Source organism: Nitrosopumilus piranensis (assembly GCF_000875775.1).
Classification (GTDB): Archaea; Thermoproteota; Nitrososphaeria; order Nitrososphaerales; family Nitrosopumilaceae; genus Nitrosopumilus; species Nitrosopumilus piranensis.
In genome coordinates, this window is record NZ_CP010868.1 from 842,045 (window position 1) to 897,610 (window position 55,566).

Here is a 55,566-nt window from a genome sequence, read left to right on the forward strand (position 1 = left end):
TATGAGAGAAAAATCTCAAATCAAATTGCTGAGCAAGTTGTCAGGCCTACTGGATTGTTGGATCCAAAAGTCGAGATTAGGCCTACAAAAAACCAAATGGATGACTTGATCCAAGAAATCAACAAAAAAGTGGCAAACTCTGAGCGTGTTCTAGTCACAACTTTGACTAAAAGAATGGCAGAAGACTTGGCTGAATATCTCTCAAAAAAACAAGTTCGAGTCCGCTACATGCACTCTGAAATTGAAGGGCTGCAAAGAACCGAACTAATCAGACAATTACGTCTTGGGGAATTTGATGTTCTAGTTGGAATCAACTTACTTAGAGAGGGATTAGATATTCCTGAAGTCTCACTGGTTGCAATTTTGGATGCTGACAAAGAAGGATTTCTTAGAAACTTTACTAGTTTAATTCAAACTTTTGGTCGAGCTGCAAGAAATGAAAATGGAAATGTTATCATGTATGCTGATAAAATTACACAATCAATGAAAAATGCAATGGATGAAACAAAACGTCGTAGGGAAAAGCAAATTCTATACAACAAAACTCACAACATTACTCCAAAGACAATTATCAAATCTGTTCCAGAACAAGTAACAACTCTAGATGATTCAAAACTAAAATCCACTCATGACATTGCAACTGATATTATTGATTTGGAGGCTCAAATGAAAAAATATTCTGAAGATTTAGATTTTGAACGTGCAATTGAGTGCAGAGATAGAATAAAAAGACTAGAAAAGGAGATTCAAATAAAAAATGACCGAAAATAAATTAAAGATTCGTGGTGCACGTCATCACAATCTCAAAAACATCGACATTGACATTCCAAAAAATAAACTAGTTGTAATTAGTGGGCTGTCTGGTTCTGGAAAATCTACTTTGGCTTTTGATACAATTTATGCTGAAGGACAAAGACGATATGTTGAATCACTTTCTGCATATGCACGTCAATTCCTAGAGATGATGGATAAGCCTGATGTTGATTCTATTGAGGGCCTATCTCCTGCAATTTCTATCCAACAAAAAACTACCAGTAAAAATCCTCGCTCTACAGTTGGAACTACTACTGAAATCTATGATTACATGAGATTGCTTTACGCTCGAATTGGCATTCCTTATTGTACAAATTGTGGACGAAAAATTTCAACACAATCAATTGAAACCATATGTGATTCTGTCCTAAGAGAATTTTCTGGCAAAAAGATTCTCATCTTATCTCCCATTATTCAAAGGAAAAAAGGAACATATGAAAAATTATTTGAACAAATCAAGAAAGATGGATACTCTCGAATACGCCTAAATGGAGATATTTTGAGCCTAGATGAGGAGGTTCCTCCACTTGATAGGCAAAAATGGCACAATATTGAGATTGTAGTCGATAGAATAACAACTGAAAAATCTGAACGCTCAAGACTGTTTGAGGCAATTCAAACTGCACTCAAAGCATCAAAAGGAGATGTAATGATTGCATCTGAAAAAACTGAAAAAATCTTCTCTCAAAATAATGCTTGCCCTTATTGTGGATTGACTGTGGGTGAATTGGAACCAAGGAATTTTTCATTCAACTCTCCGTTTGGTTTGTGTAAGGAATGTAATGGTCTTGGAGTAAAAATGGAATTTGATCCTGATCTAGTTATTCCAGATAAAACAAAATCTATTTTGGATGGTGCAATTGTTCCATGGAGTGGAAGATTTTCATCATTTCGAAGGCAAGCACTACGAGCAGTTGGAAAAAAGTTTGGATTTGACTTGATGACTCCTATTAACAAAATAAAATCAAAACATCTTCAAATTATTTTGTATGGAACCGACGATCTAATTGACTTTAACTACCGTTCAAAATCTGGTGATTCTTCATGGCAATACACCAATGCATTTGAAGGTGTATTATCTAATCTGCAACGAGTTTTTATTGAAACTGATTCTGAATCAAAACGTGAATGGCTAAAACAATTCATGCGAGATACTCCATGTAATGCCTGCAATGGAAAGAAACTCAAACCTGAATCACTTGCAGTAAAAATCAATGACAAGGGAATTATGGATGTTTGTGATTTATCAATTGATCATTGTTATGATTTTTTCTCTACACTAAAACTAACTGAAAATGAACAATACATTGCAAGAGATGTCTTAAAAGAAATCAAAGAACGTCTTGAATTTTTAATGAATGTTGGCTTGAACTATCTTACACTAAACAGACTAAGTTCTACATTGTCTGGCGGTGAATCTCAAAGAATTCGACTTGCTACTCAAATTGGCTCTAACCTGACTGGTGTTTTGTATGTACTTGACGAACCTACAATTGGCCTCCACCAACGAGATAATGCACGACTCATTAAAACGCTAAATAAGCTACGAAATCTAGGAAATACTGTCATTGTAGTAGAACATGACGAAGAAGTCATACGAAATTCAGATTGGATGGTAGATTTAGGTCCTGGCGCTGGAGTAAATGGCGGAAATGTGGTTTTTGAAGGAACTGTCAATCAAATTCTAAACGGCCACAAATCTGTAACTGGAGATTATCTTAAAGACAGTTCATTAATTACATTACAAGACAAAATTAGAAATAATTCTGGAACACTTGTAGTACAAAAGGCATCTGAAAATAATCTTAAAGACATCGATGTTGAAATTCCTTTAGGACTCTTTGTTTCTATTACTGGTGTTTCAGGTTCTGGAAAATCCACATTAATTAATGATATCTTACTTAAGGCATTAGAGAATCATTTTTACAAATCAAATGTAAAACCTGGAAGTCATAAGAATATTGTTGGCTTGGAAAATATTGATAAGGTTATTGCAATAGACCAATCCCCTATTGGCAGGACACCTCGTTCAAATCCTGCAACATACATTGGAGCATTTACTCCTATTCGAGAGTTGTATGCAAATACTGAACTCTCAAAAGAACGTGGCTATGCTCCAGGGCAATTCTCTTTTAATGTTGCAGATGGACGATGTTTTGCGTGTGATGGCGATGGAGTAAAACAAATTGAAATGCAATTTCTATCTGATGTTTATGTAAAATGTGATGAATGCAAAGGCAAACGTTACAATTCTGAAACGTTATCTGTTCTTTACAAGGGAAAAAATATCTCAGATGTTTTGGATATGACTGTCTATGAGGCTCTCAATTTCTTTGAGAACATCCCTGCAATAAAACGAAAATTGCAAACAATCTATGATGTTGGATTGGGATATATCAAACTTGGACAATCATCTACTACTTTGTCTGGTGGTGAGGCCCAAAGAGTCAAACTGGCCTCTGAATTATCAAAACGTGGTACTGGAAAGACCTTATACATCCTCGATGAGCCTACAACAGGACTTCATTTTGCAGATGTTCAAAAACTTCTTGATGTACTTAATCGATTGGTAAACCTAGGAAATACAGTTGTAGTTATTGAACACAATATGGATATTATCAAAAACTCTGATTGGATAATTGATTTGGGGCCTGAAGGCGGTGATGAGGGAGGCAGAGTTGTTGCAATTGGCACTCCAAAAGAGATTGCAAAAGCGCCTGGAAGTTATACTGGAAAATATCTTAAAAAACTGCTAAAAAAATGACTTTTAACATCTTACAAATTATCATTCCTACTGATCCTGGTATCTATTTGATGAAAGACTCTGATGGAAAAATAATTTACATTGGAAAAGCAAAAAACCTCAAAAAACGTGTAAAGTCATATTTTCTAAAAAACCAAAACTACAAAACACAAAAACTAGTGCAAAACATTTCTGATATTGAATTTGTTCTAACTGACAATGAAAGTGAAGCTTTTCTTTTAGAATCAAACATGATCAAAAAATATCGACCACGATTCAATATTGAATTAAAAGATCAGCAGCGATATACCTACCTTAGAATATCTGATGAAAAATATCCAAGATTACTAGTTGCAAGGAGAACCAGAGATGGAAAATTTCTTGGCAAAGGAAAAACTTTTGGTCCCTTTACCCAAGGTAGTTCAAAATTACTTACTATTGGTGCATTACGTAAAGCATTTCAAATTAGAATCTGCAAAACATTGCCAAAAAAAGTGTGTCTTGAATATCATTTGGGAAATTGTGAAGGCCCCTGTGAATTCAAAGATGCTCAAGATAGATACCCAAAACATGTTGCTGCATTAGAAGAAGTACTTAAAGGAAAAAACCAAACAAAAATTTTTACAAAAAAATTAGAAGAGGAGATGCATCAGGCAGCTGATTTACAGCAATTTGAGCGTGCAAAAGACATTCGTGATACTTTGATTAGACTTGGAAGCCTGCAAACAAAACAAAAAATGGAATACGTAAAAAACTCTGATGAAGAATATTTTGGTATAGGGATTCAGGATCAATCTGCAACTGTAATGAATTTTAGAATGATTAATGGAGTGATTCGAGACAGTGACAAATTCTTTTTTGATTTGGTAGGTGATAACTCCTTTTCAAATTTTCTTTTTCAATATTACTCCACACACAAAATTCCAAAATACATTATTGTAAATGAACTTCCTGAAAACCATGATCTCTTAGAATCCCTATTTTCAGAGCAGGCAGGTTTTAGTGTAAAAATATCTATTCCTACTAAAGGCAAGAAAAAAGACATTGTTAATTTAATTTTAAAAAATATTGATCTGATTCATACAAAAGGAGGTGAGCCTGGATTGATAGAACTACAGGAAATTCTTCATCTTCCTCAAACCCCTAATGTCATTGAATGTTTTGACATCTCAAATCATGGTGAAGATTTTGCAGTAGGTTCCATGGCACAATTTGTAAATGGAAAGCCAAACAAATCAGGATATCGTAAATTCAAAATTAAAACAGTTTTTGGTAGAGATGATTTTGCAATGATTGGTGAAATTATTAAAAGAAGATACTATAGATTACTAGAAGAAAATTCTGAATTACCTGATTTGATAGTAATTGATGGTGGAAAAGGACAACTGAGTGCTGCTACAAAGTCTTTGCAATCACTTGGATTAAAACTTCCGTGTATTTCATTGGCAAAAGAAAATGAAGAAGTATATGTTCCAAAAAATAAAAAACCTATCATAATTCCAAAGAACAAACCTTCTTTGAAAATTTTACAATATGCTAGAGATGAAACTCATAGATTTGGTGTTACATACAATAGAATCATTCGTAAAAATCAGATAAAATAAGAAAAAAGAAAAAAATTTTGGTTAGTTCACTGTTACACTACCGACCATCCAAGGATGTACCATACAGAAGTAATCATAGCTTCCTGCATCATTGAATGTGAATGAGTAAGATGCTCCACCCATTACTAAACTACTGTCAAAGACACCAGATGGTCCATCTGCTGGACTGCCACCAGTAACTGTGTGTGCTGCTGTGTCTACGTTAACCCATTCTACTGTGTCTCCTGCAAATATTATGATATCTGCTGGTAAGTAACATGCGTTAGTTTCCTCACATCCTGGAACTGAAGTACCTGCTGGCATTTCAACTGTATATGTTTCTGGTCCTGGTGCGTGTTTTTCTGTTTCTTCTTTGATAGTTTCACCTATTTCTTCAACAACTTCTTCAACTTCCTTCATTACTTCTTTAGGATTTTCCTTTACCTTATCTGCAATATCTGCAAATGGGTCTGTCTGAGCTTTTGGCTCTTCTGGAATTACCGCCATTGGTTTGGATGTTGTTGGTGTAGCTACATAACCTTGGTTTTGAGCTGCATCGCCATACATCGCAAATGCAACTCCGATAGCTACAATTGCGATTGAAAATCCAATTGCAGCTTTGTCTATACCTGCCATAATTAATCTCAGACCATCTAGGTGCTAAATAAATCTAATCTGTATTTTCTCTATGTTTTTCATTATTTTTTTCTGATAAATTATGATCTTTCAAATTTTGTAAATTTTTTTCATATTTTCTAAAAATTTATTGAAAATTCCACATGATCGCTTTAATCTAACATTAATTGTTGTCAATGAATTTGAACAATTCTTTTTTTTATGATTCTACTTTGTACTAACATTATACAAAGCAATTGAGCTGTCACCATGTAACTGCCCGTTTTTGGTCTTAAGCTCTTTTGCCTTTGATATTTTTTTGTGATTCAATAACCTCAAATTCCATTTTTAATTTTCTTTGTGTGATTAGTTGCTTTATGAATTGCATTCTTTTTTTGATAAATTCATCATTAATCTCTTGATTTAATTTAAAATGATCAAACATAATCTTTTCATTACATTTTACTTTGATGTGATCCATATCCTTTATGATGAACACACCAATTGCCCAAAAGAGACCGACATGAAATGCAATGTATTTTGATTGCAAATCCGTCACTTTATTTTTGTACATTTGAACATGTTCTCTTTCTTGCTTCGCGGTGGAATCACCAGTTTCAATAATCCATGAGATTTTTTCATCATTCCCATCAAAGTAGAAAACATGTTCCAATTGTCATCCAAAAAGTGGTTTTTTGTCAATATATTTTGAATCCTTCACTTATGATCAAAGATTGAAAGGTGTAGATATGCTTGAATCTCACGCCTTCTTTTCAAAAATGGTTGATGAACTCGTGGAATTCTCTGAATATGATCCTGAATTAGCTGATGGAATAAAGTGGCTTGATGAGCAGGCACAGAAAAAAGGTATCACATTTTATGATATGGTTTTTGAAGTGTTATACAAGCATGATGTAAATTCTAAAGCTAAAGATTGGCTTAGCACAAGAAATTAAAAAATTATTTTCTCAAGTCTAGTGTTTTGTATTCACACCCTTCAGGACCGCAATACTTTCCAACATAGGTTGCTTTTGGTCTGTATAAAGCTGGTTTTGGTGCAGCTTCTGCAAACTTTTCTTCTATGATATGTGCTGCCCATCCAACAACTCTTGATATTGCAAATATTGGAGTGTTCAAATCTACTGGAATTTTTAGCATATAGTAAATTGATGCACTATACAAATCGACATTTGGATAGATGTCTTTTCCTTTTTGTGACTTCATTTCAGAAATAGTTGCAGTCTCAATTTTTTCTGTCATATCAAACCATGGCTCTTTTGTTTTTTCTGCAAGTTTTCTTGATAATTCTTTTAGTACTTGTGCTCTAGGATCATAAGTTCTGTAAACTGCGTGACCCATTCCCATTATTCTTTCACCGGCACTCATTTTCTCTTTAATCCATGGTTCAACTTTTTCAATTTCTTGAATTTCTAATAACATCTTCATGACTTCAGTGTTGGCTCCTCCGTGTAACTCTCCACTTAATGCTCCAATTGCAGCACTAACTGCTGAATACATGTGAGCTCTAGTTGACGCAACTTGTCTGGCTGTAAATGTTGATGCGTTGAATGTGTGGTCTGCATGTAAAATTAAACATACATCAAAAACCTTCTCTACTTCTGGGTCTGGTTTTTCTCCTGACATCATGTATAGAAAATTTGCTGCATGACTTAGAGATGCATCTGGATCCACTATTGGTAATCCATTTCTAATTCTCTGCCAACTTGCAATTATAGTAGGTGTTTTAGCAATTAGGTTGATTGCTCTATCATAACTTGCTTCTTTGTTTGAGAATTCCTCATCATAATATCCTGCAAGTGCCGCAACAAATGCTTGAAGCATATCCATAGGATCTGCATCTTTTCTCCAATTTCCCATGTTTTTTTGCATCTGTTTTGGAATGTATCTTGCCTCAACTAATTTTGAATTAAATTCATCAAGTTGTGCCTTTGTTGGTAGATTATCATAAAGCAGCAAGTATGCTGTCTCCTCAAATGTTGAATTTTTAGTAAGATCTAAAATATCAAATCCTCTATAGATTAGCTTGCCTTTCTCACCATCAATGTTTGAAATTCTTGTATCTGCAACCTCAATTCCTCGTAAGCCAATATTTTTTGTCTCCATACTGAGCCTAGCAAAAATTCTTCTATTATATTTTCGCTAAAATTATGTCTATGAAATTTAGTAATTAGTCTAATATGCCAACTTTTGGTCCTAAATGAGAATTTTTAATCAAAAATTAAATGACTCCAGTAGAACGCAAAAAATTACAGAAACTTGATGATTTAATCCTTAATGCATCTTCTGAAGAATTAAAAAAAATTCAAGAAATTGATCACCAAAACCAGATGGAGGGACTGTCTCTTTATGATGTATATCTTGATTCAAGCTCTTTGATAAATCAAAGCGTCAAAAAACCATCTAGAAAATTAAAGTAACCATTCTTCATTTAAATGAGGGGTTGTAGTTTTTCTTGATATTGGCTGCATCAAAGATAAAGAAACCTGTCGCAAAAAAAATCAACAACTAAAAAGGCTACAAAAAAAAGTTTAACAAAAAAGACTGCAACTAAAAAAACTGTTAAAAAAACACCAAAAAAAGCAGCTAGCAAAAAAATTACAAAATCAAAGCGCATCAAAGTAATTTGTATTTCTCATAAAGAAGATGCTGATGGCATTAGCTCTGCAGCATTAATTCGACAAGCATTTGGCGGAGATGCTGTATTAGTTGATTATCCTGGTCAGATGGAGGCATTACAACAAGTAATTAAAGATGAAAAATTAAAATCATTATACATCTGTGATTTGGGTCTGAGTAAAAAAACTCAAGATGAGTTTATTGATATTATGAAAACTTTGAGAAAAAATAAAGTTTCAATTACATACATTGATCACCATGATATTGATCCTAATGTTGTAAAGTCCTTGCAAAAACTCAAAGTCAAAGTAATTCATGACATAAACGAATGTACCACTGTTCAAGTTTACAATGCTTTCAAATCAAAACTAAATGAGCATGCCACCTTTGTTGCAACATGTGCTGCTATTACTGATTATATGGAAGACCGCCCATTAGGTTCTAAATTACTTCAAATGTATGATAGACAATTTGCACTCATTAGTGCTACTGTTCTAACATACAATATTGTTGGACACCAAAAGGAACCTGATTATCTGTTGTATTTGGTTGAAGAGCTAGCCGAATCTAAATTCCCTCATGACATTCCAAACACCTTTGAGTTTGCACAAATTCAAGTTGAAAAATTATCACAAATGATTGCCAAAGTCAAGGCAGGCATGAAAACAATGAAGAATCTTGGATACATGGAGATTACCGATGCAGGTGCTAGTGGTGCTGTCAACTTTGTGATGGGATTATCTGGAAAAGATGTTGGTGTTGCATACAAAGAAAGAGTAGATCATGGAATCTATGCTGTATCTGTTAGAGGCTCTAAAAACTGCAAAGTGCATTTGGGAAAAATCGTCAATATTCTGGCAACTGATCTTGGTGGCTCTGGCGGTGGCCATAACAGAGCATGTGGTGCAGTAATCCCAAAACCAAAAATAAAAAAATTCATTACAGAATTAAATAAAAAAATAAAATAATCACTGTAAGAATCTAGGTATTCTTTTTGCAACATGGGCAATTGAAATTCTACCTGGACCTGCTGCAATAATTGCCAGCACTGCTGCAAGCATCACCAAATCCCATTCCCATCCTCCTTGGGATACAAAGAATCCACTTTCCCATCTAATGTGAAATATTGCTCCAAGCAAAATTATTGCAAACACTGCACCAGTAATCCTGGTTAGAACTCCTGCAATCAACAAGATTCCTCCAATGAATTCAGCTAATGCAATTGGTAATTGCATTTCTGGAGGCATCCCAATACTTGATAACCATTCTTGCCAACTAGGATCAAACTTCTTTAGACTGTGTACAAGAAATATGGCTCCTATCGAAGCACTGATTCCCCAATGGGTGATGTCATGCAAGATGTTTCCTTTGAGAACTGCTTCTGTTTTCATGCGTACACGACCTTGAATTTTATTAAAAGGATTTTTCCAAATTAAACCCCAAGTTGGAACAATTGTTTAATATTTTGTAAACTCAATTTATTGCAAATTGAACTTCAAAGTAGTACTTCCTGTCATAGCAGTTGCTATTGCAGTTGGTGTATTGGTAATTTCTTTTGATGACAACTCTGTTAAAGTTACTCCTAGTACTACAAATTCTGAGATTCAAGGCACTGAATTAACAGTAATGGAAACTGATGGGGTAAAGCATCTGATTCCACTTGAAAAAATTAAAGGTGGAGGACCTCCTAAAGATGGAATTCCATCAATTGACAATCCTGTGTTTGCAACAGTTTCTGATTCTCAATTCATGTCTGATTCTGATACTGTAATTGGTCTGGAAATTAATGGTGAGGCAAAAGCCTATCCAATATTCATTTTAGTATGGCATGAAATTGTAAATGACAGAGTTGATAGCACTCCAGTGGCTGTGACCTATTGCCCCTTATGTTATACAAATCAAGTTTTTAAGAGAATTATTGATGGACAAGAAGTAGAGTTTGGCACATCAGGAAAACTCTACAACAGTAATTTGTTGATGTATGATAGACTAACTGAATCTTATTGGAGTCAGGCACTTGGAAAAGCTGTAAAAGGTGAACTTACTGGATATCAACTTGACTTGGTTCCATTTGATGTGATTACTTGGGGTGATTGGAAGAAACTTCATCCTGACACACTAGTGTTAACTACTGATACTGGATATATCAGATCATATGCAACTGATCCATATGGAAATTATTACACAGAACCTCGAATAATGTTTCCAGTAGAAAACAACGATGATAGAATGCATCCTAAGGAAATTATCATCGGATTTAATCAAGATGGTATTTACAAAGCTTACAAACAAAGTGACATTGAATCCAAAACAATAATCAATGACTCTATTGGTGATGTTCCTTTAGTTTTGATGTCTTTGTATTCTGAAAATTCTCGTGCATTTGAGAGAACTATCAATGGTCAAGTTTTAGAATTTGAATATTCTAATGGAAAAATAATTGACATTCAAACAAACTCTGAATGGAATTATGATGGTTTTGCAATATCTGGCCAATATGAAGGAAAACAACTTCAAAGGATGCCAATTGAGCCTGGATTTTGGTTTGAATGGGTTGCATTTCATCCTCAAACTCTAGTTTATGGTGATGTATGATGAGACCTATTCAAAAAGCAATTCTTGTGGGAATATTGACAATAGTTGTTTATCTTTCAGTAGTTGTAGCTACAACTCCTGCATTAGAACCTCTTGCAGCAATTAGTGCAGCATTTCAGCTAAACTCTATTGTCATATTTGGCATGGGTATTGGAATTGGTCTTCAAATATTTTTGTCTGAAAAAAGCAAACTTCTTGGATGCAAATTAAGTGTTAAGAGAAAAGCATTTGGTGGAAATTCTGGAAGTACGGCTGCCACGTCATTTTTTTCATTTTTCTCTCTTGTCCCACTTGGTTGCTGTGGTTGGTGGCTCTATGCATTATCTTTACTTCCAAGTGTAGTTGGAACTGGAGTTTCTGCTATTCTAATAGAGCATAGTCAAGTCTTAGCATATTCTGGTCTGGCAATAATCTTTGGATTTGCAGGACTAACTGCATTAAAACTAAAAAAAGAGCAGAGATTACAAAATTCACTTAATCTTAATTGAGAATGCCAAAAGTTCTCCCTTACTTTTTGTCAAGAATCTTGCCATTTTGGAGAAAAATCCATATTTTTTGTCTCTTCTCTTTACAGCTTCTTTGATTTTCTCTTCATCTAAAATTTCAGCAATACCTGAAACCCATTTTCCTTTAATGTCTCCCTTTATTGTACACGTTGCAATTTTTACTTGATTATTATTTTTGAGACGCTTTACTTTTCCTGTTTGGTCCCGAGTCACAACAAAAATTTGATTGTCCTTTATTGTAAACCAGACAGGTGTTCTGACTGGTGTTCCATTTTTCCTATAGGTCTCAACTGAGATGTATTTTTCAGACTCTATCTCTTCTAAGTACTTCAACACTTAGCCTTGATTTATGAATCATTTAGGTTTATTCTTGAGTCTTCTGAGTATCTTTTTTACTTGTCTATATGCAATGACTGGAGGGATACAATATGGGCATCCTATTTGAGCAATCGAACAACAGCAATAACACTGACACTCTCCTTTTTCGTGATTACATTCTTGGCAGGTCATATTTTTTACTTCTAGCTCTAGATCTTAATCTTGTTTTGCAACAAGGACATATGTTTTCTTCTGTAAGAAAAAATATTGCACATAACGAACACCACTTTTGTCCTATTTTGTAACGAAGATTATTTGTAAATGATGTTGATTTCAATCGCTCACACACTCCTTTGCATATCTGAACCATGATTCAAATTATTAGAAAATCTATTTAAGAAAATTTCCAAATTCTCAATTTTTATCTCCAGTTATTTCATCAAACGCACAAGACGCAGTAAGATCACCTGTAACATTTATCATTGTTCTAATCATGTCCAAAATTCTATCTACTGAAAGTAACAGTAAGATCCCAACTGGGGGAATGCCAACTGTAATTAGTATTGTTGATAAGACAATTACTCCTGCACCTGGTACTGCGGGGGTTCCAATAGAAGCTAAAAGTGAGGTTATGATAATCACTAGTATTGATATCATGCTCAACTCTATTGCGAAAAGCTGTGCCAAAAAGAAGACTGCTATTACTTGATACAATGCAGTACCATCCATGTTTATGGTTGTTCCAAGTGGAATTACAAATTTTGAAACTCTGTTATCTATTTTCAGATCCTCTTCTGCAGTCTTTAGTGTAACTGGCATTGTAGCCATTGAACTGGCTGTTGAAAAGGCAAGAGTTTGTGGATTGCGGAATTTTGAGAATGTAGAAAATATTGGTCTTTTTGCTACAAACTTTAAGATAAACGCGTATACTAATAACATGATTCCAAGACCTAGGATTACTGTGGTCATGTATACCCCCAGCCCAACCATTGTCTCTATGCCTACAGTAGCTACCATTCCAATGATCAAACCAAAAACTGCAAACGGTACAATCTTCATGGAGATTAATAAAATGTGTAATGTGATTTTTTGAATTGATTCTAGTAAATCTAACAATGATTTAGTAGATTCCTTTGGAAGAACTGCCATTGATAGTCCTACAATAACTGCCATGACCAAGATGCTAAACATCTGTCCTTCAAGATATGAAGAAATTGGATTTCTTGGAATTATGTTGGATACTGCATTTGGAATATCTTCAAATGAAAAACCTTCTGTGACTTTAAGATCATCTTCTGAAATGTCATGAGCTTCTTGAAGTGAAGTAAGATCAAGCATGCTTCCTGGAGCAATAATGGATGCAAGAAGTACTGCTACAAGTATTGAAATTGTTGTAGTAATTACAAAGTATGTTCCAATACCTAACCCTAATGTTTTCATTTTTTCTTTTGCTCCTATATTGGTAATGGCAACTACAATTGATGCAAAAATTAATGGAACAATGATCATCAAAATTATACTCAAAAATATGTTGGCAGGAATTTTGAGATATGATGAAAGAGAACTCAAAGTATCCTCATCTAATCCAACACCAACATCATCTCCTAAGACCAACCCTACTCCTAATCCAAGCAGCAAAGAGATTACAACTTGCAACCACAAGTTTTTAAAAATATAATTTTTTAATGTCATGGATGCTCTTAGGGTTTCACCATTTTCATTTGATATAAGAACTACTAACAGAATCTGTGAATTCTAATCTGATAGTTCAACTATTGCGTCAATTTCAGTCATTGAATCAAGTGGTAAGCTAGTAACCCCTACTGCAATTCTTGAATGCTTTCCCTTTTCTCCAAAGACCTCAAACATCAAGTCTGATGCTGGGTTGATAACTTTTGGTTGCTGGGAAAATTCTGGAATTGAATTGACAAATCCTGACAGTCTTACAATTCTAGATACTTTGTCCAAACTTCCTGTCTCTCTTTTGATTTGAGCTAGTATGTTTATTGCACAACTTTTAGCTGATTTCTGAGCAGTCTCCAAATTATCATCTGAGACCTTTCCAGTGTATGCTACTTTGCCATTTTCTAATGGAATTTGCCCTGATATGAAAAGTAAATTTCCTGTCTTGACTACTGGGATATAATTTCCTGCAGGTACTGGGGCTTGTGGTAACTCTATTCCTAGTTCTTTGAGTTTTTTTTCAGACAAGATATTAGTTGCGTTTTTTTAGTCTGATTTTAATTTTTACTTACTGACTATCAGGGTATGTTTAGTTTTCATTTTAATAATATACACTGAGTAAAATCTAAAGAAATGAAATTGATTTGATTTGGAACGGAATCAACTACATTATTCCTTAATTATCTATTAATCATTATATGTGAATTATGAAAAAACAAACAAAGAAACCACAAATTAACAAAAACAATAAAACAAAACCTGAAAATCTTATGAAAAAGGAATATGTCGAGACTCTTGAAGAATTAAAAAAAGAAATCCAAAAGGATGTGAAAAAATAAATGACATACCATTGCAAATATTGTAAATTCACTTGGGATTCGTCTGAAGGAGATAGTCAAAAATTACTTTTACATGAAAAAACTCACAAAAAGTTAGAGATATACGTTGAGGACTAGTTGTCATACATAACATTAAATCAAGATGCCTGCAAACATTTTGCATCAATAAAAATCCCTGTAATTTCTTTATGACTGTTTCAGAGTCTTTGATGTCTATCTCTAAAACAAGCCCATTCCTTTATCCAAGTTTTTCAACATATTCGGGAGGAATCTCAATTTCAAAGTGATCATCCTGTTTGGTTAATCTGGTTGTTTTTAACAACGACATTTTTTGATTAGTGTTCTCTGCTATCTAAGAATGAGTTATTGAAAACTAAATATTTTTTTAAATTTTTTAAAATAATTTGTAAAATTTAAACATGTTTTAAGGTTTTTTCTAATCCTATTTTAGTGGTGAATGCATACTAGTACTAAGGAGCCAACACAATATCCGTTGTCATGTAAACTCCATCGTGTTACTGGTGCTTGTCTACCGCAGCATTACGTAAAGGATGATTAGTTGGCATCCTGATTTTGAGAAAAAATCTTGATAAAAACTACAAATTCTATGCATATGTATAGAGATTATGGAAAAAATTTGCTGGGCAAACACTGAGAACTTTGATGATGCTGGCTATGTAATTGTAGGGATTCCAGATGAATCCAAATCCCATTCATTAAGAACAGGCACCGAAGAAGCACCATCAAAAATACGGCAAATATCTAACTTACGAGACTCGTATGATCGAGATGGAACAATATCCTTGGGTCGTCCGTTTAGAGGAACTGAAAAAAAAGTATGTGATCTTGGAGATATTGAAAGAAACAAGATTAAAGACACTTTTGAAAAAATTTCCTCCTCATCAAAAATCCCGATTTCAATTGGAGGTGACCACTCCATCACTTTAGATATAATTACATCCTTGTCAAAAACTAATGAAAAAATATCGCTTGTGTATTTTGACGCACATCCTGATTTTGTTAGTTCTCATACAAACTATTATGGCTCTGTAATTACTGATGTACTGCCAAATATTGACATTGCATCCAGCATTCAAATAGGAATTCGTACTCCTGAAGAAGAGGAATTGATGAATATTAAAAAAAATAATTTTAACGTAATTACACCTTTTGATATTAACATACAGGGATTAGAAAAAATAGCCAATTCAGTTATTGATAAATTGGGAAAAAATGTTTACGTCTCTTTTGACATGGATTGTGTTGATCCTTCTTTTGCACCTGGAGTTTCTGTTCCTGTACCTCTGGGTTTGAACAGCGTTGATTGTGTATATTTACTGCAAAGAATTGCAGAAAAAGGAATCATAGGAATGGACATTATGGAAGTTTGTCCAAAATACGATGTCAAAGACAGAACGTCTCACTTGGCTTCTAGAATCATTTCAGAAGTTCTTTTTTCATCAGGTGAAAACAACAATGATTGAATTTCAAAATGAATTCACTTGGGGAAAGGCAGTGTCTACAAACTCTATCCAAGAATTTCATGAAAAATTTGAAAAATCTTTAGATGGCGCAAAAAAAGAACTTGGAAAAAAATATCCAATTATTGTCAATGGTAAGGAAATATATTCTGATGAAAATTTTACTGTAAACTCTCCTGCCAACACTCAAATCAAAATCGCTGAGTTCCCAAAATCTTCCATCTCTGATACAAATAATGCAATATCAAGTGCAAAAAACGCATTTGAAGAGTGGAGTGGCATGCCGTTTCAAAAACGAATTAAATCATTTAGAGATTGTGCCGATTATTTTTCTTCAAAAAAATTCTTCTTGGCCTCGATTATGACCTTTGAGAACGGAAAGAATCGCATTGAGGCTATGGGTGATGTTGATGAAGCCATTGACTTTATGCGCTTTTACGCATATCAGATGGAAAAAAATGATGGTTTTTGCAAACAGACCTATCATCCAAGCCCTAATGAAAAAACTCAGGTAATTATGAAGCCTTATGGTGTGTGGGGAATTATTTCTCCATTTAACTTCCCTTCTGCAATAGCAATTGGTATGAGTACTGGTGCATTGATTACTGGAAATACTGTGGTCTTAAAACCCGCAAGTGATACTCCGTTGTCTTCTTTTTATTTTGCCAAATACCTATTTTCAAAAATTCCTGCTGGTGCAATTAATTTTGTTACTGGTTCTGGAAGTATAGTTGGAAAAACTTTGATTGAAAGCCAAAGTGTTGATGGTATCGCTTTTACTGGTTCAAGAGAAGTTGGGTTGAGAGGATTTCAGGAATTTACAAAGACTACAACAAAACCGTTCATCTCTGAAATGGGAGGAAAAAACCCTACTATTGTCACGAAAAATGCTGATTTAGAAAAGGCAGTTAATGGTGTTATGAATGCAGCATTTGGTTATGGCGGACAGAAATGCAGTGCATGTTCCAGAGTTTACGTTCAAAACGAGATTGCAGATAAATTCATTGAAAAGTTAGTTGAAAAAACAAAAGAGATCAAGATTGGCATGCCTTGGGAAAAAGATGTGTTTCTTGGCCCTATAATTAACTCAGATGCAAAATCAAAATTTGAAGATGCCTCTAAGATAGCTAAAACTGATGGACATATTCTAACTGGTGGTTCTTTAATCAAAACTGACTTGTTTGAAAATGGTTATTTTGTGCAGCCCACTATAGTTGAAAAATTGCCTGAGGGACACAAGCTGATGAAGGAAGAATTGTTTTTGCCATTTTTGTGTGTACAAAGATATGAGAATTTTGATGATGCGATAAAGCTTGCAAACAAGTCAGAGTACGGATTAACTGCAGGAATTTTTTCAGAAGATAAAAACCAACTAGAAGAATTTTTCTCAAAAATTCATTCAGGTGTTGTATATGCAAATCGTTCTGCCAGCGCAACTACGGCTGCCTTGGTATCTAGTCAGCCTTTTGTAGGCTGGAAGAACTCTGGAACCACTGGAAAAGGTGCAGGAGGAGAAAATTATCTACAGCAGTTCTTGAGAACTCAAACCCAAACTCACTGTGATTGAATTAAAGAACTTCCAAGCAGCAATATGTTTCTCTTTCTTTCTTTGATTCTTCTAATAGAATATGAAAACCAATTTGTTCCATATGGAATATAATCTGAAACAACAAATCCGTTTTTTACAAGATCCCCTTTGATTTCTTCTCTTATACCTTTAAGAAACTCAAACTCAAACTTTCTTGGATATTTTTTTGATAATGACTTTGCTTTCTTTATGATTTTGTTGTCATGTGATGCAATTGCAAACTCGTTTCCTTTTTTGAATAAAATTGTCATCAGTCTTGTGTATCTTTTATCGACATCCTCTCTGGTCTTATATGATATCCTTGACTCTTCTCTGTATGCACCCTTTACAAGACGAATTTTTGCGCCAATCTTTATCAGATGATTTAGATCGTCTTCTGTTCTTTTAAGATTTGCTTGCAAAGCAATCCCCAATCTTTCATATTTTGAAAAAAACGAACTATACAACTCGATTGTCTCATCTGTATGCTCTGATGATTCCATATCCAACCAAATAAAGACATGAGCATCGCTTGTTTTTTGAATAATCTCTTCCAAGCTTTTGTAACATCGTTTCTGACTAATTGACAATCCTATCTGTGTGGGTTTTACGGAGATTGCTCCTCGAATATTCCATTTCTTAAATGAATTAGCAATTTTTTGATAGTCGTTAATTGAATCCTGAATTTGTTTTTTTGTGGTGTGGTATTCTCCTAGCTTGTTGATTATTGCATGTCTGCCCATGCCATACGCATCTTTGGCCGATGATAGTGCATCATCAATTGTATCTCCTGCAATCCATTTTTTTGCAATTTTAAACAAAAATTTTTCCATTAGCTGTGTCCCTGAAACCACATCACATGTTTAATTTTGATAATTATATGATTTTAGTTCAAATTACCACAAGGAAGAAATTTGATGAAACCCATCTATAATCATGGATACTGCTTTTGTCTTGATTAATTGTGAGCCTGGAAAAGAGCCATCAATTATACAAAAATTACATGAAATCAAGAACATTACTGACGTTCAAGGGACATATGGAATTTATGACATTGTTGCAAGAATAGACTCAGACGACAAATCACAACTTGAAAATATAATTTCTGACCAAATACGAAAACTTGACAATGTTAATTCGACTTTGACGCTCATTCCAACTGAACCTGCAGAAGGACTTGCAGATTTGATTCCAGACATCATTCCAGATGTCATTCCCGAACAGAAAAAACCCTTAGAAGAACAAGATTCAATCTCTGATGAAGAGGATGTTGATGAAGATTACGAAGATACTACAAACTAAATTAGTATAAGAATTAAAGATTGTATAGATGGTACAAATTCATTTTATTGAAGTGGTGAGTTTTTTGGATTTTGCACGATTTGTTTGTGCATTCAGAGAATATCCTTTGAGAGTGTATGCTCACAAACTTTACGGCAAGATGGTGTTGTCTTGTAGGTTAGTTTTATCAAATTCAATTCTTGCGTTTTACACTGATTATGAAAAAGGAAGATATGTTGAATATGATCCAAAGGGTGGTAAGGAAACAGCAAAAATTGTCAATTCTATACAATCAAATTCTAACTATGCACCAATTGTTCATTTGGATTCTTTACCATTTCCAATAAAGTCGCACAAAAAAATTTCTGGCAAATTCAAAACCTCCAAAGTACTTGATTTGGGAAATCTTGCAAGACTCACATATGATCCTGAATGGCCTGATGACCCAAAGGTGACTCTGTTATGTTTCCCACGACGCAAAAAATGGATCATCGGATACATGTCTCTAATAGAATTAGATGAGGCTGTTTACTGCTTTTATTATGTGGAGTTAGACAAGGAACCTGATAAGCCGTTCATAAAATATTCGGGCCATAAAGGAGTTCCAGCACAATTCACAGATATTTTTCAGCACGGATATCCTTATCTTCCTGTTGTTAAATTGAAGAAAGGACATCCTATCTTTGGTTTAACGTCGTAGATTGAACCATTCTGATTAACCAATTTTTGCGTCTATTCTAGGGATAATTCTGATTTTAAAGTTCTTGAACATGTTTTTTGTAAATTATACTTTTACCAGAGTTTTTTGTGATTTGTTCTGAGGGTCTGTCCAAACATCCGGTTCAGTCTTTTCACCTTTTTTGATAATGAATGCATCTGCATTTGCGTTTATCTGCATCAATGTCTTTTTTGTAATCTCTAAATCTTTTTTAGATATCTTTTCTAGTCCAACATCTCTCATCTCAGATATGCAATCAATTATGGAATCTGTTGTTTTCTTGGCCTTGTCAGTTAGAAAAACTAAGTTATTTCTTCTGTCATTGGGGTCTGTTTTACGTACAATGTATCCCTCTTTTTCTAACTTGTCAATAATTGGAACCAATGTTGGTGCCTCTACAAACATCATATCTGCAAGCTGTTTTTGCGTAATTCCTTCTTTGATTGAAAGTCCTGTAATTGTCTTCCACTTTCCACCAGTCAGACCAAATCGTTCAGTCATTTCAATATCTGTTGCCCTCTCCCACGATTTTGCAGATCGTTTCATCATGAGCCCTATGCTATCTGTTAGATCTAATGTTTTCATTTACCTCTGACCTTGCCTATTTGACTAATCAAAACTATATTAGTTAATATATTATTCATTATAATTCTAATGATTAGTATCCTAATCTTTATTATCTACAGTATGACATGGGGTGTATGGGTCGTGTTTTGAAAAACAGGCACAAGATGCAACATGCGGCAAACACAAAATTTCTCATTTCAACAATATTTGCAGTATCTGTCACACTTTTGTTTGCTGGAAACTATGCATATGCACAGATATCAAATATTGATGAGCAAAACACGTTATCAGAAAACCTACAAAATGATCCAGTCGCACAAGATCTTCTCAAAAAAATAGAGCAAACCAAAAAGATGATTGAGGAATTGCAGCAAAAAGAATATGAACAAAATCAGGCACAAGAGCAATTAGAACAGATGCGCAACATGTCTCTTGAACGCCTTAGTCAAGATCTTCAAGAATGGGAAAGACTATGGGAAAAACACTCATCCAGAAATGCATTTGACAGTTTTGTGAACAAAAAACCTGACTATGTACAAGGAGTTTTTTGGGATCAGTTTGAGTTCAAAGAACAAAAAGTTACTGCAGGAAGAAATGCAATGAATCAAGTTCTAATGAACGGAGGAACTATACAAGATGCTAAAAAGGCATATCATAGCATGGCGTCTACTCCAAGAATTGAACTAATAGAAATGAATGCACAATTTAATGTCAAACATAATCTTGCAGACTATAACGAACAACAGGTATTCAACTCTACAGGCCAAATTCACATGTCATCTGTAACCAAGTCAAAACTATCTGAATTTTATGGCGACTATAGATTACAACCAAATTATATTTTGGCAAATTCTGATGATTACGTATCTCCTAAAGTTGATTCACAAATCAATGCAGACACTTCTTGCGATGATGGTTTTGTATTGGTTTCTCGAATTGTATCTCAGACATTCTCTTGTATTGATGAGTCTATTGCAAAAAAATGGGCTGAAAACAAAGTAAGTGGAATAATATTTCATGATGACAACATTTCAAGTAATGGTTATGCATCAAGTATAGAAACAAACCCCGAAACAAAATGTGATGTCGGGTATGCTGTAGTGTATGACCTTCTATCCTCAGAATATCGATGTGTTTTGGAGGCAGATTCCAAAGAAATGATGCAAAATGGTACTGCAGAAATACACACGATTGCAGAATATGCCGTAAATAAGGACAAGAAAAAAATCCTTGAGGATGAGATATATGCTATAAACCAAAAGATCTTGCAATTCAACGCTGAATATGACCTTGAAAAGAAGCAATTAGAGACAAAATACGATAACAAACTTGAAAATGAGCAGTTGCTGTCAAAACAAAAGATGCATGATCTCATCAATGATTATAAGAATGGTGAGGATATCTCCAAAAAGGATCTGACAAAAGCAATTTCAGAAATAAGAAACAATTTTGATATTGTTGAAAAGAAAATACTGGATGAAAAATTAAACGCATTGCATGCAATTGAATTGGAACTAAAAGAAGCTATATCAAAGGTAGTAAAGGGACATGAAAAGAATTCTGATCTTTATGTTGATTGGGATTATCTGGAATCTGAAACAGTGTCAGAAACAATTCCTGAGAATTCGCTTGCACCTGTTGTCAAAGTATCTTTCTTAGAACAAAATACCTCTGATGAAATACGTCTTGATGACATTGGAATCGTAAACTCTATTGGCCAAAAATTCGATGAAATCAAGATTGATCAAGTTCTGCAAGTCTCTGCAGACATTACAAATTACGATGACACCCTGCAGGACTTTGTATATGTGGTTGAAATAAAAAATGCTTCAAACAATGTTGTTCAGCCTGCAAAATGGATGACTGGTTCATTAAATCCTGATCAGACTCTTAATGTTGGATTGTCGTGGATTCCAAATGAAACTGGCAATTTCAAGGCAATCATTTCTGTTGGTTCTGAGATTGATTCTGTTTCGCAAATAGCAGACATTGAGATTGATGTGACTTCACAAGACAATATTCATGATGGCGACTATTGCAAAACTGGATATGATTTGCTTTTCAAGTATGTTGATAATTCTCCAATATGTGTGTCGTCTGATATTGCGTTCAAACTGATAAACGTAGGATTAGCATTTGCATAAACAACATCTTTTACGAAAACAATTTGTGATAGAAAATGAAAACTAAATACAAAATAATTATGGCATCTCGATTCCACTAGTGCTTTTTGGAATTTTTGTTCTTATAGCAATTAATGTAAGCAATATGCTTGAAGATTCTGAAAGATGGGTGATTGAACTAGAACCTGATCTTGATTTATCTGATGCTTAACTGGAATCACAAATAAAAAACGAAGATCTTAAAGAACTCTGCCTTTATAGAGTGCAAACTCTTGAAGATTATTTTGAATCATTGACCCCTAATTTTGAGCGACAGTCTAAGACTGTAATTGATGCCGAACATAGATTTGTTATCTATATCGACGAAAACTCTGGATATTCTGAGCAACAAATACAAGAAATTTTTACAGATATTGCTGAAATCCAGGAAGATTGGATTCTTTATGACTGGTTATTGCGTTGAAATTCCGCCTTTCTGCGTCAATTTTTAACCCCAAAACGGTATCTTCATTTCTTCCTATGCATAAAATAATGAGGGACTTGAACTAATTTGGAAGTCACCTCGAAGGGATATGTAATTTGGTTTAAGACTTTTACAACTGAAAATTATTTCATGATGGAATTTAGTGACATTTTGGAAGAGATTGGAATGCTAGTTTTTACTTATTTTGATGTGGACTTTTTCACCTTTGCTTAAATTATTCTGGAAAATAGTTCTAGTTGTGTAGCCTTGTTTTTGTAGACATCTATCCAACACTGAAACCCATGGAAGAGAATGTCCGCTATTTGTCTTTGATTCTACTGTAATGTTTTTTGTATTTGCCTCAAAGTTCACATGCCCTGAACATGTGATTTGTAATACTGCATCAATTATCTCAATTACATCATCAAGTGATTTTGATTTTAAAGACACACCGTTCTTTTCTAATAATCTAAATAAATCAAATTCAGGTTTTTTTGACAACATTGTGGCATTTAGTATGTGTGTTAATCCTGACTCGTTTACTGTCTTTATAATTTTGTAGATTTCTTGGGCTTCTGTTTTTGTCATATCTGCAAGTGCTTTTGTTTTTGTAGAATTTCTCCAAATATGAGAAAATAATTTTTCTTGATTTACTCCAAGAATATCTGTTGATGAAAACACTGCGCCTTTTCCATTATCGTTGTTTATCATTAGTAATTCTGTTTCATCAAAGACAAAACAATTTTGTGTAATGTCTGATGCTCTAATTTCTACTCCGTCTGGAATTGCTCTGTATGATTCTGAGCAAATTTGTGTTGGAGCAACCAGTACTTTGACATCCAAGTTTCTACGTAATACTGATACCAGTTGTTCTCTACATTCTGCTAATAATCCAAAACCCCACTGATCTGCCATGATTTTGATTGAGGACTTGCTTCCTTCAATCATAGTTTGAAGTTGTGATAGTGCATTGTTTGCACTAATGTGAAAGTATCTCTTCTCCTCTGAGCCTCTTGATTTCCTGCTTTCTTCACTTGCTTTTTTAAGATTTGAGACCAGTGTGTTCATTGCATTTACTTTGTTGATTTGCTCGTGGATAATTCCATCAAATGCGTCTTCAGGGGCAATAGCAGTACACATTATTGGCTTGCTTTTTGAAATTATTGCTAGCTTCTTGTTTTCTAGTTTTAGCAAAGTTGGATAAATCTTGGTTCTTGGAATCTCAGAATAATATGACAATTCTCCTGCTGAAATAGTGCCTTTGGCAATTAGTGCTACGTATGCCTGGGCTTCATATTTGCTCAAACCAAATTCTTCAAGGCTAACTGTTAATGAGTGCTCATTGACCATAATTATGATTGATTTGTTATTAGGTAAAATTGAGAGCTAAATTCCTTTACACAAATACTCAAAAAAAATCAAAATTGTATCTCCGGGTAGGTGTAACTGTGGTTACTAAATTACCTGTGACATCGTCCTCATATACAAAATTAATCAAAGACACTCCATGTCAGTCAAATGTGTGGAGATGGATAATGAAAATATCTCTCATTCTGTTACTTTAACTCCTAGATTAGAATACTCTACTTTGTTACTTGATGAGATTGTAGATGTAATATCTCAAAAAAGGAATAACTTGAAACAATCAAACAAGGATTTGATATTTGATTTTGATGAGACTGATAAAACTCATCTACAATCAATTGAACTTGAACGTATTATGGCATTCTCTCTTGAGGTCTTGACTCTTGCAAAAAAGAAGACTAAAAGTATCACCAACGTCCAATCAATCCCTCAAGTTTTGCCTTCATCCATTCCACTAATTAGAACAATTAGCGCTCAACTCTATGAACTAATTCCTGATTGTAGTCAAAAACTATCCAAACTTTCTGTTCATTTGGGTAGTATAGTGCTAGATTCAGCAGCACTTACTCATGCAAGCTTTGATTTTAGTCAATCAAACATTGAATCATCAACTTTACTAGATGAAGTAAAATTGATGGTGGACTCTAAAATAAGTAAGCAGTATCCTAATGTTGATTTTTTTAAATTATCTAATACTTGAATGTGCTAAACTCTAAACGAGATTTTTTAAAGGATCTAGAACGCATAAAGTCACTTTCATCAAAACTTGATAAGAAAATCTCTGAGGTAAAGTCTTCTGATGATAAAAATATTGAAAAATTAACTCTAGAGGAATTGCAGGATTTGGATAAAATAGTTGGAATTGCCGATTTCATGTTAGTCAAATATGCTGACAAAAAAGAGATGCGCTCTATTCTCAAATATTTTGTATCTGTAATTTCTGAGGCCGCAGGCTCAATTGAGGATTTAGATGATGAGATTTCTGAATTGATTATGTCTGCTGAGGATTCAATCAGTAAGGTTAAGGGCATTCATGTTGATATCTCAGAAAAATCTGATTTTAAGAAAAAATACCGTGATGGGCCTGACTATGATGAACATGAAACGAGTGCAATTAATTTAACCAATTTTGCTACAGAGATTAACACAGTAGGATACCAACAAAATTCTCAAAGGGATACTGCGTAGGTAATTGAGATGAGTATGGCCCCACAAGAACTAGAAAACACTGCTAGCAAATATGCCTCTGAGGCTATCAAATTTGATTCGCAAGGTGCCCGTGGAATGGCAATCACTCATTATCAGCAGGCAATTGATGCACTGGTAAAACTATTGCAATTATATCCTAATAGTAAACTAAATCCAATTTACAAAGATAGATGCAACTCTTATCATAACAGAATTAATGCATTACAGCAGGCACACGGTGTAGAGCCTGCAGTTGATCCAAAAGCCTCTGATGAAGAACAAAAGAAATCTGTTCAGAGACAAGAAAATGAGAATGACTTTGAAGAACTAATCATGAAAGAAAAACCCGATGTAACTTGGGACCAAGTTATTGGTTTAGATGATGCAAAAAGTGCATTACGTGAATCAATCGTATATCCAACTAAACGACCTGACTTATTTCCACTTGGATGGCCAAAAGGAATGCTGCTTTATGGTCCTCCTGGAACAGGAAAAACAATGCTTGCAGCTGCTACTGCAAATGAAATGGATGGTTACTTTATCAATGTCGATGCATCTTCTATGATGAGCAAGTGGTTAGGCGAGGCAGAGAAAAATGTTTCAAAATTATTTTCAATGGCAAGACAATATGCCGAAAAAGAAGGCAAGCCTGTTATTTTGTTTGTAGATGAAGTTGATTCCCTATTAGGTTCAAGGAATAGTGAAGTTGGTGGAGAAGTTAGAACCAAAAATCAATTCCTAACTGAGATGGATGGTGTAAATGGTAAAGGAAAAGATTTGATGATGTATGTAATTGGTGCCACAAACAAACCTTGGAGTCTTGATTGGCCATTTCTTAGAAGATTCCAAAAGAGAATCTATGTATCATTACCAACACTGGCAGCAAGAGAAAATCTCTTTGAACAATATACTGCTAAACTAAACAAAGACTACAAAGTTAATCCAACTGAACTGGCAAAACTATTTGATGGATATAGTGCCAGTGATATCAAAGATATATGCCAAGCTGCCCAGATTAAAACAGTTCATGAGATTTTCAATGCACCTGATTACCATGAACCAGTAGAAGGAGAAGAACCAGTTCAACCAAGAGAGCTTACAACTGCTGATTTCAAAGATATTATGGCAAGAAGAAAACCAAGTGTTTCAACTGAAATGATTCGTGCATATCACAAATGGAGCGAGGAGTTCCAAGCACTATAGTCAAACTTTTTGCGATCAAAAATTATTATCTTTACTACGCATAAAACTTAAATTCACTTTCTTGCGGACTTTACGAGGGTCACAATAACTACAAAGAAATCAATCCACGCAAACAAGCATGGAAAGCTGATCTTTGATGATGGTACTGTTTTTGATGGTGTAGGATTTGGTTATTCAACGACTGTTTTTGGTGAAATTGTCTTTAACACTGGCATGGTTGGCTATACTGAAGCATTAACTGATCCCTCATACAATGGTCAAATCTTAACTTTGACTTATCCTCTTGTTGGAAATTACGGAGTTCCCGATCCAACTATTACTGATGATGATGGAATCCCAAAATTCTTTGAATCTGAACGAATCCAAATTCGCGGTCTTGTTGTACATGAACTCTCTCTTACTGCAAGTCATTGGAATCTCTCCATGACTCTTGATGAATGGATGTACAACGAAAAGGTTCCTGGAATCTCTGGAATAGATACACGTGCAATAACAAAAAAACTTCGAAGCAGCGGAGTAATGATGGCAGCACTTGTAGTATCTGATTCTGAAATTGACGTTGAACAAGTCAAAAAAGAATTGGCTTCTGCCACTCACTATAATTCTGAGCAATTTATGGATAAAGTTTCTACAAAGAAAGAGAAAATCTATGGAGATGGAAATGAGTCTGTAGTTGTAATTGACACTGGTGCAAAAAATGCAATTATTCGAAATGTCCGAAGCCTTGGCTACAAAGCAATTGTGGTTCCATGGGATACGCCTTATGAGAAAATAATGTCTTACAACCCCAAAGGAGTTGTTTTAAGCAGTGGTCCTGGGGATCCTCAAAAATGTCCTGCTACAATTGATACTGCCAAAAAATTAATTGAAAACAATGTTCCCACACTTGGAATTTGTTTAGGTGCACAAATTATTGGAATTGCTGGTAACACTGAAACTTACAAACTAAAGTATGGTCATAGAGGACAAAACAAACCTTGTATTAATTTAGAAACTAATCAGGTATATGTTACTAGTCAAAATCACGGTTATGGAATCAAACCTGAATCCCTAGAAAAATCTGATTTTAAATTATGGTTTACAAATGCAGATGATAAAACAGTAGAAGGAATAAAACACAAAAAACAAAATTGTGTTGCAGTACAGTTTCATCCTGAAGCTGCTCCTGGTCCCTTTGATTGCAAGTTTGTCTTTGAAGAATTAAAAGAACTAATGGAGGAATGAATAGTTGCCAAAAAATGAATCGTTAAAGAAAATCCTTGTACTGGGAAGTGGAGCTATCAAAATTGGAGAAGCCGGTGAATTTGATTATTCTGGAAGTCAATGTCTTAAAGCAATTCAAGAAGATGGAATCAAAAGTGTATTGATTAATCCAAACATTGCAACAATTCAAACAGATACAAGATTTGCAGACCAAGTGTATCTCTTACCTGTAACTCCAAAGTATGTAGAATCAATAATTGAAAAGGAAAGACCTGACGGAATCATGTTGGCATATGGGGGGCAGACTGCTCTTAATTGTGGTGTCAAGCTAGAGGAAGCTGGAATTCTCAAAAAATACGATGTAAGTGTTCTTGGAACTCAGGTACAAGGCATCAAAAATACTGAAGATAGGCAGCTTTTCAAAGATCAAATGAAAGAGGCAGGAGTCCCTGTACTCAAAAGTAAGACTGTAACAAACTTTGAGGATGCAAAAAAGATTGCAGAGGAATTATCTTATCCTGTAATAATTAGAGTAGCATACACACTTGGTGGGCGTGGTGGTGGAATTGCCCACAATGAGATTGAGCTGCATGAAATTGTAGAGCGTGGTCTTAAGGCCAGTCTGGTGGGTCAAGTTTTAATTGAAGAATACATTGGTCATTGGAAACAAATTGAATATGAGGTAATGCAAGATTATGATGGCAATAACGTAATTGTTTGTAATATGGAAAATGTCCTTTCAATGAAAGTTCACACTGGTGATAATATTGTGGTTGCACCATCACAGACAATTGATAATCATGAATATCACATGTTGCGCTCTGCAGCATTACGTGCAACAAAGCATGTTGGAATAGTTGGTGAATGTAACATCCAATATGCATTGGATTCTGATTCTGATAGATTTGTTGCAATTGAAATCAATCCACGTCTTTCACGTTCATCAGCTCTTGCAAGTAAAGCAACTGGGTATCCACTGGCATACATGTCTGCAAAGATTGGATTGGGTTACAATTTATCTGAACTTGTAAATCGTATTACAAAAAATACGACTGCATGTTTTGAACCCTCTCTTGATTATATTGTATGTAAACATCCGCGATGGGATTTTTCAAAGTTTGAACTAGTAAATAGAAAACTTGGAGTTACAATGAAATCTGTTGGTGAAGTAATGGCAGTTGGCAGAACCTTTGAAGAATCATTACAAAAGGCAATCAGAATGCTTGACATTGGAAATGACGGATTGGTTTTGAATCGTGTAAATGGTAAAACATACACTGAAGAAGAGATTGAAGATAAACTTTCACACCATGATGATCAAATATTATACAATGTTGCAATTGCGCTGAAGATGGGAATCTCTGTTGATAGGATCTATAAGCTGTCTGCAATTGATCCTTGGTTTATTGAAAAGATACAAAATATTGCAAATACAGAATCAAAACTCAAAGAATCAGAACTTGATGAATCTATGATGTGGGAAGCAAAGAAGATGGGTTTCTCAGACAAGCAAATTGCTAGAGTAAAGGACAAAACTCCTGACGAAGTGCGTAAAATGCGTAAAAAACTAGGCGTAATTCCCTCTGTCAAGCAAATTGATACCCTTGCAGCAGAGTGGCCTGCAGTTACAAACTATCTTTATCTAACTTATGGTGGAAACTCTCACGATGTAGAAGTTTCTCCTGATGAGAAAGGAATTCTAGTAGTTGGTGCGGGTCCATATAGAATTGGAAGTAGTGTGGAATTTGATTGGGGTACAGTCAACATGGTATGGGGGTTGCAAGAAAATGGTGAGAAAAATGTTTCAGTTGTCAACTGTAATCCTGAGACTGTTTCAACTGATTATGATATATGTACCAGATTATATTTTGAAGAATTAACTCAAGAAAGAATTCTTGATATTACAGAATTTGAAAATCCAAAAGGCGTAATCACTTGTGTTGGTGGACAGACTGCAAATAATCTGACTCCTGGTCTTGCACAACATGGAATTAACATTATGGGAACAAGTGCAATAGATGTTGATAGAGCTGAAGACCGCTCAAAGTTTAGTGCAGAGCTTGACAAACTACACATACAGCAACCAAAATGGCAAGCATTCTCAAATCTTAATGAAGCAAAAAACTTTGCACAAGAAGTTGGATTCCCTGTAATTGTTAGACCTTCATATGTTTTATCTGGAGCTGCAATGAAAGTTGTATGGTCTCAAGATGAACTCAAAACATATGTCAAGGATGCAACCGATGTCTCCCCTGATCATCCAGTTGTAATATCAAAATTCATGCTAAATTCCCTTGAAGTAGATGTTGATGGAATAAGTAATGGAAAAGAAGTTGTAATTGGTGCAATAGTTGAGCACATTGATTCAGCTGGTGTTCACTCTGGTGATGCAATGATGTGTATTCCTCCATGGCGTCTTAACAACAAAATTATTGAGACAATTAATGATTATACAAAAAAGATTGCATTAACATTTAATGTAAAAGGTCCATTTAACCTGCAATTTCTAATCCATGATAATCACGTTTATGTAATTGAGCTAAACATTAGGGCATCACGTTCTATGCCGTTTGTCTCAAAATTGGTAAAAACCAACTTGATTTCTCTTGCATCTAAGGCTATTTTGGGCAAACCCCTGCCTAAGATCCCTGAAAACAAGTGGCAAAAGATTCACAACTATGGAATCAAGGTACCACAGTTTTCATTTATGCAATTAGATGGTGCAGACATTGCATTAGGAGTTGAGATGCAGTCAACAGGAGAGGCTGCATGCTTTGGTGATAGCTTCTATGATGCATTATCAAAAGGGCTGACTTCTGTTGGATATAATCTCCCTGACAAGGGAACTGCACTTGTAACTGTTGGGGGTGCTATAAACAAGGAAAAACTATTGCCAACTATTGCAAAACTCAAACACTTGGGATTCAAGATTTTAGCAACAGAACACACTGCAGAATTCTTTGAAGAAAAGGTTGGTGATGTTGAGATAGTACACAAAATTTCAGAGCCAGAACGAAAACCAAACATTTCTGATTTGCTCTATGAGAAAAAGATTGACTTTATCATAAACATCCCAAGCACACTATCTTTGGAAAAATATGTTGGAATGCTTGATGATGAATATCAAATTCGAAGAAAGGCTTTGGAGCTTGGAATTCCAGTACTAACTACTATTGAGTTGGCAGATTCTTTTGTTAAGACACTAGAGTGGTTGCAAAACAATGAAACAACAAAAGACCCTATAGAACCATATGATCCAATTGAATCATAAAACTTGATCAATAATTGATTCATTACCAATAATTGTCCCATCAAGTGTAACAATTCTTGCTTTTCCTACTGATTTTATCTTGTCAACTATTGGGGATATTGATTTTTTGTATTTCTTTCTATGAGTTGCATAAAAGTACTTGTTAAATGAAGGAATTATTGTAATTTCTAATTCCCCTGACTTGTTTGGAAAAATTTCCTCTTTTTCTATTTTCATTGAAACCCAAACTCTTTGTCCATTTATTATGGAATCCTCTTGAAAGAAAACTGGGTGAACATGTCCCATGATAATTTTATCAATATGAGAGAAATTCTCTGATGGCATCGTATGGCCATGAGTCAGCAATACATTTTCCTCAACAATCCCAGTTGAACTAATCATAGTAATATTTTGAGGTATCAGTCTTGAAATATTTGCATCATGATTTCCAGGAACTAACACAACATCACACTTTTGACTAATTTTCTCAAAAAACAGTGGAACTTCCTCCCATTCATTTTTTGAGATGCTTTTGATACTTGATTTTACATCTCCTAGTAAAATTACTGAATCCGGCTTTTCTGCATCGATAATCTGAGACAATTCTTGGATTGTTTCATTTATTGTAGAATTTTTTCCAATGAAAATCTCATTTGATGTCATACTACTTTCAAATCCAATATGCATGTCTGTTACAACTATATGCTTTTTTTCTCCATCTAAAATTAATGCAGGTTTTGATGGAATGATTCTAGTTTGCAGCATCAAAGTTATACTGCAGATATCTGATTAAACCCTTGTGAACAAAGACCCTGATAGAATTGAATCTTTGGTTTCAGAAAAGCGTGTAAAACTTCATGTCTTTGAGCCTAGTCAAAGGAGAATTTGGACTGTAGTTGGAAAGGGTGAAGAACACTGGGTTGATCCTGATAGTCTCTACTGTTCGTGTCCTGGATTTTATTTTGGGAAGTTAAATGGAAAAGAGATTTGCTATCATTTGGATTCTGTAAAACTTGCAAAATCTAAAAATAAAGTTGAAGAAATTATTTTTTCTGATGATGAGTTTTCTGATTTTCTTTCAGGACTGCTTTCAGATTTATGATTACTTTTTGTTCGAATGTATTAATAACTAGAAACCTTATTGACAACTATGGATGAAGAACAACAAAATTCTGAAATTGAAAAAATTGCTAATCTAATGGTACATGATGGTATTTCTCCTGATGAACAAGATGCTGTCAAATTAGAAAAATACAAAAATATAGTCAAAGAAGATTGTAATCTAAATGATGAGGCTGCAATGAAGTTAGTTTATGAGACGTTGTTGTTTAGAAAATTAAAAAGTTCAGATTCAGGTGATCTTTTAGACAAAGGTTCTGATTTTGGTGCTGGATTTAGTTGAGTTTATCCTAGTGGAATAGAGTCTATATCTTCTTGTGAGACTCCTTTCCAAAGACCTATCATTCCCTCTGGCTCTACTTCTTCAACTTTGGTTATTTGTTGAATTTTGATTTGATCTGGTGTGGGTGGTCTCCATAACATTGCCATGTAATCTCCAACATTTCCTACTTTGTTTGGAGATGCCATTGTTATTTTCTCAGCTGGAAATCCTTTTGCAGTTAATGCATTAGTTGCTTTTTCTCTAAGATCCATTTTTCCATGTAAGAATAGATAGACATCTTTTTGAGTATCAATTTCTGCCATAAACTTACTGATTTTTTAAACTAAATCAACCTTTCCAGATCTGACCCCTTCCAAAAAGGGTTAAATTAGAATGGCCAAAAATTTAATTTGTGAAAATATTCACTGTAGGAAGCAAATCATTTGTAACTAGTTTTCAGTTAGCAGGAGTTCCAGGTATTATTTCTGAATCCCCTCAAAAGGCTCTAGATGATATTAGGAAACTAACTGATGATTCTGATGTGGGATTAGTTTTAGTTAGCGATGATATTACAGAATCTATCAATGATGAGTTGACTGCATTAAGAGCTGAAAAATCTACTTTGGTGTTTGCATTACCTGCTACAGGAAGTGAAAAATCTGAAGTTGATTACCGAGTAATGTTAAAGAAGATTCTTGGTGTTTGATCTTTTAATCTACTTATACTCAATTTTCTTATCAATCAATCATGAAAACTGCATCTGTTAAAGAACCATCAGTAATTTCTGTAAGTGAGACAGATAATCCTTCTTTAGGACCTGGTGATATTTTGGTTCAAATGCATGCATGTGGAATTTGTGGTTCTGATTTGGAAAAAGTATTTGGACAGTATGGCCAGCCCTCAATGCGTTTGGGTCATGAACCTGCAGGCATAGTTTTAGATGTTGGCTCTAATGTAACTGAATTCAAAAAGGGCGATAGGGTATTTACTCACCATCATGTTCCCTGTTATGATTGTCATTTTTGTTACCATGGAAATGAAACAATGTGTAAAAAATACTATGAAACCAATTTGTCTCCCTGTGGCTTGTCTGAACAATATGTTGTACCTGCATGGAATGTATCTCATGGTGGAGTTTTGAAAATATCTGATTCTACGAGTTTTGAGGAAGCTGCAATGATTGAACCCCTTGCATGTTGTGTAAGGGCATGGACAAAATTTCATTATCAGGAAGGAGACAGCACTGCAATCTTTGGAATAGGTCCTACTGGAATGATGCATGTTATGTTGGCTCATGCAAAAAAATTCTCAAAAATTTTCTGCTTTGATGTTAATAATTTTAGATTGGATTTTGCAAAAAAATTCAATATCACAGAATCTATTCATTCTACAGATGATACTCGCAAGCAAAAGATTCTAGAGCACACTGATGGGAGGGGTGTTGATGTTGCAATCGTTGCAACCAGTAGTCTCAAAGCACTTGAGGATGCAATTGATATGGTCAGAAAGGGTGGATCAGTAATGATGTTTGGTGTTCCTTCAAAAGGCGCAACAATGGATTTGGATATGAGTAAAATCTATTCAAAAGAAATTACGCTTGTTACCAGTTATGCTGCATCTGATAGTGATACCAAGGAGGCACTAAATCTTATAGAGTCATCACAAATTGATGTTAAGCAGCTAATCACTCACACTTATCCAATTATTGATACTCAAAAAGCATTTGATCATGCGCGAAGTGGTGAAAACGCAATGAAGATAATCATAACAAAATAAGAAAGGCTTAAGAAAGGCATTTTTAGATTCGAAAAGATATGGATTGGGGATTAAAAAATAGATTATCCAATATAATTAAACCACATAATAATCGCGCACTAATGTTGGCAGTTGATCATGGATATTTTTTGGGTCCTACTGAAAAATTAGAGAACCCAAAAAAAGTGATTGCTCCTTTGCTAAAACATTGTGATTCCTTGATGCTTACAAGAGGTGTTCAAAGAACATCAGTACCTGCAGAGACTGATACTCCTATGGTACTTCGAGTATCTGGCGGCTCTAGTATTATTGGTGAGGATTTATCTCAAGAAGACATTACAGTATCCATTCAAGACGCAATTAGACTAAATGCAAGTGCTCTTGCCATGTCTATCTTTGTTGGCTCTAAATATGAATACCAAACAGTTGTAAATCTTGGAAAGTTAGTAAGTGAGGCTGAGCAATATGGAATTCCTGTTTTGGCTGTAACTGCAGTTGGAAAGGAACTGGGCAAAGATGCTAGATATCTTTCATTGGCATGTAGAATGGCAGCTGAACAAGGTGCACACATTGTCAAGACTTACTATTGTGAAAATTTTGAAAAAGTAGTTGAATCATGTCCTGTTCCAATTATTGTTGCAGGTGGAAAGAAAATTCCAGAACGTGATGCATTGCAATTAACATACAATTCCATTAAAGGTGGAGCTGTTGGTGTTGATATGGGTAGAAACATTTGGCAATCTGATCATCCTGTTGCAATGATTAAAGCAGTTAGAGCAATTGTTCATCAAAATGCTAGTGTTGATCAGGCATTCAAATTGTACCAAAAGTTAACTAACGAAAAATCAAGCAAAAAACAAAAGTCCAAAGGCAACAAACCTAATCAGAACAAATCCAAAGGCAACAAACCTAATCAGAACAAATCCAAAGGCAACAAACCTAATCAGAACAAATCCAAAGGCAACAAACCTAATCAGAACAAATCCAAAGGCAACAAACCTAATCAGAACAAATCCAAAGGCAACAAACCTAATCAGAACAAATCCAAAGGCAACAAACCTAATTCAAGCAAACCACAATCTAAAAAGAACTGATTCATCCATTAATCTTTGATAGGTGAATGTGAGCAATTTTCCATGTTGGTTGTTTTACTAAAACAAAAGTAGCTCTTCCTTGAATTTCCATGTGTTCCCCAGTGAATGCTTTATTGTCAACTAACATTCCTTTTTGGTTTAATTCCATTGCAACAACTGCAGAATCTCCAAAAATACTGATCTTTGGCTTTTTAATTTCATAACTATAATCTGAAATACTAACAAACCTGAGTTCTTCTAATTCAATTGTATTTTGATAATCTTTTAGATCATATGGTGGTAAATCACTAAAACTTGAAAATTTTGGATCGTTTAGATGAATATCCTTGAGGACTGATGTGTCTTTTGTAATCCCTGCTTGAAATAATGTGTCTATTATTTTGATGATTTCTTCGCTATCTGACAAAAACAGTCATCTTCGAATATGAAAATAATCAGTTTAAGTCTTCTGCACAATTTTGGACAAAATCACGATTATTCTTTAGATAATCTTTATTAATTATAGATTGATTGATTTTTTGATTTCAATGAGCACAAGATTAACTGTAAAATTTGGCAAAGAATTGCCAGTTGTACTAACACTGTAAAGTGTGCTCAAAATTTTAACACATTAAAATTATGGAGAGAAATTTGATGAATAATATGGAAAATATGATTGGTGCAAAGGCCTTGATGACGGCAATGGAAAAAGAAGGCGTCAAACAAGTATTTGGTTTACCGGGAGGTGCGAATCTTCCAATGTATGATGAATTTGCTAGATGTAATATTAGACACATCTTGGCAAGACATGAGCAATCAGCAGCACACATGGCAGATGGCTTTGGCAGAGTAAGCAGAAAACCTGGAGTTTGCTTTGCCACTTCTGGACCTGGTGCTACTAACATACTTACTGGCATTGCAACTGCACAAGCTGATTCTGCACCAATGGTTGCAGTAACTGGACAAGTATCTGTAGCTATGATTGGAAAAGACGCATTTCAAGAAAGTGATATTATTGGAATGGCAAACCCTGTTGTAAAATATGCATTTCAACCAAGAGATGCTGCAGAAATTCCTGAAGTTGTAAAAAAGGGATTCTTTATTGCTGAAACCGGAAGACCTGGACCTGTTCTTATCGACATTCCAAAAGATGTCCAACAAAACGAAGCTGAGATGGTTTTCCCTGATGAATTTAAAATCCAAGGTTACCATCCATGGTCTGATCCTGACATTGTAAATGTAGAAAAAGCAATTGACATGTTGTTACATTCTCAAAAACCTGTTATCTTAGCTGGTGGTGGAGCTATCATATCTTCTGCATTTGCTGAATTACAAGCTGTTGCTGAAACATTAATGCTTCCTGTTGTAACTACTTTCAAAGGAAAAGGAGCTTTCCCTGAAAACCATCCTCTATCATTAGGTCCTATTGGAATGCATGGTCATGCAGAAGCTAACAAAATTATGACTGAAGCTGATTGTGTGTTGGCAATTGGTACTAGATTTTCAGACCGCTCTGTTGGAACCTTTGAAGAGTTTGAAAAAGGATTAAAGATTATTCATATGGATGTTGATCCTGCTGAAATTGGCAAAAACCAGACTGCGCAACTTGCAGTAGTTGGTGATGTTAGAGTCTCTCTTAGAATAATGGTAAAATTACTTTTGCAAAAAGCAATTAAAAAAACTGAAGAAACTCCCTGGGTAAAACATGTCAAAGAGACCAAAGCATACTGGCAAGAAAATCTCAAACTTCATCCAGGTGAGATGGGTGCAGCTAAAATTTTACGCAAACTCAGAGAACTACTTCCAAAAGAATCAATCATTACAACTGAAGTAGGACAGCACCAAATGTGGGCATCATTATTTTATGATGTAATACAACCTGGAACTTTCTTTAGCTCCACCGGACTTGGTACTATGGGTTGGGGATTTCCAGCTGCAATTGGTGCCAAAGTTGCAAGACCTGATGTTCCTGTTGTAGATATTGCAGGAGATGGAAGTTTTGCAATGACTGAAAACTCTCTTGCAACTGCAGTGCTAGAAGACATCCCAGTAATTGTATTTGTATTAAACAACTTTACATTGGGAATGGTAGCTCAGTGGCAGAGAACATTCTATGACAGAAGAATGATTGGTGTTGATCAAGGAAAATGCCCTGACTATGTAAAATTGGCACAATCATATGGTGCTCAAGGAATTAGGGCACAATCAATGGATGAACTTGACAAGGCAATCCGAGATGCATTAAGCAGCGATGTTGCAACAGTAATTGATATTCCAATTGATCCTGAAGAAGATGTATTGCCATTTGTAGCACCTGGAACTTCGCTTAAGGAAATGATCTTACCATCGTAGTGATTAGTATGTGGGCAATTCTTTCTATTCTAGTTGAAAACAAGCCTGGAATTTTGTTCAAGGTTACTCACTTGTTTCGTGCCAGAAACTTTAACATCGATAGTATCTCTGTAGGTGTTACTGAGAATCCTGATTATTCTAAAATGACTATTACCACATATGGTGATGAAAAGCAGGTAGACCAGATTGTAAAGCAACTTGATAAGATGATTGATACTGTAAAAGTAGAGCACTTAGATGAGCATAAAACTGTCTTTAGAGAACTTAGTATTTTTAAGATTAAACTAAGTAATGCTAATGATAGCATGGAGATTAACAAATTAGCAAATGCATATGGTGGCAAAGTACATGATGTCAAAAAGGACTCTATCATGGTAGAGTTGACTGCAACACCTGATCAAATCAAAGCATTTGAGGAATTGGCAAAACCATTTGGAATCATTGATGTTGCAAGGACTGGTGTTGCTGCATTGCAGAGGAGTGGCTCGTCCTGAAAATTAGAATATTTGATACGACATTAAGAGATGGAGAGCAGACAATCGGTGTATCATTATCTCCTGAACAAAAATTAACAATTGCAAAAAAACTTGATGAATTGGGAGTGGATGCAATTGAGGCAGGATTTCCAGTAATCTCTGAAGGTGAGTTAAAAGCAGTCAAGATGATAACATCTGCAGGATTATCATGTGAGATTGCAGGATTGACAAGAACTATCAAAAAAGATATTGATGCAGCAGTTGATGCTGGATTAAACTATATCCATACATTCATTGCAACATCTGATATTCATTTAGAGCACAAACTCCAGATGACAAGAGATCAAGCACTTGAAAAGGCAATCGAGGCAGTAGAATACGGAAAGTCACGTGGTCTTCAAGTGGAATTTTCAGCAGAAGATGCTTCTAGAACTGATAGAGAATTTTTGAAAAAAGTATTTGGTGAAGTTGCAAAAGCAGGAGCTGATAGAGTCAATATTCCTGACACAGTTGGATACTCTACACCTGAATACATGGCAGAAATTACAAGAGATACAATAGAGGCCACAAAACTTCCAGTCAGTGTTCACTGTCACAATGACTTTGGATTGGCAGTTGCAAACTCTTTGGCTGGAATTCATGCAGGCGCATCATGTGCACATGTTACGATTAATGGTATTGGTGAGAGGGCAGGCAATGCATCACTAGAAGAACTCTCCATGGCACTCAAATGCTTGCCCTATGAGCAAAAATATGAGACCAATATCAAATCTGAATTAATTTATGATACCTCTAGATTTATCTCAAAAACTGTTGGAATAATCGTTCAGCCAAACAAGGCAATCGTTGGAGCAAATGCATTTGGTCATGAATCTGGCATCCACACACATGGTGTATTGAGCAATCCCCTCACATACGAGCCAATTAGCCCTGAATTGGTTGGACGAAGGAGATGGCTTCAAGTTGGAAAACATGCAGGTGTTCATGGAATGAATGCAATGCTAGCAGAGTATGGGGTAAAACCAACTGAAGAACAATCAAAACAAATCTTAGACAAAGTTAAGGTAATTGGTGACCAGGGAAAACAACTTACTGATGTTGAATTGTTATCTATTGCAAGTGATGTTATGGGTGAACAAGAACTCAAAAGAATTGTCCAATTGACTGGCTTTTCTGTATCTACTGGAATTGGAACAATGCCTTATGCATTTGTAAAATTAAATGTAAATGGGGAAGATCATGTAGGAACTGATTATGGAGTAGGACCAGTTGATGCGGCATTAAATGCAATTCAAAAGATTACTGGAAAACTTTCAGAAATTCGAATCAAAGACTATGGGTTAGCATCAATTTCTGGTGGCTCTAGTGCATTATGTGAGGTTACAGTAAAAGTTGAAGATGCATTAGGAAACAAGGTTTCTGCAAAATCTGTTGGTGAGGATATTGTAACTACATCTGTCAAGGCAGTAATTGATGCCATTAATCGAATAATGCTCAAGAAACTACTCCAAGAAAAGCAGGTTTAACTAAATCCTAAAATTCTCTAATTATGAAGTGATACTATGTATAAAATCTCATTAATTACTGGTGATGGAATTGGTCCTGAGTTGTCTGAATCTGCAGTTTCTGTATTGAATACCATTAATGACAAACTTGATTTGAAATTTGACATTACAAAATTATCTGCTGGAGATGCTACCCTCAAGCAAACAGGAAAAGCACTTCCTGATGAAACTGTTAATTCCATAAAACAATCTGATGCATGTTTGAAGGCACCTGTTGGAGAGAGTGCAGCTGATGTTATTGTAGTTTTGAGAAGGATGCTTGATCTTTATGCCAATATACGCCCTGCAAAGTCATACCCGCACATGCCTGCATTGCGTGATGATATTGACATGGTTATAGTGCGAGAAAATACAGAAGATCTTTACACTGGAAAAGAATTTAGCTTGGGTGATTCTGCAGTAGCTTTGAGAATAATTTCAGAAAATGCTTCAAAGAGAATTGCAAAATATGCCTTTGAATCTGCCAAACAACGCGATTCTATGAGAAAAGTAACATGCGTTCATAAATCAAACGTGATGAGAGTAACAGATGGCTTGTTTGCCAGAGTATGTACTGAAGTCTCAAAAGATTATCCTGACATCGCATTTGAGCAAATGTATGTTGATGCATGCGCTATGAACTTGATTCGCCAACCCGAACAGTTTGATGTAATTGTTACAACCAATCTTTTTGGTGATATTTTGTCAGATGAATCATCACAAGTAGTTGGTGGTTTGGGAATGGCACCTGCTGCTAACATTGGTGACAACTTTGCATTGTTTGAACCTGTTCATGGGGCTGCATTTGATATTGCAGGACAAAACATTGCAAACCCCTCATCGTTTCTATTATCTATCAAATTGATGCTTGATTGGTTGGGGCAAAAACACAATGACACAAAATGCTTTGAGGTGGCAGAAAGATTGGAATCTACAATATTTGATTTAGTAAAAACAGGTGTTAAAACCAAAGATATTGGTGGGGATAAGACCACAACTGAATTTACATCTGAAATTACCAAAAATCTTTAATTCCAATTTTTGAAACTTTAGGTCTTTCTCTATATTCAGTATTTTTGAAAAAATATCCTGCGAATTTGTGACAAGTGTGAAACAATAATTACTGTTGATTCAACTCTCCATGGGATTGGAAAATTATGACGAAGAGGGTCTGCTCAAAGTCATAAAGCTATTTGAATTATCTGAGAAAATTACAAAACTTACTTGGAATTGGAATAATTATAATGATTCAGTAATGCAGGCCCATGAGTTAATGAGTCAGGGACAAACTTTTTGTTGAAATATCTGAATATGAGAACTGACTTGGCTCTCAACTTAGTGAATATCAGAAAAACAAAATTAACGAAGCGTGGAGAATTTAGGAAAACTTATTCCATGCATGAAAAATCAAATCAAACCTTCTGAAATCTTGGAAAAAAACTGATTAGCTTAGTCTTTTCTCTTCTTTAAATCTGATTTTGGTGGATTTAGCGACCAAAAAAACATCGCAAGACACACTGGAATCATAATTAGAACTGCTGCCACAACAGAGATTGCATAAAATCCTGAATCTAGTCCTGGTAGAAAGGGGCCTGGAAACACTGCATAAAACCACAAAAACCCTACAAAAATTAAAACAAGTCTATTCTTTCTAACAAGTTGTCTTACACTTAATTTCCTTTTGTGAATGTAGCATTCCTTACAACGTGTTCTGTCATCTATCATACATGATGTACAACAATTTCTTTCACAAAAGTAACAAATTCTGTCTCCAAAACCTGATCCACAAAAATCACATTTGTACACTAGATTAGATCCATCTCTTTAGATTTATCTCTTTTTCAAAAATTCCCAATTTTTATTAATCGCGTTTTTAATAAATTCTTGATGGCAAAATGCTGTATCTGTAAGATTGTTGAAGGCACACTCAAGATCAAAGACGGGAATCCAAAGTACAAAGGAAAGCCTATCTGTAAAGAATGCCAGGGTTATCGAAAATTATTACTAGAGACAAAATAATCTATTCAGATTTTGGCTTGTTTTTTTCTGCCCACTGCTCGTACATCTTGATTAATTCATCGACATCTTTTCCATTTTCAGAATATGTTACAATTACTCCGAAGTTTCCTTTCTTGTCGTGGCCTCTTGCAAAGTATCCCCAAAAAGAATCTGGCAGTTTTTGAAAACTACTTGAATCATGTGAAACGCCAATTAGATTATTTCCTATGACTTCTACTACTTTTTTGGCATCTTCTTGCTCTATCATGAACTTGTGTAATTCTATTACAATAAAAATCTGAATGATGTTAGTTATCTTTGACTGTAATCTGCCTACTTTGTCGTTAATTTCGTGTATTTGTTAGGGAATCTTGTAATTTGGAGGTTTTTAAGAGATAATGCCCTATGAGTAGTAGATGGTACTTTTATGGATAGGAGTTGCAGTGGGAATTTTAATAGCATTAATACTGATAGTTAAAGCAATTAAAACCTCTTCTCGTGATGTGCTTGGGGTGGATATGCATTGCAAAAAATGCGGTATCAAAATTAACGGGTTAAAATGTCCTAGGTGTGAAAAAAAATCAAAAACATTTGGAGTCTAGCAATTGGTCTCAAACTTGATATTTCAAATTCTTTTGTGTAGTTAATTTAAAACAAAATCAACTATTTTATGGACTTAGTCTGTCAGGATCTCTTGGATATAATACCACTTCACGGACATTATCAATTCCAATTAGTGTGGTCATCAATCTATCTAACCCCATACCCCATCCTGAATGTGGGGGCATTCCCCAATCAAAGGCTTTGAGATGATCAGTAAATTGTGCAGGATCCAAGTCTTGCTCTTTTAGTCTTGCCTTGAGCATCTCTGGATTGTGCAGTCTTGTCCCACCTGAGGATAACTCTAGGTATCCAAACTGCAAGTCAAATGAACGAGACAGTTCTGGGTCTTCATCCTTTTCTCTGATGTAAAATGGTTTTAGCTTCATTGGCCAGTCAGTCAAAAAGAAAAATCCTGGATGATTGTCTCCAATAATTCTAAGATGTGAGTCTAGTAAATCATCTCCAAATTCTACTTTTTCATCTGCACTCTTTAACTCCTCAATACATCGATTGTATGTGATTCTCTCAAATGGTGATTTTGGAACCTCTATAGTGTGACCAATAGTCTCTTGTTCTTTTTTACAATTCTCTGATGTATACTTGTAAACCTCCATTACTAGTGACTCTAAAACATCCATCACATCATTGTAATCCATAAACGCAGCCTCGATATCTATGCTGGTAAATTCACTAAGGTGTCTTCCTGTATGGGAGTTTTCTGCTCGATAAAAGTTTGAAATCTCAAATACCCTTTCCAAACCAATTGTCATCTGCTCTTTGTATAGTTGTGGGCTTTGTGCAAGATACGCCTTTTTTCCAAAGTATTCTAGAGAAAATAGATTTGCTCCTCCTTCACTTGCACTGCCAATAATCTTTGGTGTGGTTATCTCTATGAATTTTTTTCCTGTTAGCGTTTTTCGTAGTGATTGCAAAACATAATGTCTTAATTTAAAAATTGACGCAGTCTTTTGATTTCTCATATCTAGTGCGCGATGATTCAATCGTGTATCGATGTTGCTTTCCACTCTTCCAATAGGATCCACTGGTAGGGGGTGAATTGCCTTTCCTAGCACTTCAATTTCTTCAGCTTTAATTTCAAATGCAAAATCTCTTGCCTTTGTTTCTTGTACAATTCCTTTTACACTTACAACACTTTGACGATTAATCTCACCTAGATTATCATTTAATTCCCCTTTTACAATTACTTGGGAAATTCCTGACACATCACGTAGTGTGATAAATGACATCTTTCCTAACTTTCTCAAATCCTCAATCCATCCGCCCAAAACGACTTGCTTTCCAATTAACTCTGATGTCAGCTCTGAAATGTCATGAGTTTTTACAAAGACCATTATTTTCTACCTTTATCCTCAAATTCTATCTCAATGTCAAGGTTTCGGGCATTTTTAACAATTTCAACAACCTTTTGTGTGTCAATTGGAAATCTTGGTGTCCATTTACCTGATACGACTGCCTTTGTTTTTTGCACTCCTCCTGGTGCCCAGACTGAATTAATTGATAGAATTTTGGTTGGAAAGAATAAATCCTCTATGAATTTTTTATCTGTCTCATCTGCCTCAACTAGCCAAATCTTTCCCTTAAATTGATCCTGAAGGAGCCTGTATAGTGTCCTACTTTGCCTTATACTCATAATGTCATTTTTTGCCAAGGATAGGATAAAATTTCCCTGAAAATCTTTGCAAGAATATAATGTAAAGTTCTCAATCTCATTATTTGATTTTGCAATTTTTGCTAGAATAATTGATGCGTTTACATCTGCTTGAGTTATCTCTCCTGACTCTACTTTCTTTTCACATTGGGGGCATAGCACTGCATTTTTTGCATCAAAGCCACATATTGGTAATTTCATTTGAATCGCTTTTTACATTCTGATAGAGTTGTTTATATCCCTTAGTGCAAAACAAAAATTCTAGTTTGGATATGAAAGTATATGGCATTTCTAGCTGTTAATGGATTAACATCTAGATATGATTCCTCAAAAGGCTCAGTCTATGCAGTAGATGATGTTGACTTTTCATTAGATGATGGCGAATCAATAGGAATTGCAGGTGAGAGTGCATGTGGAAAGAGCACTTTGGGATTGTCTATCATTCGAATGTTGGTAGGTGGTAAAACACAAGGTGAGATCATCTTTGATGATGATCCGATATTGGATATTGATGAGAACATCTTTAATGAAAAATTTCGATGGAAGAAAATCTCTATGGTATTTCAAGGAGCAATGAACTCCCTTGATCCTGTTTTTACCATTAATGAACAATTTCTCGAAGTGCTCAAACAACATAATTTTGAAGGACACTCAAAACAGGTGATATCTGATGCCATGAGTTCTGTCAATCTTGATGAGAATGTTCTCAAAAAATACCCTCATGAGCTTAGCGGCGGAATGAAACAAAGAGTTGTAATTGCTATGGCCCTACTGCTAAAACCAAAATTTGTGATTGCCGATGAACCTACTACTGCTCTTGATGTTTTGATTCAAGCTCAAATTGTCAATCTCTTAAAATCTCTAAAAAAGTCAGGCATGTCATTTATGCTAATTACGCACGATTTGGCCGTACTATCTGAGATTGCCGACAAAATCGGTATAATGTATGGAGGCCAAATGGTAGAATTTGGCTCTTCTCAAGAAATCTACAAAAACCCAAAACATCCTTACACTCAAGGACTTTTAGAATCCATTCCAACACTAAAAGGAGGCAAACCAAAATACATCAAAGGAATTCCCCCAAGCTTACTTGAGGCCCCGACACAATGCCGATTCATTGATAGATGTCCTTTAGTTATTGAAAAATGCAAACAACTCCCACCAAAATTTAAAACTGATACTGGATATGTTCGATGTTGGCTATATGAAGACAAGTAGTCTATTTTGATTTTAGATATTCTTCATCAATTTTTTCTAAATACACTTCTTGAATCTGTGCGATCTCTCTTTGTGTAGTGTTTCTACAAATTATTTTTGCGTATTTTATTAAATCTGGATTGTTTTGTGTCTTCTCAAACTCTTCAATCTTTCTAAAAGACTCTTGTTCAAATTTCATAATGTCTCTGAGCTCTCTGCTTATCTCCTCTGTTTTCATCTTTTTATAATCTTTAGAATTTGATTTTCTAAAACTAATCTCGTCAATTAATTTTTGAATCTCATCAGACTCATCCATACTTTTTGATAATTATGGTTATACAAAAAAGTTAATTTTGATTTTCTTTTTTATGCTCTAAAATATGTTTTAGTCCATTTGTCATACTAAGTGAATCTAAATCAATTTCACAATATGGGCACTTCAATTTCTAAGAATGTTTTTTTACAATTGGTAAACAGGAATCAATAATCCTGAGCACCTCTGATCTGATTACTTTTTTATCAATTGATATCCAAACTCTTTCCTTTTTTATTGCAAATGATATTGTTTGAACTTTTTTTCTTTCTTCCCATACAAACTCAATTTCGCCTAGATTTTTATCAAAAAATCCCTCCAAGTCAGTCTTGATGGCAATATGAGAGAATTGATACTGTGTGTTTTTTTCATTCAACAAGGGAATCAAATCTGGCCTTCTTTTATACGCCAATAAATCTCCACTTTCGCCTATTACTCCTACAAATCTAATGAAAGGACTAATTGATGCTATGGCATCACAGATCTCTTCATATTCTTTTTTTTCCATTTACTGGTTCTGTTAAAATATGATATTTTAATGATTGTAACACTTTTTGATCTAGTTTTAATTAAATAATACATGAAAATAGTTTGAACAGTGGATTTTGTTGACCTTTTTCCATTTGCGCCTGAAGTAGGTTATCTTAGTTTAACACTTGTCAACTTTTTCGGATCACTTGTTCCATTTGTCCCATTACCTGGATTTCTACTACTAGCTACAATGTCTGTAGGTGATCAATTTGATCTGCACGTCTTGGCAATCTTGTCTGCAGTTTCAGCAACTGTTGCAAAACAGATCATATTCTATGTCAGCTATGGTGGACGAAAAATTATCAACGAAAAAACACGAAAAAGAATGCGCCCATTTGAAAGATTGGTAAAAAGATACGGCGCAGGTGCTGCATTTTTTGCAGCAGCTACACCTATCCCTGATGATTTAGTTTATGTTCCACTAGGACTTGCAAAATACAATCCAAAACGATTCTTTATTGCAACATTAACCGGAAAATTTGTTCTAAGTTATACTATTGTATTTGTATCACATTATCTTGGCTTGTCTTTAGTTGAGCCATTCTTAGAAGACATTGATGATGCTACTCCCGTTTACATTGGAATTATTATTTTTGGTGCTATGATGACTGCAGTTGTTGTATTGCTTTTGAGACTAGATTGGCAAAGAATCCTTGGTCGATTTGCTCCATGGACATTAGATGAAAACAACAAAGACTAGATACTCATTTTAAAATTCCACAACTTGTCTGTTGCCTCTCTAATCCCTATTCTAGGTGATGATATGATTTTTTTTGGCTTTATGCCTTCAACAATGTATAATTTTGAATTTTTTGTCAAATCTACACCATAGTGCTTCTTGGTAATTTCTAATGCCTGAGTTAGTTTTGCAGGTCCATTTGTGAGATTTTTCAAATCTTTTTTCTTTCTATTTTGTAGCATTTTCTTTATTCCTTTTTCTGGCTCTATTGCACGAATCAAAACTGCACCTGCATCTGTTTTTGGATTTTTAGCGACTACATTAAAGCAATAGTACATTCCATATGTAAAATAGACATAGGCAATCCCTACATCTCCAAACATTGCTTTGTTTCTATCAGTAATTTTCCTAAATGCATGACTTGCAGGATCGTCTTTGTGTCTATAAGCTTCAGTTTCTGTAATTATCCCTGAAATTTCTGTTCTTCCTATTTTTCTAATAATTTTTTTGCCTAAAAGATTCTTTGCAACAGTAACTGTATCTTGAAGATAAAATTTCCTAGGAAGTGTACTCAATATCTATCGGAACTTGTTTGTCATTTTTTAATTCTCTGATTAAATCAAAGAGTTTTGCAATGTCTCCCTCTAATGTAGAGATTAACTCTTGGTTGTATATTGTTGCAGCCGGATGAATTGTCAAAAAATACAATTGTTTGTCTTTTCTTACTAGTTTTCCTCTAAATTTTGTAATCTCTGATCCTCCTAAAATTGAATTAAAGGCAGTATTTCCTAAAACACAAATTATCTTTGGCTTTATTATTGAAATCTCTTTTTTAAGATATTCTTGACAGGTACTTCTCTCTTTTGTGCTTGGAACTCTGTTGTTTGGCGGTCTGCATTTTACAACATTTGTAATGTATACTTCATCTCTGGACACTCCTGCTTCTTCAAGTGCTGCTGAGAGTTTCTTTCCTGCTACTCCTACAAATGGTTCTCCGTTTTTGTCTTCATTTCTTCCTGGGGCTTCTCCTACAAACACTACTTCTGATTGAAAATTGCCCTTTCCTGGGACAGAATTTGTTCTTGTTTTACACAAATCACATTTTGTGCACTCTATTACTTTTTGTCTAACGGTTTCTAATCTTTCCATCTAGTTCACGCTCTTTACAGTTGCAGTTCCTCTAATTGAAGGTCCTCCATTTCCCATAATCATTGATTGCATTGGATCTCCTTTACCGCAATTTGTAATTGGTCTTACTGTAAAGTCATTTCCACATGCGTCAATTGATTGGAAAAATTCTGGAGCAGTACCCATTACTATGACATCTCTTAGCAAATCTGTCACTTCACCATTATCAATTTTTTGTGCATACTGGCATGATATACTCCAATTGTATCTCTTCATGTCTATTGATGGAATTTTCATATTTGAAATCAGATATCCACTCTTTACTTCTTTTATCATTTCATCTACATTCCAATCTCCATTCCCAATACATGTACATGCCATTCTAATCAAAGGCATGAATCGGTAGTTTGTAGCCCTCATATTTCCAGTAGGTGTGACATTGAAAGTTTTTGCAGTCTCTCTGTTTTGCATATGATTTTTTAAAACTCCTTCTTTGACTAGAGTTGTCTTTTTGGTTTCAACTCCCTCATCATCAAAATGATACCATCCTAAACTTTCTTTAATGGTCGGATCATCAAACACGTTTAATTTTTCAGAACCTATTTTCTCTCCTAGTCTTCCTTTCCACCATGCCCCTCCAGCCCATGCCATTTCTTTTCCCAAAACCCTGTCTGCCTCTGATGGATGGCCTAAAATCTCATGTGTTAACAACGAAACAAAATCAGGATTCATTACTACGGTTGCTTTTTCTTCTTTTGCAGGCTTTGCTGATAGCAATTCTGATGCTTTTTTTGTAATATTTTGTGCGCTTTTTTGGGCTTTGTTTGTAATTTGCTCCATTCCCCCTCTTCCTCCCTCTGTGATGTTTACTGATTGCGTTAATCCTGATTCATGTGCAGTAGCAATCATCTCAATTACTACGTCTGAAAAATTTTGGAGAATTTGAGAACCTTCACTGCTTGTAAAATATTTTGAATTGTTAGTGTACCATGGGTTAACGACTGATTTGATAATTTTTGAAGTATCTGAAATAATTTTATCACATTCCATACCTATTTTGATTAATTTTTCTAATTCTGGTTTTTCTAAAATTGGATAGTCTATCTTTTTATTTATAGCAGAGTTTGGGTAAAGGGAGAATTGTTCTTTTTTATTTTTTGCATGATGAGTTGAGTTTTTAATTGACTCGTCAATTGCATTTTTAATTTGCTCATTTGATTTTGGATTTGTAATTGAGCAAAAACTCCATGTCCCATCTTTTACTAGTCTGATTCCTATCCCTGAATCGTTAACTGATCTGACATACTCTGTTTGTCCATTTTCAATTAACGTTGATTTTCTTTCTTGCTCTTCAGCTCTTGCATCACAATATTGAACACCTGAATTCACTGCGTATTTTATTGCATAGTCTGCAAATTCTTCTAACTGAGTATCCATATGCTATGAAACTTTATGGCATTCCTAAATCTTCTGGTGTCTACCTATTGGAAATTGCAGGCATGGTGAAATAGTATTCGTCTTCAAACTCATAGTCTGTCTTTCCTACTTTTCGTAGGAATTCAAAGTATTTTGTGCAGTTTTTGTAAAATTCTTTGTTTTTTTCGTGCTCATCCATACTATATTTTGTCAAATTGACATTTTTTGAGGATTGTGAGTGATTTTAGTTCTCAGAGCTTATTTTCTTTAAGCAGTTTCTATAGGGGTGTCTTGGTTGGTCGCCTGTTTCAGATTTTGAAAGTGTTACGGAAAATATTGAGCCTTGGTCTGTATTGCTTTGTATTTTGTCTTTTCACCCAACCCCCTTCTTTTACTTTAGAGATTGCATGAATAATTGCCGAGGCAGTTGATGGTGCTGAAGCAGTTGATTTCTATAAACAACATAATCCAGAAATTCTTTTACTTGATTTGGCTATGCCAAAAAAAGATGGTTTGGAAGTTGTACATGATGTAACTGCATTTGACTCTAATACAAAAATTATATTGGTTACTACAGGTGATGATCAAAAAATTACCAATCAGTGTCTATCTTCTGGGGCCACATCTTACATTTCAAAACCTTTAGACTTTAACAGCGTACTAAAAGTACTTAGTAATATTTCAGGAAACGATAATTAGGACACATTTTATTTAGAATTTGTAAAGAATTTGTCTAAAATTGTCGCTGATACTAGTGTTGTTATTAATGGTCAATTAATTGTTCAGATTGAAAAAGGCTCTATTAGAAATTCTCAAGTGATAATCCCTCAAGCAGTTTTAGATGAACTACAATCCCAAGCATCAAACAAAAAAGAACAAGGATTTGTGGGACTAGAAAAAATTCGTAAATTAAAAGAATTGTCTGGCAGTTTTGGATTGGAGGTAGTTTTAAAGGGAAACCATCTCTCCACTGATGAAATCAAACTTGCAGGAAGTGGAAGAATTGATGCAATAATTACTGATATGGCAAAACAAAACGATGCGATTCTTTACACCTCTGATAATGTCCAACATTTGGTTGCACAGGCAGAAGGTGTTCAAACTGTATTTCTAAAAGCACAAGTACAAAAACAGACTTTAGAATTTCTAAAGTTTTTTGATGATAAAACAATGAGCGTTCATCTAAAGGAGAATCAGCAACCTCTTGCTAAAAGAGGCAAGCCTGGTGCCTTTTTACTAACAAAAATTAGTGATGACATTCTTTCACGAGATTATTTGGAGATGGTTTCATCCCAAATATTAGATGTTGCAAATACTGATGACTCTAGTACCATTGAAATTTCTAAAACTGGTGCATCAGTAGTTCAGCTTGATGATTACAGAATTGCAATAACACATCCACCTTTCTCTGAATCATTTGAGATTACAATTGTTCATCCAATAATACAACTATCCCTTGAAGACTATAACATGTCTGAAAAACTAATGGAGCGTTTATCCAACAGAGCTGAAGGAATTGTAATCTCGGGAGCTCCTGGCTCTGGAAAAAGTACACTGGCATCAGGTCTTGCCAATTTCTATCATAACAAAGGAAAAATTGTAAAAACCTTTGAATCTCCACGTGATTTGCAAGTTGAACCTGGAATAACTCAATATAGTAAACTTGATGGAAGTTTTGATAATACTGCTGACATCTTACTTTTGGTCCGTCCTGATTATACCATATTTGATGAAGTTCGAAGACGAGAAGACTTTAGAACATTTGCTGATTTGAGATTGACTGGTGTTGGAATGGTGGGAGTTGTTCATGCAAACTCTCCACTTGATGCAATTCAGAGATTCATTGGAAAAATTGAGTTAGGGATAATCCCCAATGTTTTGGATACTGTGGTCTTTGTCAAAGACGGACAAATCCAAAAGGTCTATGATTTGGAATTAAAGGTAAAGGTGCCTTCTGGTATGACAGAATCTGATCTTGCTAGACCTGTAATTGAAATCAGAAACTTTGATGATAACACGCTAGAGCATGAAATCTACACATTTGGAGAAGAAAATGTGATAGTTCCTGTTGGGAAAAGAACCAAAGTAGGAATAGAGAAACTGGCAGAAGACAAAATTCGTGAGACTTTTAAAAAATATGATCCTCATGCTAAAGTTGAAATCCTTACTGATAATAGGGTCCGGGTGCTGGTAGATGAGCAGTACATCCCATCAATTATTGGAAGAGGTGGTTCCAACATTAATGAGATTGAAAAATCGCTTCAGGTTCATGTAGATGTTGTCAAAAAGGACTCTGAGCACTTTGATTTAGATTCAAATGATCTACCGTTTACATTTTCAGAATCAAAGACTGCACTGATTCTAACTGTAAGCAAAGAGTACACTACAATGCATGCTGACATTTATGTTCATGACGAATATATCACGTCTGCTAGAATTGGAAAAAAGGGTCAAATTAAAATTCCAAAACGCTCTGATGTTGCAAGAAACTTGATGAAGCTTGCATCCTCACAAAACGACATCCAATTATTTCTCAAAGATTTTTAAAATTTTCAATAATTTTTGGATTTGCCTTTAGAAATGTAATGAATTTTCTTAATTGTTTGCTTGTTTTTGGATTCAAATGATGTTCTATTCCTTCTGTATCTTGATTTGCAGTATCATATCCGATACCTAGTATTTCAAAAAACTCTAACAGTATCCCATGTTTTTGTTTAATGCCTTCAGCTACTTGAGTTCCCCTGTCTGTTAGATTGATTCCATGATATTTTTCATATTCTAGATATCCACCTTCATCAAGTCTTTGTAGCATCTTAGTTACACTTGGAGCACTTACATTCATGTATCTTGAAATATCTAGAGTAGTTGCATATCCCTTTAATTCCACTAACTCTAAAATAATTTCCAAGTAATCCTCCATTCTGGCACTGGAACGAGTTTTTTCTGATTGGTGTGCAGCTTTGATGGAATCTAGTCTCTTTGAGTTTTTAGATTTCATGTAATCTTTGTATCTAAATCCCATCTACTATAATTGAGTGTCTTTTTTGTGGATTTTAGGTTACTCTTTGTTGACTCAGAAGTAATCGTTGTTGATCTTTGAATCTTAACTATTTTCTTCTAGATTACACTTAGGAATGGCAGACCCCCTAAAGGAACGACTAGAAAAACTACGAAAAATCTCTGAATCTGCAAAACGCAGAGCAAATTTGTATTCTGATGTTGCAAAAATAGATGATAAACATACTGCCCGTTCATTAGGTGCATTACAAAAGGCCCCTGCACCTGGCAAAAAACTCCAAAAAATTGGATTTTTGATGTTGTGGGTACCAGAGCCAACAGGTGTTACTTGTGCTATAGGAGGTCCAATGATTGTTGCAGGTAGATATCTTGAAAAGAAATACAACAGCGCAACAATTAATGATATTGGTCACCAGACAAAAAACACATTTTCTTCAATTAGTGATTTTAAAACATCTGTAATGAATCACTGACTCTAGATGAAAATATCTTTTCCTGAATTAATTGATGGCTTTTTTGGCACATCAAATATCTCAAATGAATCTAGATATTTCAAATGCTTTGAAATTGATTTCTCATCTAGTGTGATCAGTATTCTGTCATTATGTTTGATTTCATATTGTGAAATGTCTGATGGAAATCTTTGACCATTTAGATAAACCTGAACTGATTTTTTTCCTTCTGCACAAAACTCATTAGTATTTTTTGAAAAATCATACTCTACAAAAATACATTTTTCTGAAACCTCTAACCCCATTGATACAAAGAGCATCTCTAATGGTACTCCTGTTGCATGCTTGTGAATGAGATATGGATTATGATCCTCAAAGTGAATGTATTTGCTTGATAGTTGAAACTGTGGCAAGCCAAAGTTCAGTTGCTCTCCGTCTACTACGACAAGTATTGCTGCATGGGCATGATCACTTCCATACTCGCCAACACTGTATTGATTTGCCAATATTTGCTCAGGACTCATGTTTAGTGTGCTTTGAACAATTTCTGAATCAATTTCACTTTGGTTGATAAAATAATATGAAAAGAATCCTGATGACACAATTACAAATGCAATTATGGCTATCGCCAGACTCTTGTTTTTTGGTCTTGGCGGTATCTCTTCATGTTTAATTGGTTCATGATATGTTGAATTACTTTCTTCATATCGTCCAGGAAGACTGTAATCTGAATCAATGTCTTTTGGAAGTGTTTTGTCTTCAGGCAACATTACAATTGATTATTGTTTCTATAAATGTCCTAAATTCTAAAAATAATTAACGTATTTTAAAAGGCGTATCCAAATTGTATCGTGACTACTAGGGCACAAGCACTAATTCCTATCACAATTGCTGCAGTAATTATTGGGGTTGTGGGCTTGATGTCTCTTCCTAGTGAGAGTAAACTAGAGTCAGTTGAATTCCCACGTGGTACGATCAAAGTTGATGATGTCCCGCTTGAGGTCCAAATTGCAGACACTGAACCCAGACGTGTTCGTGGCTTGATGTTTCAAGATCAATTACCTTACGATCAAGGTATGATCTTCGTCTTTAGTGAACCTGGACTATACTCTTTGTGGATGCTTAACATGCAATTTCCACTTGATATGATCTGGTTTGATGAACATGGCAAAGTAGTTCACATAGAGCAAGATGTTCCTCCATGCAAAGCTGCTCTGGAAATTGCTACATGTCAAAGTGTAGTGCCTGAAAATGAGGCACTTTATGTTCTTGAAGTAACTGCTGGATTTATTGAACAAAATAATATTACAAAAGATTCTGTTTTGACTATAATTTCAATTTAGGATTGCAAAACCTTATTTCTCAATGCTAAAGTTGTTTGTTGTGAACAAGTTAATTGTAATTCCAATTATTCTTGGCATTGCAGCTATTGCATTATCTGCAATGTTAATTCCTGAAGAGCCAACTGAATCTCTGTCAACTCCAATTTATGATTCTGGTTTTACTTATTATGACATTGAGAAAATTCAAAATTCCTTAAAAGAACATGATGTCTTTGTTTCATCTCCTACTGCAATAACTGATCACACTGTTAGTAGATATTGTACGTTTTTTGAAAAAGGATTTGCAAAAAATGTGGAATACTGTACAACTACAGCTGTTTTAGATTCTAATGGAAACACAATTGGAAATATTAACATTGGTGGAAGTACTGCATCTCCAATTCTTGCAATAGTTAACCTTGAAACTGATACTTTGGAATCAGACAAGGAAAAAACATTTGCAATCTTTGAGACCGTGATTCAAACACTAGTATGTGAGTGCTGGGGAGAAGAGGAATCAAACTTTCAATCCATTTCTGACTGGATAGGTGCTGTGCACACCTTTTACAATGATTCTGATAAGCGTAATATCAAATCAAAAATTGATAATTTGGCCAATACTGAAATTGTTTTGGAAATTACCTCAATGGATAGTTCTGTGTTGCAGACATTAATTATTCTAAAGCACGTCTAATTATATACGACAAAATTCTTTGATTGGCAAATACAATGATTGATCATCTTTGGTTTATTCTTTTAGGATTTGTGGCAGGTGTGCTCGGTTCTATGATTGGATTAGGTGGGGGAATTATTGTGGTTCCTGTTTTGACTTTTTTGGGATTTCCTCCAACTACTGCGGCAAGTAACAGTCTATTTGCAGCTCTTAGCAATGCTGTTGCATCTACTATTTCGTATTCTAGACAGAAACGAATTGAATACTCTTTGGGATTAAAACTTGGCTTGCTGTCTATTCCTGGAACTGTTTTGGGTGCAGTTGTATCAAGTGATGTTGCTCCTGATATTTTTAAAATATTGTTTGGTTTTGTACTGATTGCATCTGCAGCTTACATCTTCTTGAGAAAACGAATCGAAACAAAAGAAAAAAAGACTTCGATACAAATGATGGTCTTTGTTGCAGGTGCTAGTTTCTTTGCAGGAATAATATCATCTTTTTTTGGAATAGGAGGCGGTATTGTGTTTGTTCCATTAATGGTAGTTGGGATGGGAATGGCAATGAAAAAAGCTGCACCAACATCTCAAATGATATTGTTGTTTGCCTCATCTTCTGGTGTGATAGTTCATAGTCTTTTGGGACACCCTGACTTTATTCAAGCTGGATTTCTTGCAATTGGTTCCTTTATTGGAGGACTGGTTGGTGCCAGACTATCTATTGATATCAAAGAGAGATATCTGCAAATTCTAGTCTCTGTTGTAATTTTGATTGCTGCAGGAAAACTATTCTTTGACTCTGCTACTGGAAACTCTGTTTTACTGGGATTTTAGGCTCGGAATTTTTTAGTGCTTTTATACAAATTTTGTAATGTATATTGTTCGTCAGGTCTTATGGCCTGAGGGCGGGGGAGACTAGTCGGCTCTCCTGTATCTTTATTCAAATTATTTTAAAAACCATTCAAATCTTTTTGAATTCACAATTGAAAATCATATTTTCTATTTATTAATATACAGTCATGAAGAATAGAACATAAATGACAAAAAGAATTATGGTTTGCTTAGATGGTTCTAAAAATTCACTTAGGGGATTAGACAAAGCAATTTCGTTTGCAAAACAATCTGATACTATTATTGTTGGTGTCCATAGCGATACTAGCTTTAGTGCTTTTTCTGCTGTTCGTGCACCTATACTTCCAATGAAAAAATGGAAGCAGAAAGCAAAAGCGTTAATGAATATTGCCAAGAA

At 34.8% G+C, this 55,566-nt stretch carries 66 protein-coding genes and 1 pseudogene (2 of these 67 only partly in view); 41 read left to right on the plus strand and 26 right to left on the minus strand.

Going from position 1 to position 55,566, the window contains the following annotated elements; translation table 11 throughout:
* The 3 genes in view from uvrB to uvrC are tightly spaced (each overlapping or abutting the next) and all read left to right on the plus strand, a layout consistent with a single transcriptional unit that may run on beyond the window.
* Positions 1-771: the end of an excinuclease ABC subunit UvrB gene (uvrB, locus tag NPIRD3C_RS04935; RefSeq protein WP_182126849.1), read on the plus strand. 1,185 nt of this gene lie to the left of the window's left edge; only the last 771 of its 1,956 coding nucleotides appear in the window; the start codon falls outside the window, past its left edge; the stop codon is at positions 769-771.
* The gene (gene uvrA / locus NPIRD3C_RS04940; RefSeq protein WP_148703101.1) at positions 758-3,577 is read left to right on the plus strand and encodes an excinuclease ABC subunit UvrA; all 2,820 of its coding nucleotides are present in this window, start codon (positions 758-760) and stop codon (positions 3,575-3,577) included. Before uvrB ends, uvrA begins: the two co-directional genes overlap by 14 nt.
* Positions 3,574-5,160: an excinuclease ABC subunit UvrC gene (uvrC, locus tag NPIRD3C_RS04945; protein WP_148703102.1), complete on the plus strand. Its 1,587-nt coding sequence runs from the start codon at positions 3,574-3,576 to the stop codon at positions 5,158-5,160. Before uvrA ends, uvrC begins: the two co-directional genes overlap by 4 nt.
* Positions 5,161-5,181: 21 nt before the next feature.
* Here the strand turns inward: uvrC and NPIRD3C_RS04950 are convergent, their stop codons facing one another.
* Positions 5,182-5,775: a cupredoxin domain-containing protein gene (locus tag NPIRD3C_RS04950; RefSeq protein WP_148703103.1), complete on the minus strand. Its 594-nt coding sequence runs from the start codon at positions 5,773-5,775 to the stop codon at positions 5,182-5,184.
* 271 nt (positions 5,776-6,046) lie between these two features.
* Positions 6,047-6,427: a hypothetical protein gene (locus NPIRD3C_RS04955; RefSeq protein WP_148703104.1), complete on the minus strand. Its 381-nt coding sequence runs from the start codon at positions 6,425-6,427 to the stop codon at positions 6,047-6,049.
* A 76-nt stretch (positions 6,428-6,503) separates the two neighbouring features.
* Here NPIRD3C_RS04955 and NPIRD3C_RS04960 point away from each other — a divergent pair, with 76 nt between their 5' ends.
* Positions 6,504-6,710 (plus strand): hypothetical protein, encoded by a 207-nt coding sequence (locus tag NPIRD3C_RS04960; protein ID WP_012215483.1) that lies wholly within the window; start codon positions 6,504-6,506, stop codon positions 6,708-6,710.
* 4 nt (positions 6,711-6,714) lie between these two features.
* Here the strand turns inward: NPIRD3C_RS04960 and NPIRD3C_RS04965 are convergent, their stop codons facing one another.
* Complete coding sequence (locus NPIRD3C_RS04965; protein WP_148703105.1) at positions 6,715-7,878, minus strand: citrate synthase; 1,164 nt, start codon at positions 7,876-7,878, stop codon at positions 6,715-6,717.
* 119 nt (positions 7,879-7,997) lie between these two features.
* On the opposite strand from NPIRD3C_RS04965, the gene NPIRD3C_RS04970 reads away from it, so the two are divergent.
* Positions 7,998-8,192, plus strand: coding sequence for a hypothetical protein (locus NPIRD3C_RS04970; protein WP_148703106.1), 195 nt, complete (start codon positions 7,998-8,000; stop codon positions 8,190-8,192).
* Between the two features lie 38 nt (positions 8,193-8,230).
* Positions 8,231-9,359: pseudogene (locus tag NPIRD3C_RS04975) on the plus strand (DHHA1 domain-containing protein).
* On the opposite strand, the gene NPIRD3C_RS04980 reads toward NPIRD3C_RS04975, so the two are convergent.
* A complete protein-coding gene (locus NPIRD3C_RS04980) occupies positions 9,360-9,782 on the minus strand; it encodes a DoxX family protein (RefSeq protein WP_148703108.1) in 423 nt (140 codons plus the stop codon).
* Between the two features lie 97 nt (positions 9,783-9,879).
* On the opposite strand from NPIRD3C_RS04980, the gene NPIRD3C_RS04985 reads away from it, so the two are divergent.
* Entirely contained in the window at positions 9,880-10,986 is a 1,107-nt protein-coding gene (locus NPIRD3C_RS04985; protein ID WP_148703109.1) for a DUF3179 domain-containing protein, read from the plus strand.
* Positions 10,986-11,474, plus strand: a complete 489-nt coding sequence (locus NPIRD3C_RS04990) for a hypothetical protein (RefSeq protein WP_148704134.1) — start codon at positions 10,986-10,988, stop codon at positions 11,472-11,474. Before NPIRD3C_RS04985 ends, NPIRD3C_RS04990 begins: the two co-directional genes overlap by 1 nt.
* On the opposite strand, the gene NPIRD3C_RS04995 is transcribed toward NPIRD3C_RS04990, so the two are convergent.
* The 4 genes from NPIRD3C_RS04995 to NPIRD3C_RS05010 form a co-directional block, all read right to left on the minus strand.
* Positions 11,457-11,825: a PPOX class F420-dependent oxidoreductase gene (locus NPIRD3C_RS04995; protein WP_148703110.1), complete on the minus strand. Its 369-nt coding sequence runs from the start codon at positions 11,823-11,825 to the stop codon at positions 11,457-11,459. The two genes, NPIRD3C_RS04990 and NPIRD3C_RS04995, sit on opposite strands and share 18 nt — an antisense overlap.
* Before the next feature lie 157 nt (positions 11,826-11,982).
* On the minus strand, positions 11,983-12,180 hold the full coding sequence (locus NPIRD3C_RS05000) for a hypothetical protein (protein ID WP_148703111.1): 198 nt from the start codon (positions 12,178-12,180) through the stop codon (positions 11,983-11,985).
* A gap of 44 nt (positions 12,181-12,224) precedes the next feature.
* A complete protein-coding gene (locus NPIRD3C_RS05005; protein WP_148703112.1) occupies positions 12,225-13,502 on the minus strand; it encodes a dicarboxylate/amino acid:cation symporter in 1,278 nt (425 codons plus the stop codon).
* 63 nt (positions 13,503-13,565) lie between these two features.
* Positions 13,566-14,021 carry a RidA family protein gene (locus NPIRD3C_RS05010; RefSeq protein WP_148703113.1) on the minus strand — a complete coding sequence of 152 codons (456 nt, stop codon included), beginning with the start codon at positions 14,019-14,021 and terminating at the stop codon, positions 13,566-13,568.
* Positions 14,022-14,200: 179 nt separating this feature from the next.
* On the opposite strand from NPIRD3C_RS05010, the gene NPIRD3C_RS10970 reads away from it, so the two are divergent.
* The 3 genes from NPIRD3C_RS10970 to NPIRD3C_RS05020 all read left to right on the plus strand — a co-directional run bounded on the left by NPIRD3C_RS10970 (position 14,201) and on the right by NPIRD3C_RS05020 (position 17,380).
* Complete coding sequence (locus tag NPIRD3C_RS10970; RefSeq protein WP_255464671.1) at positions 14,201-14,332, plus strand: hypothetical protein; 132 nt, start codon at positions 14,201-14,203, stop codon at positions 14,330-14,332.
* Positions 14,333-14,958: 626 nt separating this feature from the next.
* Positions 14,959-15,816, plus strand: coding sequence for an agmatinase (gene speB / locus NPIRD3C_RS05015; protein WP_148703114.1), 858 nt, complete (start codon positions 14,959-14,961; stop codon positions 15,814-15,816).
* Positions 15,809-17,380 carry an aldehyde dehydrogenase family protein gene (locus NPIRD3C_RS05020; protein ID WP_148703115.1) on the plus strand — a complete coding sequence of 524 codons (1,572 nt, stop codon included), beginning with the start codon at positions 15,809-15,811 and terminating at the stop codon, positions 17,378-17,380. The genes speB and NPIRD3C_RS05020 overlap by 8 nt, the downstream gene beginning before the upstream one ends.
* Here the strand turns inward: NPIRD3C_RS05020 and NPIRD3C_RS05025 are convergent.
* Complete coding sequence (locus NPIRD3C_RS05025) at positions 17,368-18,213, minus strand: proline dehydrogenase family protein (RefSeq protein WP_148703116.1); 846 nt, start codon at positions 18,211-18,213, stop codon at positions 17,368-17,370. The genes NPIRD3C_RS05020 and NPIRD3C_RS05025 overlap by 13 nt on opposite strands.
* Before the next feature lie 103 nt (positions 18,214-18,316).
* Between NPIRD3C_RS05025 and NPIRD3C_RS05030 the strand changes: the two genes are divergently transcribed.
* Positions 18,317-18,682: an Lrp/AsnC ligand binding domain-containing protein gene (locus NPIRD3C_RS05030; RefSeq protein WP_148703117.1), complete on the plus strand. Its 366-nt coding sequence runs from the start codon at positions 18,317-18,319 to the stop codon at positions 18,680-18,682.
* A 55-nt stretch (positions 18,683-18,737) separates the two neighbouring features.
* Positions 18,738-19,361: a hypothetical protein gene (locus NPIRD3C_RS05035; RefSeq protein ID WP_237087750.1), complete on the plus strand. Its 624-nt coding sequence runs from the start codon at positions 18,738-18,740 to the stop codon at positions 19,359-19,361.
* Between the two features lie 84 nt (positions 19,362-19,445).
* On the opposite strand, the gene NPIRD3C_RS05040 is transcribed toward NPIRD3C_RS05035, so the two are convergent.
* Positions 19,446-19,928, minus strand: a complete 483-nt coding sequence (locus NPIRD3C_RS05040; RefSeq protein WP_160272871.1) for a MarR family winged helix-turn-helix transcriptional regulator — start codon at positions 19,926-19,928, stop codon at positions 19,446-19,448.
* 152 nt (positions 19,929-20,080) lie between these two features.
* Between NPIRD3C_RS05040 and NPIRD3C_RS05045 the strand changes: the two genes are divergently transcribed.
* Positions 20,081-22,090, plus strand: a complete 2,010-nt coding sequence (locus tag NPIRD3C_RS05045) for a hypothetical protein (protein WP_148703120.1) — start codon at positions 20,081-20,083, stop codon at positions 22,088-22,090.
* A 241-nt stretch (positions 22,091-22,331) separates the two neighbouring features.
* The gene (locus NPIRD3C_RS05050; RefSeq protein ID WP_148703121.1) at positions 22,332-22,532 is read left to right on the plus strand and encodes a hypothetical protein; all 201 of its coding nucleotides are present in this window, start codon (positions 22,332-22,334) and stop codon (positions 22,530-22,532) included.
* A gap of 189 nt (positions 22,533-22,721) precedes the next feature.
* Here NPIRD3C_RS05050 and NPIRD3C_RS05055 read toward each other — a convergent pair whose 3' ends face one another.
* Positions 22,722-23,882, minus strand: a complete 1,161-nt coding sequence (locus tag NPIRD3C_RS05055) for a TrmB family transcriptional regulator (RefSeq protein ID WP_148703122.1) — start codon at positions 23,880-23,882, stop codon at positions 22,722-22,724.
* 157 nt (positions 23,883-24,039) lie between these two features.
* On the opposite strand from NPIRD3C_RS05055, the gene NPIRD3C_RS05060 reads away from it, so the two are divergent.
* From NPIRD3C_RS05060 to carB, 5 genes are all read left to right on the plus strand, one after another.
* Positions 24,040-24,597, plus strand: a complete 558-nt coding sequence (locus tag NPIRD3C_RS05060; RefSeq protein WP_237087602.1) for a hypothetical protein — start codon at positions 24,040-24,042, stop codon at positions 24,595-24,597.
* Positions 24,594-25,085, plus strand: coding sequence for a hypothetical protein (locus tag NPIRD3C_RS05065; RefSeq protein WP_148703123.1), 492 nt, complete (start codon positions 24,594-24,596; stop codon positions 25,083-25,085). Before NPIRD3C_RS05060 ends, NPIRD3C_RS05065 begins: the two co-directional genes overlap by 4 nt.
* Positions 25,086-25,094: 9 nt before the next feature.
* Entirely contained in the window at positions 25,095-26,288 is a 1,194-nt protein-coding gene (locus NPIRD3C_RS05070; protein ID WP_148703124.1) for an AAA family ATPase, read from the plus strand.
* A 102-nt stretch (positions 26,289-26,390) separates the two neighbouring features.
* On the plus strand, positions 26,391-27,512 hold the full coding sequence (gene carA, locus NPIRD3C_RS05075) for a glutamine-hydrolyzing carbamoyl-phosphate synthase small subunit (RefSeq protein ID WP_182127039.1): 1,122 nt from the start codon (positions 26,391-26,393) through the stop codon (positions 27,510-27,512).
* A gap of 4 nt (positions 27,513-27,516) precedes the next feature.
* Complete coding sequence (gene carB / locus NPIRD3C_RS05080; protein ID WP_148703126.1) at positions 27,517-30,762, plus strand: carbamoyl-phosphate synthase (glutamine-hydrolyzing) large subunit; 3,246 nt, start codon at positions 27,517-27,519, stop codon at positions 30,760-30,762.
* Here carB and NPIRD3C_RS05085 read toward each other — a convergent pair.
* Entirely contained in the window at positions 30,757-31,506 is a 750-nt protein-coding gene (locus NPIRD3C_RS05085; protein ID WP_148703127.1) for a metallophosphoesterase, read from the minus strand. The genes carB and NPIRD3C_RS05085 overlap by 6 nt on opposite strands.
* Positions 31,507-31,540: 34 nt before the next feature.
* Between NPIRD3C_RS05085 and NPIRD3C_RS05090 the strand changes: the two genes are divergently transcribed.
* Positions 31,541-31,843, plus strand: a complete 303-nt coding sequence (locus NPIRD3C_RS05090; protein ID WP_148703128.1) for a hypothetical protein — start codon at positions 31,541-31,543, stop codon at positions 31,841-31,843.
* Between the two features lie 48 nt (positions 31,844-31,891).
* A complete protein-coding gene (locus NPIRD3C_RS05095; RefSeq protein ID WP_148703129.1) occupies positions 31,892-32,143 on the plus strand; it encodes a hypothetical protein in 252 nt (83 codons plus the stop codon).
* A gap of 2 nt (positions 32,144-32,145) precedes the next feature.
* On the opposite strand, the gene NPIRD3C_RS05100 is transcribed toward NPIRD3C_RS05095, so the two are convergent.
* Complete coding sequence (locus tag NPIRD3C_RS05100; RefSeq protein WP_148703130.1) at positions 32,146-32,445, minus strand: hypothetical protein; 300 nt, start codon at positions 32,443-32,445, stop codon at positions 32,146-32,148.
* Positions 32,446-32,534: 89 nt separating this feature from the next.
* On the opposite strand from NPIRD3C_RS05100, the gene NPIRD3C_RS05105 reads away from it, so the two are divergent.
* From NPIRD3C_RS05105 to lsrF, 3 genes are read left to right on the plus strand one after another with little or no spacing between them, the layout of a single operon-like run.
* Positions 32,535-32,828 (plus strand): V-type ATP synthase subunit F, encoded by a 294-nt coding sequence (locus tag NPIRD3C_RS05105; protein ID WP_148703131.1) that lies wholly within the window; start codon positions 32,535-32,537, stop codon positions 32,826-32,828.
* 41 nt (positions 32,829-32,869) lie between these two features.
* A complete protein-coding gene (locus NPIRD3C_RS05110) occupies positions 32,870-33,898 on the plus strand; it encodes a zinc-dependent dehydrogenase (protein WP_148703132.1) in 1,029 nt (342 codons plus the stop codon).
* Between the two features lie 38 nt (positions 33,899-33,936).
* Entirely contained in the window at positions 33,937-34,971 is a 1,035-nt protein-coding gene (gene lsrF, locus NPIRD3C_RS05115; protein WP_148703133.1) for a 3-hydroxy-5-phosphonooxypentane-2,4-dione thiolase, read from the plus strand.
* A 1-nt stretch (position 34,972) separates the two neighbouring features.
* Here the strand turns inward: lsrF and NPIRD3C_RS05120 are convergent, their stop codons facing one another.
* Positions 34,973-35,377, minus strand: a complete 405-nt coding sequence (locus tag NPIRD3C_RS05120; RefSeq protein WP_148703134.1) for a YybH family protein — start codon at positions 35,375-35,377, stop codon at positions 34,973-34,975.
* A gap of 227 nt (positions 35,378-35,604) precedes the next feature.
* Between NPIRD3C_RS05120 and ilvB the strand changes: the two genes are divergently transcribed.
* From ilvB to NPIRD3C_RS10450, 5 genes are all read left to right on the plus strand, one after another.
* Complete coding sequence (gene ilvB, locus NPIRD3C_RS05125) at positions 35,605-37,302, plus strand: biosynthetic-type acetolactate synthase large subunit (RefSeq protein WP_237087605.1); 1,698 nt, start codon at positions 35,605-35,607, stop codon at positions 37,300-37,302.
* A gap of 8 nt (positions 37,303-37,310) precedes the next feature.
* Positions 37,311-37,796, plus strand: a complete 486-nt coding sequence (gene ilvN / locus NPIRD3C_RS05130; RefSeq protein WP_148703136.1) for an acetolactate synthase small subunit — start codon at positions 37,311-37,313, stop codon at positions 37,794-37,796.
* A complete protein-coding gene (locus NPIRD3C_RS05135) occupies positions 37,793-39,304 on the plus strand; it encodes a 2-isopropylmalate synthase (protein WP_148703137.1) in 1,512 nt (503 codons plus the stop codon). The genes ilvN and NPIRD3C_RS05135 overlap by 4 nt, the downstream gene beginning before the upstream one ends.
* A 36-nt stretch (positions 39,305-39,340) precedes the next feature.
* The gene (locus tag NPIRD3C_RS05140) at positions 39,341-40,354 is read left to right on the plus strand and encodes an isocitrate/isopropylmalate dehydrogenase family protein (protein ID WP_148703138.1); all 1,014 of its coding nucleotides are present in this window, start codon (positions 39,341-39,343) and stop codon (positions 40,352-40,354) included.
* 109 nt (positions 40,355-40,463) lie between these two features.
* On the plus strand, positions 40,464-40,622 hold the full coding sequence (locus tag NPIRD3C_RS10450; protein ID WP_160272874.1) for a hypothetical protein: 159 nt from the start codon (positions 40,464-40,466) through the stop codon (positions 40,620-40,622).
* Between the two features lie 149 nt (positions 40,623-40,771).
* Here the strand turns inward: NPIRD3C_RS10450 and NPIRD3C_RS05145 are convergent, their stop codons facing one another.
* Positions 40,772-41,047 carry a hypothetical protein gene (locus NPIRD3C_RS05145; RefSeq protein ID WP_148703139.1) on the minus strand — a complete coding sequence of 92 codons (276 nt, stop codon included), beginning with the start codon at positions 41,045-41,047 and terminating at the stop codon, positions 40,772-40,774.
* A gap of 162 nt (positions 41,048-41,209) precedes the next feature.
* Here NPIRD3C_RS05145 and NPIRD3C_RS10975 point away from each other — a divergent pair, with 162 nt between their 5' ends.
* A complete protein-coding gene (locus NPIRD3C_RS10975; protein WP_255464675.1) occupies positions 41,210-41,341 on the plus strand; it encodes a hypothetical protein in 132 nt (43 codons plus the stop codon).
* A gap of 1 nt (position 41,342) precedes the next feature.
* Here NPIRD3C_RS10975 and NPIRD3C_RS05150 read toward each other — a convergent pair whose 3' ends face one another.
* On the minus strand, positions 41,343-41,588 hold the full coding sequence (locus NPIRD3C_RS05150) for a hypothetical protein (protein ID WP_148703140.1): 246 nt from the start codon (positions 41,586-41,588) through the stop codon (positions 41,343-41,345).
* A gap of 148 nt (positions 41,589-41,736) precedes the next feature.
* Between NPIRD3C_RS05150 and NPIRD3C_RS05155 the strand changes: the two genes are divergently transcribed.
* A complete protein-coding gene (locus tag NPIRD3C_RS05155) occupies positions 41,737-41,922 on the plus strand; it encodes a hypothetical protein (RefSeq protein WP_148703141.1) in 186 nt (61 codons plus the stop codon).
* Between the two features lie 66 nt (positions 41,923-41,988).
* On the opposite strand, the gene aspS is transcribed toward NPIRD3C_RS05155, so the two are convergent.
* Both aspS and NPIRD3C_RS05165 read right to left on the minus strand, forming a co-directional pair.
* Positions 41,989-43,275, minus strand: a complete 1,287-nt coding sequence (gene aspS, locus NPIRD3C_RS05160) for an aspartate--tRNA(Asn) ligase (protein ID WP_148703142.1) — start codon at positions 43,273-43,275, stop codon at positions 41,989-41,991.
* Entirely contained in the window at positions 43,275-43,793 is a 519-nt protein-coding gene (locus NPIRD3C_RS05165) for a transcription elongation factor NusA (protein WP_148703143.1), read from the minus strand. Before NPIRD3C_RS05165 ends, aspS begins: the two co-directional genes overlap by 1 nt.
* A gap of 81 nt (positions 43,794-43,874) precedes the next feature.
* Here NPIRD3C_RS05165 and NPIRD3C_RS05170 point away from each other — a divergent pair, with 81 nt between their 5' ends.
* Positions 43,875-44,810, plus strand: a complete 936-nt coding sequence (locus NPIRD3C_RS05170) for an ABC transporter ATP-binding protein (protein ID WP_148703144.1) — start codon at positions 43,875-43,877, stop codon at positions 44,808-44,810.
* A 1-nt stretch (position 44,811) separates the two neighbouring features.
* Here NPIRD3C_RS05170 and NPIRD3C_RS05175 read toward each other — a convergent pair whose 3' ends face one another.
* Entirely contained in the window at positions 44,812-45,105 is a 294-nt protein-coding gene (locus NPIRD3C_RS05175; protein WP_148703145.1) for a hypothetical protein, read from the minus strand.
* 130 nt (positions 45,106-45,235) lie between these two features.
* On the minus strand, positions 45,236-45,610 hold the full coding sequence (locus NPIRD3C_RS05180; RefSeq protein ID WP_148703146.1) for a DUF6659 family protein: 375 nt from the start codon (positions 45,608-45,610) through the stop codon (positions 45,236-45,238).
* A gap of 90 nt (positions 45,611-45,700) precedes the next feature.
* On the opposite strand from NPIRD3C_RS05180, the gene NPIRD3C_RS05185 reads away from it, so the two are divergent.
* Positions 45,701-46,333 (plus strand): VTT domain-containing protein, encoded by a 633-nt coding sequence (locus NPIRD3C_RS05185; RefSeq protein ID WP_148703147.1) that lies wholly within the window; start codon positions 45,701-45,703, stop codon positions 46,331-46,333.
* Here NPIRD3C_RS05185 and NPIRD3C_RS05190 read toward each other — a convergent pair.
* Genes NPIRD3C_RS05190 through NPIRD3C_RS10610 form a run of 4 tightly spaced genes read right to left on the minus strand, consistent with a single transcriptional unit; the run spans position 46,330 to position 49,055 of the window.
* Positions 46,330-46,887 (minus strand): DNA-3-methyladenine glycosylase, encoded by a 558-nt coding sequence (locus NPIRD3C_RS05190; RefSeq protein WP_148703148.1) that lies wholly within the window; start codon positions 46,885-46,887, stop codon positions 46,330-46,332. The two genes, NPIRD3C_RS05185 and NPIRD3C_RS05190, sit on opposite strands and share 4 nt — an antisense overlap.
* Positions 46,871-47,461, minus strand: coding sequence for a uracil-DNA glycosylase (locus tag NPIRD3C_RS05195; RefSeq protein WP_148703149.1), 591 nt, complete (start codon positions 47,459-47,461; stop codon positions 46,871-46,873). The genes NPIRD3C_RS05190 and NPIRD3C_RS05195 overlap by 17 nt, the downstream gene beginning before the upstream one ends.
* Positions 47,462-48,877: a TldD/PmbA family protein gene (locus NPIRD3C_RS05200; RefSeq protein ID WP_148703150.1), complete on the minus strand. Its 1,416-nt coding sequence runs from the start codon at positions 48,875-48,877 to the stop codon at positions 47,462-47,464.
* A gap of 40 nt (positions 48,878-48,917) precedes the next feature.
* Positions 48,918-49,055 (minus strand): hypothetical protein, encoded by a 138-nt coding sequence (locus tag NPIRD3C_RS10610; RefSeq protein WP_182126876.1) that lies wholly within the window; start codon positions 49,053-49,055, stop codon positions 48,918-48,920.
* A gap of 275 nt (positions 49,056-49,330) precedes the next feature.
* Between NPIRD3C_RS10610 and NPIRD3C_RS05205 the strand changes: the two genes are divergently transcribed.
* On the plus strand, positions 49,331-49,555 hold the full coding sequence (locus NPIRD3C_RS05205; RefSeq protein ID WP_237087752.1) for a response regulator: 225 nt from the start codon (positions 49,331-49,333) through the stop codon (positions 49,553-49,555).
* A gap of 30 nt (positions 49,556-49,585) precedes the next feature.
* Positions 49,586-51,403, plus strand: a complete 1,818-nt coding sequence (locus NPIRD3C_RS05210; protein WP_148703152.1) for a PINc/VapC family ATPase — start codon at positions 49,586-49,588, stop codon at positions 51,401-51,403.
* Here NPIRD3C_RS05210 and NPIRD3C_RS05215 read toward each other — a convergent pair.
* The gene (locus tag NPIRD3C_RS05215; RefSeq protein WP_148704136.1) at positions 51,390-51,854 is read right to left on the minus strand and encodes a metal-dependent transcriptional regulator; all 465 of its coding nucleotides are present in this window, start codon (positions 51,852-51,854) and stop codon (positions 51,390-51,392) included. The two genes, NPIRD3C_RS05210 and NPIRD3C_RS05215, sit on opposite strands and share 14 nt — an antisense overlap.
* A gap of 136 nt (positions 51,855-51,990) precedes the next feature.
* On the opposite strand from NPIRD3C_RS05215, the gene NPIRD3C_RS05220 reads away from it, so the two are divergent.
* Positions 51,991-52,347 (plus strand): hypothetical protein, encoded by a 357-nt coding sequence (locus tag NPIRD3C_RS05220; RefSeq protein ID WP_148703153.1) that lies wholly within the window; start codon positions 51,991-51,993, stop codon positions 52,345-52,347.
* A gap of 2 nt (positions 52,348-52,349) precedes the next feature.
* Here the strand turns inward: NPIRD3C_RS05220 and NPIRD3C_RS05225 are convergent, their stop codons facing one another.
* Entirely contained in the window at positions 52,350-53,096 is a 747-nt protein-coding gene (locus tag NPIRD3C_RS05225) for a hypothetical protein (protein WP_237087606.1), read from the minus strand.
* Positions 53,097-53,177: 81 nt separating this feature from the next.
* Between NPIRD3C_RS05225 and NPIRD3C_RS05230 the strand changes: the two genes are divergently transcribed.
* The 4 genes from NPIRD3C_RS05230 to NPIRD3C_RS05245 form a co-directional block, all read left to right on the plus strand.
* Positions 53,178-53,669: a DUF192 domain-containing protein gene (locus NPIRD3C_RS05230; RefSeq protein ID WP_148703154.1), complete on the plus strand. Its 492-nt coding sequence runs from the start codon at positions 53,178-53,180 to the stop codon at positions 53,667-53,669.
* Between the two features lie 40 nt (positions 53,670-53,709).
* Positions 53,710-54,342, plus strand: a complete 633-nt coding sequence (locus NPIRD3C_RS05235; protein WP_237087607.1) for a hypothetical protein — start codon at positions 53,710-53,712, stop codon at positions 54,340-54,342.
* A 35-nt stretch (positions 54,343-54,377) separates the two neighbouring features.
* The gene (locus NPIRD3C_RS05240; RefSeq protein WP_148703156.1) at positions 54,378-55,151 is read left to right on the plus strand and encodes a sulfite exporter TauE/SafE family protein; all 774 of its coding nucleotides are present in this window, start codon (positions 54,378-54,380) and stop codon (positions 55,149-55,151) included.
* Between the two features lie 203 nt (positions 55,152-55,354).
* Positions 55,355-55,566: the 5' portion of a universal stress protein gene (locus NPIRD3C_RS05245; RefSeq protein ID WP_148703157.1), read on the plus strand. 217 nt of this gene lie beyond the right edge of the window; the window shows 212 of its 429 coding nt (coding positions 1-212); the start codon lies at positions 55,355-55,357; the stop codon falls past the right edge of the window.

What these genes read in the sequence shown, in the direction of transcription:
- NPIRD3C_RS10450 (WP_160272874.1), top strand. Translation starts at nt 40,464, where the DNA reads ATGGGATTGGAAAATTATGACGAAGAGGGTCTGCTCAAAGTCATAAAG.
- NPIRD3C_RS10970 (WP_255464671.1), top strand. Translation starts at nt 14,201, where the DNA reads ATGAAAAAACAAACAAAGAAACCACAAATTAACAAAAACAATAAAACA.
- NPIRD3C_RS05055 (WP_148703122.1), bottom strand. Translation starts at nt 23,882, where the DNA reads ATGGTCAATGAGCACTCATTAACAGTTAGCCTTGAAGAATTTGGTTTG.
- NPIRD3C_RS05155 (WP_148703141.1), top strand. Translation starts at nt 41,737, where the DNA reads ATGGTACTTTTATGGATAGGAGTTGCAGTGGGAATTTTAATAGCATTA.
- NPIRD3C_RS05220 (WP_148703153.1), top strand. Translation starts at nt 51,991, where the DNA reads ATGGCAGACCCCCTAAAGGAACGACTAGAAAAACTACGAAAAATCTCT.
- NPIRD3C_RS05030 (WP_148703117.1), top strand. Translation starts at nt 18,317, where the DNA reads ATGGATACTGCTTTTGTCTTGATTAATTGTGAGCCTGGAAAAGAGCCA.
- NPIRD3C_RS05020 (WP_148703115.1), top strand. Translation starts at nt 15,809, where the DNA reads ATGATTGAATTTCAAAATGAATTCACTTGGGGAAAGGCAGTGTCTACA.
- NPIRD3C_RS05145 (WP_148703139.1), bottom strand. Translation starts at nt 41,047, where the DNA reads ATGATAGATGACAGAACACGTTGTAAGGAATGCTACATTCACAAAAGG.
- NPIRD3C_RS05175 (WP_148703145.1), bottom strand. Translation starts at nt 45,105, where the DNA reads ATGGATGAGTCTGATGAGATTCAAAAATTAATTGACGAGATTAGTTTT.
- NPIRD3C_RS05100 (WP_148703130.1), bottom strand. Translation starts at nt 32,445, where the DNA reads ATGGCAGAAATTGATACTCAAAAAGATGTCTATCTATTCTTACATGGA.
- NPIRD3C_RS05060 (WP_237087602.1), top strand. Translation starts at nt 24,040, where the DNA reads ATGTCAGTCAAATGTGTGGAGATGGATAATGAAAATATCTCTCATTCT.
- NPIRD3C_RS04980 (WP_148703108.1), bottom strand. Translation starts at nt 9,782, where the DNA reads ATGAAAACAGAAGCAGTTCTCAAAGGAAACATCTTGCATGACATCACC.
- NPIRD3C_RS04970 (WP_148703106.1), top strand. Translation starts at nt 7,998, where the DNA reads ATGACTCCAGTAGAACGCAAAAAATTACAGAAACTTGATGATTTAATC.
- NPIRD3C_RS05150 (WP_148703140.1), bottom strand. Translation starts at nt 41,588, where the DNA reads ATGATAGAGCAAGAAGATGCCAAAAAAGTAGTAGAAGTCATAGGAAAT.
- NPIRD3C_RS10975 (WP_255464675.1), top strand. Translation starts at nt 41,210, where the DNA reads ATGGCAAAATGCTGTATCTGTAAGATTGTTGAAGGCACACTCAAGATC.
- NPIRD3C_RS10610 (WP_182126876.1), bottom strand. Translation starts at nt 49,055, where the DNA reads ATGGATGAGCACGAAAAAAACAAAGAATTTTACAAAAACTGCACAAAA.
- NPIRD3C_RS05165 (WP_148703143.1), bottom strand. Translation starts at nt 43,793, where the DNA reads ATGAAATTACCAATATGTGGCTTTGATGCAAAAAATGCAGTGCTATGC.
- NPIRD3C_RS04960 (WP_012215483.1), top strand. Translation starts at nt 6,504, where the DNA reads ATGCTTGAATCTCACGCCTTCTTTTCAAAAATGGTTGATGAACTCGTG.
- NPIRD3C_RS05095 (WP_148703129.1), top strand. Translation starts at nt 31,892, where the DNA reads ATGGATGAAGAACAACAAAATTCTGAAATTGAAAAAATTGCTAATCTA.
- ilvB (WP_237087605.1), top strand. Translation starts at nt 35,605, where the DNA reads ATGAATAATATGGAAAATATGATTGGTGCAAAGGCCTTGATGACGGCA.
- NPIRD3C_RS05110 (WP_148703132.1), top strand. Translation starts at nt 32,870, where the DNA reads ATGAAAACTGCATCTGTTAAAGAACCATCAGTAATTTCTGTAAGTGAG.
- NPIRD3C_RS05215 (WP_148704136.1), bottom strand. Translation starts at nt 51,854, where the DNA reads ATGAAATCTAAAAACTCAAAGAGACTAGATTCCATCAAAGCTGCACAC.
- NPIRD3C_RS05000 (WP_148703111.1), bottom strand. Translation starts at nt 12,180, where the DNA reads ATGGTTCAGATATGCAAAGGAGTGTGTGAGCGATTGAAATCAACATCA.
- NPIRD3C_RS05195 (WP_148703149.1), bottom strand. Translation starts at nt 47,461, where the DNA reads ATGGAAAGATTAGAAACCGTTAGACAAAAAGTAATAGAGTGCACAAAA.
- NPIRD3C_RS05200 (WP_148703150.1), bottom strand. Translation starts at nt 48,877, where the DNA reads ATGGATACTCAGTTAGAAGAATTTGCAGACTATGCAATAAAATACGCA.
- ilvN (WP_148703136.1), top strand. Translation starts at nt 37,311, where the DNA reads ATGTGGGCAATTCTTTCTATTCTAGTTGAAAACAAGCCTGGAATTTTG.
- NPIRD3C_RS05225 (WP_237087606.1), bottom strand. Translation starts at nt 53,096, where the DNA reads ATGTTGCCTGAAGACAAAACACTTCCAAAAGACATTGATTCAGATTAC.
- aspS (WP_148703142.1), bottom strand. Translation starts at nt 43,275, where the DNA reads ATGGTCTTTGTAAAAACTCATGACATTTCAGAGCTGACATCAGAGTTA.
- NPIRD3C_RS05240 (WP_148703156.1), top strand. Translation starts at nt 54,378, where the DNA reads ATGATTGATCATCTTTGGTTTATTCTTTTAGGATTTGTGGCAGGTGTG.
- speB (WP_148703114.1), top strand. Translation starts at nt 14,959, where the DNA reads ATGGAAAAAATTTGCTGGGCAAACACTGAGAACTTTGATGATGCTGGC.
- NPIRD3C_RS05070 (WP_148703124.1), top strand. Translation starts at nt 25,095, where the DNA reads ATGAGTATGGCCCCACAAGAACTAGAAAACACTGCTAGCAAATATGCC.
- NPIRD3C_RS05025 (WP_148703116.1), bottom strand. Translation starts at nt 18,213, where the DNA reads ATGGAAAAATTTTTGTTTAAAATTGCAAAAAAATGGATTGCAGGAGAT.
- NPIRD3C_RS05140 (WP_148703138.1), top strand. Translation starts at nt 39,341, where the DNA reads ATGTATAAAATCTCATTAATTACTGGTGATGGAATTGGTCCTGAGTTG.
- uvrC (WP_148703102.1), top strand. Translation starts at nt 3,574, where the DNA reads ATGACTTTTAACATCTTACAAATTATCATTCCTACTGATCCTGGTATC.
- lsrF (WP_148703133.1), top strand. Translation starts at nt 33,937, where the DNA reads ATGGATTGGGGATTAAAAAATAGATTATCCAATATAATTAAACCACAT.
- NPIRD3C_RS04990 (WP_148704134.1), top strand. Translation starts at nt 10,986, where the DNA reads ATGAGACCTATTCAAAAAGCAATTCTTGTGGGAATATTGACAATAGTT.
- NPIRD3C_RS05005 (WP_148703112.1), bottom strand. Translation starts at nt 13,502, where the DNA reads ATGACATTAAAAAATTATATTTTTAAAAACTTGTGGTTGCAAGTTGTA.
- NPIRD3C_RS05085 (WP_148703127.1), bottom strand. Translation starts at nt 31,506, where the DNA reads ATGCTGCAAACTAGAATCATTCCATCAAAACCTGCATTAATTTTAGAT.
- NPIRD3C_RS05045 (WP_148703120.1), top strand. Translation starts at nt 20,081, where the DNA reads ATGGGTCGTGTTTTGAAAAACAGGCACAAGATGCAACATGCGGCAAAC.
- uvrA (WP_148703101.1), top strand. Translation starts at nt 758, where the DNA reads ATGACCGAAAATAAATTAAAGATTCGTGGTGCACGTCATCACAATCTC.
- NPIRD3C_RS05180 (WP_148703146.1), bottom strand. Translation starts at nt 45,610, where the DNA reads ATGGAAAAAAAAGAATATGAAGAGATCTGTGATGCCATAGCATCAATT.
- NPIRD3C_RS05040 (WP_160272871.1), bottom strand. Translation starts at nt 19,928, where the DNA reads ATGATGAAACGATCTGCAAAATCGTGGGAGAGGGCAACAGATATTGAA.
- NPIRD3C_RS04950 (WP_148703103.1), bottom strand. Translation starts at nt 5,775, where the DNA reads ATGGCAGGTATAGACAAAGCTGCAATTGGATTTTCAATCGCAATTGTA.
- NPIRD3C_RS05170 (WP_148703144.1), top strand. Translation starts at nt 43,875, where the DNA reads ATGGCATTTCTAGCTGTTAATGGATTAACATCTAGATATGATTCCTCA.
- NPIRD3C_RS04965 (WP_148703105.1), bottom strand. Translation starts at nt 7,878, where the DNA reads ATGGAGACAAAAAATATTGGCTTACGAGGAATTGAGGTTGCAGATACA.